The sequence below is a fragment of the Halomonas sp. MCCC 1A13316 genome (assembly GCF_014931605.1).
Lineage (GTDB): Bacteria > Pseudomonadota > Gammaproteobacteria > Pseudomonadales > Halomonadaceae > Halomonas.
In genome coordinates this window covers 1,245,846-1,302,685 of the sequence record NZ_CP053382.1, presented here as the reverse complement: position 1 = coordinate 1,302,685, position 56,840 = coordinate 1,245,846, and the positions used below count along the sequence as shown (strand labels likewise).

The window sequence follows — 56,840 nt, the reverse complement described above, 5'->3', positions numbered from 1 at the left end:
AGGCACCACTAGACGCAAAAGCGCCCCGTTGCCGGGGCGCCTCTGTCACTCCTCGCTTCACGACTGGATCACGCCAGGTCGAAGCGATCCGCGTTCATCACCTTGTTCCAGGCGGCGACGAAGTCGTTGACGAACTTCTCCTTGGCGTCGTCCTGGGCGTAGATCTCGCTGATCGCGCGCAGCTGCGAGTTGGAGCCGAACACCAGATCGACGCGGGTGCCGGTCCACTTCAGCTCGCCGCTCTTGCGGTCGCGGCCTTCGAACACGTCGGCGTCCGCCGTGGCCGGCTGCCACCGGGTGCCCATGTCGACCAGGTTGACGAAGAAGTCGTTGGTCAGGGTGCCGGGGCGGTCGGTGAACACGCCGTGACGCGAGTTGGCGTAGTTGGCCTCGAGCACCCGCAGGCCGCCCACCAGCACAGTCATCTCCGGCGCACTGAGCCCCAGCAGTTGGGCCTTGTCGACCAGCATCTCCTCGTCAGAGACGGTGAAGCGGGCGCGGCGGTAGTTGCGGAAGCCGTCGGCCTCGGGGCGCAGCCACTCGAAGGATTCGATGTCGGTTTGCTCCTCGCTGGCGTCGGTACGCCCCGGCGTAAACGGCACCTCGATGGCGTGACCGGCGTCCCTGGCTGCTTTTTCGATGGCGGCAACGCCGCCCAACACGATCAGGTCGGCCAGCGAGACCTGTTTACCGGACTGCAGCGCATTGAAGTCACCCTGAATGCTCTCCAGCGTCTTCAGTACCTTGGCCAGCTGCTCCGGCTGGTTGGCTTCCCAATCCTTCTGCGGCGCCAGGCGAATGCGTGCGCCGTTGGCCCCGCCGCGCATATCGGAACCGCGGAAAGTCGAAGCCGACGACCAAGCGGTGTAGACCAGCTCGGCCACGCTCAGGCCGGAACCGAGGATCTTGCTCTTGAGATTGGCGACGTCCTGCGCATCGATCAGCTCATGGTCGACGGCAGGCACCGGGTCCTGCCAGAGCAGCTCTTCTGCGGGCACTTCCGGGCCGAGGTAGCGTGCCTTCGGTCCCATGTCGCGGTGGGTCAGCTTGAACCAGGCGCGGGCGAAGGCATCGGCGAACTCTTCCGGGTTGCTGTGGAAGTGCTCGGAGATGCGGCGGTACTCAGGATCCTCGCGCATGGCCATATCGGCGGTGGACATCATGATGCCGACCCGCTTGGTCGCATCCTCGGCATCCGGCGCCATGTCCTTCTCGGACAGGTTCTTGGGCACCCACTGCTTGGCGCCGGCCGGGCTGGTGGTCAGCTCCCACTCGTTGCCGAACAGCACGTCGAAGTAGCTCATGTCCCACTTTGTGGGCGTCGGGGTCCAGGCGCCCTCGAGGCCGCTGGTGATGGTGTCGCGCCCCTTGCCGCTCTTGTAACTACTTTTCCAGCCGAAGCCCATCTCCTCCATGAACGCAGCTTCCGGCTCGGGACCCACGTTGACCGGATCACCGGCGCCGTGTGTCTTGCCGAAAGTATGGCCCCCGGCGGTCAGCGCCACGGTCTCATAGTCGTTCATCGCCATGCGGGCGAAGGTGTCGCGAATGTCTCGGGCGGAGGCCAGCGGATCGGGGTTGCCGTCCGGGCCTTCCGGGTTGACGTAGATGAGCCCCATCTGCACCGCCGCCAGCGGGTTCTCCAGGTCGCGTTCACCCGAGTAACGGCTCTTGCTGTGCTCACTGGTGGCCAGCCACTCATCCTCGGCGCCCCAGTAGATGTCCTCCTCGGGCTGGTAGACGTCTTCACGTCCGCCGGCGAAACCGAAGGTCTTGAAGCCCATCGATTCCAGCGCGACGTTGCCGGTCAGAATGTACAGGTCGGCCCAGGAGAGCTTGTTGCCGTACTTCTGCTTGATCGGCCACAGCAGCCGGCGCGCCTTGTCGAGGTTGCCGTTGTCGGGCCAGCTATTGAGCGGGGCGAAGCGCTGGGTACCGGTACCGGCGCCGCCGCGGCCGTCGCCGACCCGGTAGCTGCCGGCACTGTGCCACGCCATACGGATGAACAGCGGGCCGTAATGGCCGTAATCGGCCGGCCACCACTCCTGGGAGTCGGTCATCAGCGCTTCGAGGTCTTTCTTGACGGCAGCGAGGTCGAGCGACTTGAACGCCTCGGCGTAGTTGAAATCCTCGCCCAGCGGGTTGGACTTCGGCGAGTGCAGGTGAAGAATGCTCAGGTTCAACTGGTTGGGCCACCAATCATGATTGGAGTTACCGGTATCGCCCTGCTTGGTGCGGGAACCGTGCATGACGGGACATTTGCCTGCGCTGCTGTCCACTTTCTGATCCATGACGCTCTTCCTCTGGTGACGCTTTGTTGTCGAAAAAGTGGTGCCGATGACATCTCCCCGCTCGTCAAGGCCAGGTAGCCAGGCAACGAAGTGTTTCCTGATCGCCATCAGCGTGACATCAGGTATATCAGTTGGATCTATTAGGAGAGACTTGTTTTTCCGCACCGCATCAATAGCTACTAACTATTGATTTACCAAATTTCATGGGAAATGGCTTAAGACCAGCTATCCGCGGCCACCCGCAATAGCCTTCGGCCAATCCAGTCGTGGTAGGCTTTCGGCATTGTGATGAAAGGAGTGCGTCATGACCGCCGCCGAAATGCTTGAGCGCCTGGTGGGCTTTGCCACCGTTTCGCGTGATTCCAACCTCGACCTGATCGCCTTTGTCGAAGGCTACCTCGACGAGCATGGGGTAGATCATTGGCGGGTGGAGAGTGACGACGGCAGCAAGGCCAACCTGCTGGCACGCATCGGGCCGGAGATGGAAGGCGGCGTGGTGCTGTCGGGCCACACCGATGTGGTGCCGGTCGATGGCCAGCCGTGGTCCACCGACCCGTTCACCCTGATCGACAAGGGCGACGGCAAGCTTTACGGACGTGGCACCTGCGACATGAAGGGCTTCATCGCCTGCGCCCTGGCTGAGTTGCCAAAATGGGTGAACCTGGAACTCAGTGCCCCGCTCTACCTGGCCCTCTCCTACGACGAGGAGGTGGGCTGCATCGGCGCACCACGCATGATCGAAAGATTGATGGCCGACCACCCGCGCCCCGCGGCGGTAATCGTCGGCGAACCCACAATGATGCAGCCGGTGGTGGCGCACAAGGGCGCCACCAACCTGCGCACCACGGTGACCGGCCGCGCCTCCCACTCCAGCCAGGTCGACCAGGGCGTCTCGGCGATCCACGTCGCGGCACGGCTGGTCACCAGGATCGAGGACGTGATGGCCGAGCTACGCGCCGAGGGACGAGTCGACGAGGCCTTCAACGTCGCCCACTCGAGCCTGCACGTGGGCAAAATCGCCGGCGGTACCGCGATCAACATCATGGCCCGCGAGTGCACCTTCGAGTGGGAGATTCGCCACCTGCCCAAGGATCGCTTCGAGGATCTGATCGCCCGGGTGAGCGATTACGCCGCCGAGCTCGAGGCCGAGATGCAACGCCGCGCGCCCGAGACGAGCATCGTCACCGAAGCACTGAACGTTACCGTGCCGGCGCTGGCCGACGACAATAATGCTGAAGTCCTCAATCTATGCCGCGAGCTGCTCGGTGAGCAGCCCAGCGGCGCGGTGGCCTACGCCACCGAGGCCGGTCAGTTCCAGCGCGTGGGGCTACCCACCGTGATCTGCGGCCCCGGCAGCATCCGTCAGGCACATCAACCCGACGAGTACATCGAGATCGAGCAGCTCGCGGCCGGCACCCGCTTCATGCAGGCCTTGGGCCGACGGCTGGCTAGTCGTTAACCGCTAAAGCCTGGCTCGGCCAGCCCGGTGACGCCAGTTTCCAACTGCAACAGGCTGCCGGCCAACGGCCAGCGCGCCTTGCCCTCGGCATCGAGATGCTGGGTGGCGGTGGTAATGTAGAGCGTGCGCAGGTCGGGGCCACCGAAGGCCACCATGGTGGGGTGCGGGCACGGCACCTCGTGCTCCGCCACCAGCTCACCCTTGGGCGAGAAGCGCACCACGCGGCCGCCGTCGTAGAGCGCACTCCAGTAGCACCCTTCGCTGTCCACCGCCGCGCCGTCGGGCACGCCGGGCAGGCCCAGCGCCTCCAGGTCGACCCAGGTCTCTCCCTCCCCCAGCGTGCCGCTGTCGACATCGAAGGGGTAGCGCAGGATGCGCCGAGTCAGCGAGTCGGTGTGGTAGAGCCAGCGCCGGTCGGGGCTGAAAGCAAGCCCGTTTGAGATGCCGATACCCGTCAGCCGCGGCGTCAACTCACCTTTGTCGAAACAGTAGAGCGTCGCCGTGGGGCTCGCCTCGTCGGCGGAGATGGTACCCACCCACAACCGCCCGGCGGCGTCGCAGCGGCCGTCGTTGAAACGATTGCCCTGCCCTGCCTGCCATTCGGCATTGGTCGCCAGCCGTTCGGGCTCGCCGCTCTCGGGCAGACGCACGATGCCCGACGCCGCGGCCGCCACCAGGCCCATATCTGTGAGCGCCACGCAGCCCACCTTCTCATCCAGTTCGATACGTGTCGGCGCACCGCCATCCCGAGGGCGCCAGGCGTAGACATGGCCGTTGTTGATGTCGACCCAGTAGAGCGTCTGGCGCTCCACCGACCACACCGGGCTCTCGCCCAGGCTCATGTCGAGTTCGACCGCGACTTCGATGCTGCCCTCTGGCATGTATCCTCCCTCGTATTTCACGGCTTCCATTGACCTCAATGATTGTCGCGCGGCGGACTCTGGCGTGCCACGTCGCGGTACTTGGGCGCCAACTTGAGGACCATGCCCTGGTCGTGCTGGTCGACCAAGGTGCGCTGGATCTCCTGCCACGGCGTCTGGTGATCGGGGTAGCGGTAGCCGCCCTGCTGCGCCAACCGTTCACGGCGTGCCTGTATCTCGGCATCTTCGATCAGCAGGCGCACCTCCCCGCGGTTCAGGTCGACACGCAGGCGGTCGCCGTCCTCGAGCAGCGCCAGGCCGCCCCCGATGGCTGCCTCGGGGGCAGCGTTGAGGATCGACGGCGAGCCCGAGGTGCCTGACTGGCGACCGTCGCCCAGGCACGGCAGCGACTCGATGCCGCGCTTAATCAGCGCCTCGGGCGGCTGCATATTGACCACCTCTGCGCCGCCCGGATGCCCCACCGGGCCGGCGCCGCGCATCACCAGGATGGTGCGCTCGTCGATGCCGAGCGCAGGGTCGTCGATACGCGCGTGGTAATCCTCCGAGCCGTCGAAGACCACCACCTTGCCCTCGAAGGCATCGGGATCGTCGGGGTTGGAGAGGAAGCGCGCGCGGAAGTCGGTGGAGATCACACTGGTCTTCATCAGCGCCGAGTCGAACAGGTTGCCCTTGAGGTTGAGGAAGCCGGCCTGCTCAACGAGTGGATTGTCGTAGCGGCGGATGACTTCGGGATCCTGCGTCTCGCATCCGGTGCAGTTGTCGGCGAGCGTGCGGCCGTTGACAGTGAGTGCCCCACCGTGGAGCTTGCCGGCGCCGAGCAGCTCGTGGACCAACGCCGGCACACCGCCGGCGCGGTAGAACTCCTCGGAGAGATAGGCCCCGGCGGGCATCACGTTGGCCAGTAGCGGAATGGGGTGGCCCAGCGTCTGCCAGTCGTCATTGCTGATCTCGACGCCGGAGTGACGGGCGATGGCGTTGATATGGATCGGCGCGTTGGAGGAGCCGCCCAGCGCCGAGCACACCACGATGGCGTTCTCGAACGCCTCTCGGACCAGGATGTCGCAGGGGCGCAGGTCCTGCCACACCATGTCGACGATGCGCGCGCCGGTATCGTAGGCGACCATCGAGCGCTCCTTGTAGGGCGCCGGGATCATCGCCGAGCCGGGCAGGCTCATGCCCAGCGCCTCGGCCATCGAATTCATGGTCGAGGCGGTGCCCATGGTGTTGCAATGCCCCACCGAGGGGGCCGAGTCGCTGGCCCGGGCGAGGAACTCGGCGTAGTCGATCTCGCCCGCCGCCAGGCGCTTGCGCAACTCCCAGACGATGGTGCCGGAGCCGACCCGGTCAGCGCCGCGCCAGCCGTTGAGCATCGGCCCGCCCGAGAGCACGATGGCGGGAATATTGACCGTGGCGGCAGCCATCAGGCTCGCCGGTGTGGTCTTGTCGCAGCCGGTGGTGAGCACCACCCCGTCGAGCGGGTAACCGTGCAGCACCTCGACCAGACCCAGGTAGGCCAGGTTGCGATCCAGCGCGGCGGTGGGCCGCCGCGCGTTCTCGTGGATGGGGTGCAGCGGGAATTCGAACGGCACGCCGCCGGCGGCGCGAATGCCGTCCTTGACCCGCTTGACCAGCTCGATGTGGTGGCGGTTGCACGGTGTCAGGTCGGAGCCCGACTGGCAGATACCGATGATCGGCTTGCCGCTGGCAAGTTCTTCCAGGGTGATGCCGTAGTTCATGTAGCGCTCGATGCAGAGCGCCGTGGTGCCCGGGTGGTCGGGGTTGTCGAACCACCAGCGCGAACGCAACTGGTCGGGCGTGATCTTGCGGTCGGTCATGTCGCGATCCTCATGCGAGTCGGCGGTCTTGCCTTGGCCTGGTTGTCCTTGAGGTGCTGATAGTGATACACGAGATAGAGCGGTAGCGTCATTATGTTGCCGGGCGTCTGGAGTGCGCCCGTCGGTCCGAGTCCTTCATCGACAACAACCGCAGGAGCCCCACATGACACTCGAAGGCAAGATGCTGATCGGCCAAAAGGCCGTCAGCGGTAGTTCCCAGCCCATCCATGCCGTCAACCCCGCCACCGGCGAGACCCTCGAGCCCACCTACGCGGGCGGTGGCAAGGCCGAGGTCGAGCGCGCCTGTGAGCTCGCCGAAGCGGCGTTCGGTAGCTATCGCGAGACGTCGCTCGAAGAGCGCGCAACGTTTCTCGAGACGGTCGCCAGCGAGATCGAGGCCATCGGTGACGAACTCATCGAGCGCGCCATCGCCGAGACCGGCCTGCCCCGGGCGCGCCTGGAGGGCGAGCGCGGCCGCACCTGCGGCCAGCTGCGCCTATTCGCTGCCGTGGTGCGCGCCGGCGAGTGGCTCGACGTGCGCCTCGATCCGGCCCTGCCGGAGCGTCAGCCAATGCCGCGCGCCGACCTGCGCCAGCGCCATATCGGCCTGGGCCCGGTGGCGGTGTTCGGCGCCAGCAACTTCCCGCTGGCGTTCTCCGTGGCCGGCGGCGATACCGCCTCGGCACTCGCCGCTGGCTGCCCGGTGATCGTCAAGGGCCACTCCGCCCACCCCGGCACCTCGGAGCTGGTCGGCCGCGCCGTGCAGCGTGCGGTCGACAAGAGCGGCCTGCCCGAAGGCGTCTTCTCGCTGCTGTTCGGCTCGGGCAGCGAGATCGGCCAGGCGCTGGTCGCCGATCCACGCATCCAGGCCGTCGGCTTCACCGGCTCCCGCGGTGGCGGCACGGCGTTGATGAAGACGGCGCAAAGCCGCCCGCAGCCGATCCCGGTCTACGCCGAGATGAGCTCGATCAACCCGGTGTTCCTGCTGCCGGAAGCCCTCAGGGCACGCGGCGCCCAGATCGCTGAGGGCTTCGTCGCCTCGCTCAATATGGGCGCCGGGCAGTTCTGCACCAACCCGGGCCTGGTCATCGCGGTGAAGGGCCCCGAGCTCGACGCCTTCGTCGAGGCGGCGGGCGACGCCGTGAAACAGAGTGGCGCCCAGACCATGCTCACCCCGGGCATCCATACGGCATATGAGCAGGGTGTGGGTCGGCTGGTGTCGAACTCGAAAGTCAGGGAAGTCGCCCGCGGCCAGGCCGGCGAATCCGCTCATCCGTGCCTGGCGGGGCTGTTCGTTACTGCGGCGCAGGATTTCCTCGCGGATACCGAGCTGCAGGAGGAAGTGTTCGGTTCCACCTCGCTGGTGATCGAATGCACCGACCTGGAGGAAGTGAAGCGCGTGACCGGCCAGCTCGAAGGCCAGCTCACCGCCACCCTGCAGATGGACGACGGCGACCTGGACGCAGCCAAACAGCTGCTGCCGATTCTCGAGCGCAAGGCGGGCCGGATACTGGCCAACGGCTGGCCCACCGGGGTCGAGGTATGCCACGCCATGGTCCACGGCGGCCCCTACCCAGCCACGTCCGACTCGCGCACCACTTCGGTGGGCAGCGCGGCGATCTTCCGCTTCCTGCGCCCGGTGTGCTACCAGGCGCTGCCGCAGGAGCTGCTGCCGGAGCCGCTGCGTGACGGCAACCCCTGGGGTGTGTCACGGTTGGTCGATGGCAAACGCGAGGCTTGAGACGTGAACGACAACAAGACGACCGTTTACCTTCCCCAGGACGCGGAGCAGGCCCTGCTGGTGGGCCGTGCATGGCGAGACGACGGCCCGGCCCTGGTGGTGGTGCGCCGAGGGGAGGTGACCGACATCTCCTCCCAGTGCGACTGCATGGCCGACCTGCTCGACCGCAACGATGCCGCCGACTTCGCCCGAGGCGTGGAAGGCGAATCGCTCGGCCCCGTCGCGACCCTACTGGAGAACTCCCTGGCCGAACCGCAGCGACTGCCCTACCTGCTCGCGCCCTGCGACGTGCAGGCGATCAAGGCCTGCGGCGTGACCTTCGCCGTGAGCCTGCTGGAGCGGGTGATCGAGGAGCAGGCCGGCGGTGATGCCACCAAGGCCAGCCTGTTGCGTAGCGAGCTCAACGAGGTGATCGGCCAGGACCTGTCGCGCATCGCACCGGGGTCCGACGAGGCCATGGCGCTCAAGGCGGCACTCCAGGCCCGCGGCGCCTGGTCGCAGTACATGGAGGTGGGCCTGGGGCCCGACGCCGAGGTGTTCACCAAGGCACAACCCTTCTCCTCGGTAGGCTTTGGTGCCCGTGTCGGCCTGCATCCGGCATCGAAATGGAACAACCCCGAGCCCGAAATCGTATTGGCGGTGGATGCCCAGGGCGAACCCAAGGGCGCCACGCTGGGCAATGACGTCAACCTGCGCGACGTCGAGGGCCGCAGCGCCCTGCTGCTGGGCAAGGCCAAGGACAACAATGCTTCTTGCGCCATCGGACCGTTCATTCGCCTGTTCGACGAGCACTTCACGCTGGACAGCGTGCGCCAGGCACATGTCACGCTGCGCATTGAGGGCGAGGACGACGGCTTCCTGCTCGAAGGCGAGAGCGACATGCGCGAGATCAGCCGCGACCCGCTGGATCTGGTGCGCCAGACCGTCGGCGCGCACCACCAGTACCCCGACGGATTCATGCTGTTCCTCGGCACCATGTTCTCGCCGATCCAGGACCGCGACGGCGAGGGCCAGGGCTTTACCCACCATATCGGCGACAGCGTCACCATCGCCACCCCGGCGCTGGGCGCGCTGGTCAATCGCGTCGACCGATCCGATAAGCTGCCGCCGTGGACCTTCGGCATACGCCAGTGGCGAGCCCATCGCCACTAGATCGCTTTAATAGCAATGCTGCATAGGGCGATTCAAGGATCGCCCGATGCGTTGGCCACTCGAATCACTCGTGAAAGGCTTCGGTCGTCTCGCGCCACCCCAATAGGCAGGCATCTGCCACATGACGCAATGGCGCCAGGTCCACCTCCGAGCCCCCGCTGCGAATCAGCTCGGCAAAACGTGCATAGAGCCCGGGGTATTCGCGCTCATCGGCATCGAGAACACACTGCCCGGCGACTTCCAGCCGGCGTCCGCCCTGGGACAGGCTTAGGCGACCGCAATCGGTCTCGACATGTATGCTCCAGGTCGGCGGGCCGGACTGGCGGAAATCGAAGTTAGCCACAATCGGTGTCGCCAAGGCGTCGCTGAAGTCCAGCCGGGCCGCAATCGGCGCTTGACAATTGCAAGGTATCCACAGCCGAGCAACCCGTAGGAAGAAGGCGTGCGGAAGTATTTCGGTGATGATCGACAATGCATTGATGCCCGGGTCGAAAACGCCCATTCCGGCCGGCTCCCAGATCCAAGCCTGACCGGGGTGCCATACACGGACATCTTCTTTCCAATCGATCTCGACTCGCTGCACCTGACGCTCACGCAACCACTCGCGCGCATCCGCCACGCCCGGGGCGAAGCGCGAATGCCAGGCGGCGAACAAGGTGCAGCCCTGGCGCTCTGCCAACAACGCTAAATCTTCGACTTCACTCAGCGTCGCGCCCGGCGGTTTCTCCAGCAGCACGTGTTTGCCCTGCTCAAGGGCCAGATGAGCCTGCGAGTAGCGCAGGCTGGTGGGCGTACAGATGGCCACCGCATCAATCTCCGGATGCGCCGCAAGCATATCATCCAAGGCTGCGTAGCCGGGCACAGATTCGTGGAGTGAATGCGGATCGGCACTGGCAACCAAACGAAATTCGTCACTTTCGGCTAAAGCCGGTTGATGCTGGTCGCGAGCGATCTTGCCGAAGCCGACAAGCCCCAAGTTTATGAAGGACATTACACTTCCTTTTTCGCCCTTTGCTGGAATGAGCCACCATGCCGGCTTGGTAACAAGTCATCAAGTGAGCGCCGGTCAGGCGCTGCTCGCCATGCCTGGCGCACAAACAAAAAAGCCCAGCCCGGTTTCCCGGTCTGGGCCTTGTCTTCTTTCAGCGTTCGCCGCTAGCGGCGAACGGAGCGCTTAAGCGCTGGTGCGGCGACGCACCGGTGCATCACCGTCTTCGCGGCGACGGCGCGGAGCACGCTCGGGGGCACCGCCGTCCTCGCTGATCTCCAGCGGGCGGCCAGCGACGCGGGCACGCGCCATCTTGGCCAGGATGCTCGGCGGAAGCGAACTCGGCAGTTCCACCACCGAGAAGGCGTTGCGGATATCGATACGGCCGATCCGCGAACCTTCGATGCCACCCTCGTTGGCCAACGCGCCGACCAGTTGGCCCGGCTTTACGCCATCCTTGTGGCCGACGGCAACGCGGTAGCGGGTCATGCCTTCGCTCGGGCCGCGGCTGTCACGCTCACGACGCGGCGGCTTGCCGTCACGCGATGCACGCTCACCACCACGCTCGACACGCTCCTTGCGCGGCGCCTGCAGGCGACCGATGGGCGCTTCGTCGGCACGCGCCAGGGCGGCAAAGGCACAGGCCAGCTCCACCGGATCGTGACCTTCCGCCACCAGGCGCTCGACCAGTGCGCGCTGCTCGTCGGCACCGCCGGTCAGGCTGCCGATGATGCGCTGATGGAATACTTCGTCACGATGAGCGCGAATGGCGGCCTCGTCGGGCACTTCCATTTCGCTGAGCTTCTGGCCGGTGGCCTGCTCGATCCAGCCCACCTTGCGGCCTTCGCGGAAGCCGACGAAGGTGATCGAGATACCGGTACGCCCGGCCCGGCCGGTACGGCCGATACGGTGGGTGTAGGCCTCGGCATCCTGGGGCAGGTCATAGTTGAAGACGTGGGTGATGCGCGGCACGTCGAGGCCGCGGGCGGCCACGTCGGTGGCGATCAGCACGTCGACCTTGCCGCGCTTGAGACGCTGAATGGTGCGCTCGCGCAGGCTCTGGTCGAGGTCGCCCGAGAGGCTGGCCACGTTCACGCCACGCGCGGAGAGCTGCTCCATCAATGTGGTACAGGCAGCCCGGGTGCGCACGAAGACGATGGCAGCATCCACCGCCTCGACCTCGAGGATGCGCGACAGCGCCTCCAGCTTGGCGCCGCCGTCGACGCGCACCAGGCGCTGCTCAATATTCTCGCCGGTGGTGGTGCGCGACTCGATCGCGACCTTGACCGGGTCGACCAGGTAGCGGTTGACGATGCGCTCGATCTCGGTCGGCAGGGTGGCGGAGAAGAACACCCGCTGAGCTTCCTTGGGGGTATCGGCGACGACACGCTTGACGTCGTCGATGAAGCCCATGCGCAGCATCTCGTCGGCTTCGTCCAGCACCAGGGCGGAGAGACCGTCGAGCTTGAGGCTGCCACGGTCGAGGTGATCGATCACCCGGCCCGGCGTGCCCACCACCACCTGTGCGCCACGCTTCAGCGCACCCAGCTGTTCACGATATTCCTGGCCACCGCACAGAGTGGCGACTTCCAGACCCTGCAGGTTCTGGCCGTACTTGCTGAAAGAGACGGCCACCTGCTGGGCCAGTTCACGAGTAGGCGCCAGCACCAGCACCTGGGGCTCGCGGCGAGTCAGCTCGAGCCGCGACAGCAGCGGCAAGGCGAATGCCGCGGTCTTGCCGGTACCGGTCTGGGCCTGGCCCAGCATGTCACGCCCTTCCAGCAGTGCCGGAATGGTCTGTGTCTGAATCGGAGATGGAGTTTCGTAACCCAGTGTTTCGACAGCGGCGAGAACGGCAGGCAGCAGAGCAAGATCGCCGAAGCTCGGCGAAGCGACAGAAGTCGAGGTCATCAATCACACCTTGGTAGGCCGGCACTCGCCGGCAAATCACATTGAGGCATCCCCGACACAGCACATTGGCAGGTCGGTGGCTCTGTCATCACGGGCATAAGCAGCCTGGACAGAACGGATCACGTTATCGTGGGATGCCGGTCGCACCTGGCATCCGGTTCGCGCCATCGGGCGGAACCGCTGTGGCGACCTTTTTGCGCCGATGTCGCCCGGTTGGCGGCATCCTGCGGCGCTCCATCTTCACATCTCGGACGTTGCAGCGTTAGCTGTCGGTCTCGGTGATTGCCTCTCGTATGCGTGGCATACGGAGCGAATCGTCATGATGGCGGGGTCAACACATGCGAGGAGCGCGCATGCTACCATCGATACTGGTTCCATGACCAGTACTTTCAACGCTACGATCACACAATCAAGAATTCTTCCGCGAGGAGCCTGCCCGAATGCCCACGCTATGGGTCGATGCCGACGCCTGCCCCAAGGTCGCGCGCGAGATCATCGTACGCGCCGCCGAGCGCACCACCACGCCGACCTGGTTCGTCGCCAATCATGCCATCCCCCTGCCGCCCTCGAAGTGGGTCAAGTCGCTGTCGGTGAGCCACGGCTTCGATGCCGCCGACAACGAAATCGTGGCGCGCCTCGAAACGGGCGATCTGCTGATCAGCTCCGACCTGCCACTGGCTCTCGAGGCCATCGACAAGGGTGCGGCGGTGATGACCACCCGCGGCGAGATCCTCGACAGGAACAATATTCGCGCCCGCGTCCAGATGAGGGATTTCATGGAAACGCTGCGCTCCAGCGGCGAGCACACCGGCGGCCCCAAGGGCTACAGCGATGCCGACCGGCGCGAGTTCGCCAATGCGCTGGACCGGTGGCTGGCCAAACAGCGGCAATAGACCGTCGCTCAAGCCGCCGGGCGACCGGTACTCTTGCGCACGATGAGCTGCGTGCTCAGGATCTGTCGTCGCACCACGGCCTCCCCCGCCAGCAGGCTCAGCAACATGCGCATCGCCTGTTGGCCGATCTCGTGACGGGGCTGGCTGACGGTCGTCAGCTCCGGCTCGCAGTACTCGCTGAAGCCGATGTTGTCGAAACCCACTACCGAGAGCGCCTCGGGTACGCGAATGCCGAGCTGACGGGCTGCCTTGAGCACGCCGATGGCCATCTCGTCGCTATGACAGAAGATCGCACTGGGCCGCGGCTCAGTGCAATCGAGCAGCGTCATCCCCTGCTGGTAGCCCGAACGAAAGCCGAAGTCGCCTTCCACCACGCGTGCCGAGCTCGACAGCCCCCGGGCGGCCAGCGTGTCGTGGTACCCGCGGGTGCGCTCGCGGCAGATGGGGTTGCCGACAGGGCCTGAGACCGAGGCGATGCGCGCATGACCCAGCGAGACCAGGTAGTCGATGGCATGCGCCGTGGCCTGATAGTTGTCGATGGCGACGGTTGGCAGGTCGACGTCGGAGAAGAATTCGCAGGCCATGACCAGCGGCGCATCTGCGCGGGCGTCGGCGTGGCGGACCAGCGCACGGGGAATGTCGGACGTCAGCAGGATGATGCCGTCGGCCTGGTTGGTCGGCAGCAGATTGAAGTAGGCCTCGGCCCTGGCCGGGTCGCGCTCGCAGTCGCCGATCAGCACTTGGTAGCCGGCTTGGTGAGCCACCTCCTCCATGCCGTTGATGATCTCGGAGAAGAAGGGATTAGAGATGTCGGGCAACAGCGTGACGATCGTTCGCGACTCGGCGCGGCGCAGGTTGCGTGCCGCCACGTTGGGAACGTAACCCACTTCGGCGATGGCATGCGCCACACGCTGCCGGGTGGCCTCGGATACCTTTTCCGGGTTGGCCAGTGCCCGCGATACGGTGGCCGTGGAGCAGCCTGCCGCCAAAGCGACGTCCTTGATGGTAGGCATGGATTGTGTTCGCTTTGAAAGAGTTATCTTGGGGAGCGTCTGCTTGGCTCTTGGCATGACGTGGTCATCCCGCCGCGGTAACGCCGTGGCCGGCACCGCCCCGCCACGCACGCTTTATTGTGAGTTGCCCATCGTCAGAATGTAAAGCTTTACACAAAAGCGTAGAAATCGTGCGATCAAAGCGCCTCGCCATTCCTCAGCATGAGCGGCTCGAGCCAACCCTCTTTAGTCTAATACGCGCTACGTTCATGCCAAGAATCACCAAGCCATGAGGCCCGCAGACAACGGGTTTCCTGAGTTTCCTCGGCTACCTTTCACCGCCTCGAACCCCCTCGTCAACAGCTTGACCCTTGTTGACCTTGCTGCTGCAATGTAATCCATTACATCAAACAGACATCAAATGGGCTTCCCGCCCGCGCCGATAACAGCGACAAGCGAGGTGCTCGATGAAGACCATCAAGGGGCCGGCCCTGTTCCTGGCCCAGTACGCCGGCGACGAGCCCCCCTTCGATAGCCTGGAAGCCATCGCCCAATGGGCTTCGAAGCTGGGCTTCGAAGGCGTGCAGATCCCCTCATGGGACAAGCGCCTGTTCGACCTTGAGCGCGCCGCCGAGAGCCAGCCGTACTGCCAGGAAATCCAGGCCATGCTGGCCGTGCACGGCCTGGTCATCACCGAACTCTCCGCCCACCTGCAGGGGCAACTGGTGGCGGTACATCCGGTCTATGACAGCCTGTTCGACGGCTTCGCACCGGCCGAGCTTCACGGAAACCCCGAGGCGCGCCAGGCCTGGGCCGTGAATCAGCTCGAGCTCGCCGCACGGGCCAGCGCCAACCTGGGGCTGAGTGCGCTGGCTACCTTCTCCGGTGCGCTGCTGTGGCCCTTTCTCTATCCCTTTCCGCAGCGACCCGCAGGTCTGGTGGAGGAAGGTTTCGCCGAACTGGCCAGGCGCTGGAAGCCGATTCTCGACGTCTGCGACAGCGAGGGCGTCGACCTTTGCTTCGAGATCCACCCCGGCGAGGACCTACACGACGGCATTACCTTCGAGCGCTTCCTCGCCGCCGTCGACGAGCATCCGCGCTGCTGCATCCTCTACGATCCGTCGCACATGGTTCTGCAACAACTCGACTACCTGGCCTTCCTCGACCGCTACCACCCGCGCATCCGCATGTTCCACGTCAAGGATGCCGAGTTCCATCCCTCCGCCCAGCAGGGCGTCTACGGCGGTTACAGCTCCTGGGTGGAACGCGCCGGGCGCTTCCGCTCGCTGGGCGACGGCCAGGTCGATTTCAAGGGCATCTTTTCGCGCCTGGCGCAGTACGACTTCCCGGGCTGGGCGGTGATCGAATGGGAGTGCGCCCTCAAGCATCCCGAGCAGGGTGCCATCGAGGGCGCCCACTTCGTGGCCGAACACATCATCCGCGTGACCGACCGCGCCTTCGACGACTTCGCCGACGCCGGCACCGACCGCCAAGCCAATCGCGCCCTGCTGGGGCTCGACTGACCCTGAGGAGACCCGACATGAACGCAACACCACGCCAAGAGACGCCGCGGCGCCTGCGGCTGGCCATGGTCGGTGGCGGCCAGGGAGCGCTGATCGGCGGCGTGCATCGCATCGCCGCGCGCATGGACGATCGCTACGAGCTGGTACCGGGGCTTTCTCGTCACAGGCCGAACGCAACCGGGCTACGGCCCGTGAGCTGGGCGTGGCCGAGGCGCGCTGCTATACCGACTACCAGGCACTGCTTGCCGGCGAGGCCGAGCACGAAGACGGCGCCGAGGTCCTCTCCATCGTCACGCCCAACCACCTGCACTTTGCGGCGGCACTCGCCTGCCTGAAGGCGGGTATTCATGTGATCTGCGAAAAGCCGATGAGGCTGAGCGTCGACGAGGCACAGCGTCTGGCCGAGGCGGTCGAGGCCAGCGGTAAGCGCTTTGTGCTGGCGCACACCTACGTCGGTTATCCGCTGGTCCAGCATGCTCGCGAGCTGGTAGCGCGTCAGCGAAGTCAGCGCCGAGCTGTTCAACGCCGTGGCGGGGCGTCAACTCGACGAGTCCGCCGCTCCCGGTGGGAGCGGCGGACCCCGTCATTTTTTCTCGCGAATCCCCTGCCCCGGCAGTCGCTCGCGGTCGTGAGAGCGCTCGAAGTCCAGCAGCGGCCCTCCAGGCACGATGCGCGTGGGGTTGATGGCGTCATGGCTGTAATAGTAGTGACGCTTGATGTGCTCGAGGTTCACCGTCTCGGCCACGCCCGGCCACTGGTACAGCTCGCGCAGGTAGTTAGATAGGTTGGGGTAGTCCTCGATGCGCCTGAAGTTGCATTTGAAGTGGCCGTAGTAGACGGCATCGAAGCGCACCAGGGTGGAAAACAGCCGCACATCGGCTTCGGTCAGCCACTCGCCGGCCAGGTAGCGGTTCTCGGCCAGGCGCGCCTCGACCCGGTCCAGCGCCTCGAACAGCGCCTTGACGTGCTTGTCGTAGACCGCCTGCTCGGTGGCGAAGCCCGACTTATAGACGCCGTTGTTGATGTGCTCGTAGACGTCCTCGTTGACCGCATTGATGGTCTCGCGCAGGTCCGCAGGGTAGAAGTCGGACCGGTTTCCTGTCACCTCGTCGAAGGCGTCGTTGAGGATGCGTACCAGCTCGGCCGATTCGTTATTGACGATGCGCCCTTCCTGCTTGTCCCACAATACCGGCACCGTGACGCGTCCGGTGTAGTGTCGATCGGTCAGGGTATAGAGTTCGCGGTGGTACTCGACGCCGTTGACCGGATCGCCGCTGGCACCTTCGTCCTCGTGGTAGGTCCAGCCCTGATCGAGCATCAGCGGGCTGACGTGGGAGACACCGATGACATTCTCGAGGCCCTTCAGCTTGCGCATGATCAGGGTACGGTGCGCCCAGGGGCAGGCCAGCGACACATAGAGGTGGAAACGCCCCGCTTCCGCCGGCACGGCGCGTTGTCCGTCGGGCCCCGGGCCACCGTCACGCGTCACCCAGTCGTGCAGCTTGGAAGATTCGCGTACGAACTCGCCGCCATGCTTCTTGGTGTCGTACCACTGGTCGTGCCATTTGCCGTCGATCAACAGGCCCATTGCGTTCTCCATAAAGCGTCATTTGGCTAATGAGAGTAACGCCTCCTGCTCATCGCTCAAGCGCAGTTTTTCCGCCTCTACCATCGAAAAAAGCGAACGATCACATATGCCTCGGGCAGGTACTCGCTACTGCTTCGTGTAATGCGCGGGCCATGGCGTGAGTCGCGGGGCCCGCGCGGTCGCGGTCGCGAAAGATCATCTGCATGGGTACCTCCCGGATACCGCCGGCCGAGAGCCGTAGCGGGCGCATCAAGCCATTTTCCAAGTCGTTGTGTATGCGCGTTTCGGGTAGCCAGGCAAACCCCAGGCAGCGTCGGACCATGTCGATGGAGGTTTCGAGATGGCTGACCGTCCAGCGCTGCTCCGCCTTGAGCCAGCCGGCATCCATCGACTGACGCAGCGCCGAGTCGCGTACTACCAGTTGGCGATGGCGCTGCAGGTCACGTAGGTCGAGCTCGCGATCGAGTGCGTGCAGCTCATGGTCGCGGTGGGCCACGGCAATGAAGTGGACCGACACCAGCGGCTCGCCGAGAAAGCCCTGCGCTGCCAGCCCCGAAACGGCCAGATCCGCACGGCCGTCGTAGAGCATCTCGATGCCACCGTTGAGCACGGTTTCATGGAGCTGTACGCGAACGTAAGGGTATTCAGCGGAGAAAAGGCTCAACGCTGCTGCCAAGGCAGCGGTGGGAAAGATCTGGTCGACCGACAGGACCACTTCGGCCTCGAGGCCCTCGGCGAGGCGGCCGGCAACGTCTTCCAGCGCCTCGGCGCTCTCGATCAACTGGCGCGCCCGGCGCAGCATCATCTCGCCGGCCTCGGTCAGGCGCACCTGGCGCCCCACCGGCTCCAGCACTCTGACGCCGAGCTGCTCCTCGAGCTTGTGCACGGCATGGTTGAGGGTGGAAGGGCTCTTGTGAACCGCCTCGGCGGCGCGAGCAAAGCCGCCGTGATCGACGACCGCCGCGAGCATCTGCCACTGGGCCAGGGTGACGCGGGACATATTCGAATTCCTCGAATGATAGCTGCGAAACGTTGCGCTTAATCTTCGAAAAAAACGGTCTAGAATGCCAGGCATATCCACCATTCAGAACCACAATGGGAGACTGCACCATGGTCGCTAGCCCCAACATTCGTCGCATCGAAGGCCTGATCCAGAGTCACCCCAGCCAGGATGGCGACGGCGTGCACATCCAACGCATCCATCGCTTCGACGGCGAACTCGACCCCTTCCTGATGCTCGACGAACTCGGCTCCGATCGGCCCGACGACTACATTGGCGGCTTCCCTTCGCATCCGCACCGCGGCATTCAGACGCTCACCTATATCATCCATGGCGGCATCACCCACGAAGACCACCTGGGACACAGCAGCACCATCCAGGCCGGTGACGCCCAGTGGATGCATACCGGCCGCGGAATCGTTCACGCCGAAATGCCACTGACCGATAGCCAGGGCCTGCATGGTTTCCAGCTGTGGCTCAACCTGGCGGCACGGGAAAAACTGAGCGAAGCACGATACCGCGATGTGCGCAGCGGCGAAATGCCGCGCCTGAAGACAGACAAGGGGGAACTGATTGCGCTCGGTGGCAGCTGGACGACGCAGACCGGAGAGAGCGTCGCGGGCCCGCTGGACTCCCTCGCCGGCGACGGCGCCGTGGCCCATGCGCGGCTCGAGGCCGGCGGTGAGATGGCGCTCGCGACAAGCAGTGAAACGCTGGCGGTGTTTGTCTTCGACGGTGCCCTGCAGGTCGCCGGAGAGAAGGTTACAGCCGGCCAGTTGGCACGTCTCGGCGAGGGCGATACGCTGGCCCTCTCCAGCCGCGAGGGTGCGCAGTGCCTGTTACTCGCCGGCACGCCGCATGGTGAACCGATCGTCCACTATGGCCCTTTCGTGATGAATCACCTTCACGAGATCGATCAGGCGCTGCACGACTATCGCAATGGCAGCTTCACCGACTGATGCATGCTATTCATTTACCGAAAAGGGGTTGTTTCCTACCTTATATTCACGTTCAATGACTTTGTTGAACAGTGTTCGACAACATTCAGACCGCCTGGAGCCTCATGCGAGGGACTCCGGGTGCATCTTGCTGTATGGACGTACAGTCTAGGCAGGCCATATAGCATGGGTTAAGGTTCCCGTGGCTTTATATATTCTTGTCATCTTTTTTTATGGCCTACAAACATGTTGCGAATCCTCCATTCGCTGCCCCGCACGCATAAGTTGCTGCTGTTACCCGTCGCCACCATGGTGACTGTGCTGGGCGCACAAAAGATCGTTACCTTTGTCGAGAACACCCAGCGACAGGGACAAGTACCCGAGACCGTACTCTATCCCCTGTCGCCGGAGGCACAACCCGGCCTCCCCGCCCTCAACAGTGAACGCTACTCTGTCGCCGATGCCATCGAAATCGCCACCCAGGCCATCGACGCCACCCGAGACTACATTCCGCTCTCTCAGTTGCAGCCCAGCGAGATCGTCGACCTTTCCGGGGTCACCGCAGCCCAGGCAGGGCGAGCGACTTCACCCGCTCCCGCCGCTGCCGAGCTCGATGCCGCTACCGCTACCGCTACCGCAAGCCTTTCCGCCACGACCGGCGACACCAGCGGCATCGAACTGGCAACGGAGCTGGATTCAGGTGCGCTGCATATGGCCACGGTGATCGGTACTCTGGCCAGCGGCATGCTCGACGACATGAATACCGATGACGAGGCGCTTGCCGCCGATGCGACCTCCTACGAGGACTATCCGGACGATGAGTTGGCACTGTTCGAGGATGGCCCGCTCAACTTCAACCAAGAGGTTGTCGCCGCCGAACCCTTCGTGCCGGAGTGGCGCACCTATACCGTGCAGCAGGGCGACACCTTCGCCGTGCTGGCCCAGAACGAACTCGGCCTCGGCTACAGCGAGGCGATGCACCTGCTCGACAGCATTCCCGACAAGCGCCTGCTGACACACTGGCGGGTCGGCAACACTTTCGAGTATCAGCTCGACGAGCAGGAACGCCTGCTGTCCATGCGGATCATGAAGAACTCGCGCGAAGGCTTCATGCTCGAGCGTGACGAGGATGGCTTCGACGTGGCGACCATCGAACGCGCCGGCGAAGCCACCCAGCGCCTGTTCGCCGGCAGCGTCAGCGGCAGCTTTGCCCGCTCGGCCCAGGCCACCGGCCTCTCCAGTACCGAAGTGGCACAGGTGTCACGTCTGCTGGAGAAGAAGCTCGACTTCCGCCGCGACACCCGCCGCGGCGACGAATTCCAGGTACTTATCGAGTCCGACATCATCGACGGCGCCAGCTTCGACTCGCGCGTACTGGCCATACAGTATCAGGGTGCCCGCATGGACCTGACACTGGTACGCAACAGCGACGACAACAACTTCTATACCCCGGACGGCCAGAGCCTCAATCCCGCCTTCAGCCGCTACCCGTTCGAAGGCAGCTATCGCATGAGCTCCAGCTTCAATCCGCGCCGCACCCATCCGGTGACGGGACGCGTCAGCCCGCACCGTGGCACCGACTGGGCGATGCCCATCGGTACGCCCGTTACGGCCCCGGCCGAGGGCCGTGTCGAGAAGGTCGGTAATCACCCTATGGCGGGGCGCTACATCGTGGTTCGCCACGACAACGGCTATCGCACGCGCTACCTGCACCTTTCGCGCGTGACGGTCAATCGCGGCGAGCGTGTCTCGATGGGTGAACGCATTGCGCTGTCGGGCAATACCGGCCGCAGCACCGGCCCTCACCTGCACTATGAAGTCATCGTCAACAACAACGCGGTCGATGCCATGCAGGTCGATCTGCCGGAGAGCCAGAGCCTCGACGGCGAACGTCTGATGGCCTTCCAGCGCGAGGCTGAACCTCTGCTCGTCGCACTGCGTTCCGGCCAGGCCGGCCCCGTGGTGGCCTCGACCGACGCCGAAAACGACGACGACTGATCGAGCGCTGCCAACCGCTAGCCAGGCACGCCCAACGACGCCCTGCTCTTCAGCAGGGCGTCTTTTCTTGAACGGAGCCCTTTGCCCACACAGCCCATGCGCCGCGCCTCCCCTGCCCCTACACCACCCGCTGGTAGCCGCCTGATGACCTTCTTCGGCGTCTTCCGCTATAGCCGTCGCGCGCTGACGCTGGTGTGGCAGACTTCCCGCACGCTCACCCTGGGACTGGCGATCTGCACGCTGATTGCCGGTGTACTGCCTGCCGTCGCCGCCTGGATCGGCCAGTTGATCGTCGATGCCGTGGTCGAGGCCATGGCCCATCACCGCGAGACCGGCGCCGCCTTGACCGTCGATAACACCTGGCCGGTGATGCGCTACGTGCTGGCGGAGGCCGGTGTGATTGCCGCCATCGCCCTGGCCCAGCGCGGGCTTTCGGCGCAGCAGTCGCTGTTGAGGGCGCTGCTGGGGCAGAAGGTCAACGTCATGATCCTGGAGAAGGCCGGCACGCTCTCGCTTACCCAGTTCGAGGATAGCGAGTTCTACGACAAGCTCACCCGGGCCAGGCGCGAAGCATCGACTCGCCCGCTGGGGCTGGTCAACAAGACCTTCTCCCTGCTGCAGAACGCTATCTCGCTGGCCAGCTTCGGCGTGCTGCTGGTGCAGTTCTCGCCCTGGGCAATCCTGATCCTGGTGATCGGCGCGCTGCCGGTGTTCGTCTCCGAGGCCAAGTTCTCCGGTGACGCCTTCCGCCTGTTCCGCTGGCGTTCGCCCCAGACCCGCATGCAGATCTACCTGGAAACCGTGCTGGCACGAGAGGACAGCATCAAGGAGGTCAAGCTGTTCGGGCTGGAACCGCTGCTGCTCGAGCGCTACCGCAAGATCTTCGACACTCTCTACGGCGAAGACCGACGCCTGACCATTCGCCGCGAGAGCTGGGGCTTCCTGCTCGGTCTGCTGGGTACGCTGGCCTTCTACGGCGCCTATGCCTGGGTAGTGGTGGAGACGATCTCGGGCGCGTTGACCCTGGGCGAGATGACCATGTACCTGATTGTCTTCAAGCAGGGCCAGGCGGCGCTCTCCGCCAGCCTCACCTCGATCAGCGGCATGTACGAGGACAACCTCTACCTGTCGAACCTCTACGAGTACCTTGAGCAGCCGGTGGCCCCAGAAGGCGGTACCCTCACCCAAGGTGCAAGCCCCGGCGACGGCATTCGCTTCGAGCAGGTCGGCTTCACCTACCCCGGTGCCGAGCGGCCAGCCCTACGCGACATTTCCCTGCATGTTGCGCCAGGGCAGAGCCTGGCCCTGGTGGGTGCCAACGGCTCCGGCAAGACCACGTTGATCAAGCTGCTCACCCGCCTCTACGAACCCAGCAGCGGCCGTATCCTGCTCGACGGCAGCGACCTGCATGAGTGGGACGTGGCCACCCTGCGCCGGCGCATCGGCGTGATCTTCCAGGACTTCGTGCGCTATCAGCTCAAGGTCGGCGAGAACCTCGGCGCCGGCGACGTCGAAGCCTTTGCCGACGAAGCCCGCTGGCAGGAGGCCGCCGAGCGCGGGTTGGCCGACGAATTCATTCGCAACATGCCCGGCGGCTACCATACCCAGCTGGGGCGCTGGTTCAAGGGCGGCCAGGAACTCTCCGGCGGCCAGTGGCAGAAGATCGCCCTGGCCCGGGCCCACATGCGCGAGAGCGCCGATATCCTGGTACTCGATGAGCCCACCGCGGCGATGGACGCCGCCGCCGAAGCAGCGGTCTATGCCGACTTCCGCGAGCATCGCCGGGACAAGATGACCATCCTCATCTCGCACCGCTTCTCCACGGTGCGCGCCGCCGACCGGATACTCGTCATCGACGGCGGCGAAGTAATCGAACGCGGCGACCACGACAGCCTGATGGCGCAGAACGGCCACTATGCCAGGCTATTCCGGCTGCAGGCCGAGGGCTATCGCTAGGCCTCGACAAAATCCCCTCAATCCGTTGACGCTTGTTGAGCGATTGTCTATAAGAAAAGAGTCGCATCGTCGATGCGGCACATTTCACCCCACTCATCACCCATCACTCATCACTCATCACTCATCAAGAGACGCGTTCCTCATGCGCTGGCTATCCATAGGCTACAAGGCAAATTGGCAACATCGCGTATTTCATAACGCGATGCGTACCCGTTTGCTGCAGCCGTGTGCCAGCCGTCGAAACGACGACACCTGAGGACGCTGGCCGCGGCACTTGTCGCGGCCAAGCATGATTCGTTTCCCGCCTACCGCGCACAAGTTCCCGGCCTCCACTCAAGGAGACCGAGACCATGGCAGTATTACGCACCACCCGTCGCCTGCTTCGCGCCGTGCGCACCCACTATGCCAACCGTCGTCGTGACGCATCGCTGCGCGACTGCGACCCACGCATGCTCAAGGACATCGGCCTGCGCTGGGAACGCGGCAAGCTGATGCCGATCCATTCGGAGTATCCCGCTTCCGCCGAGCCGCAGGCAGGCGATGGTGCCGGCAGCAAGCGCAGCGAAGCCGAAAGCATGCGTGAGGTCTGTCCCCGCTGCGGGGCGCGCCTGGCTTAGCCAAGGCCCCGGTCACAGGACGTGACCGGGGCCTTTTCCTTTCCCTTTCCTGCTGTCTCACAGTGTCAGCGGGCGATCCAGCGCGCGCAGCAGGGCATCGTCGCGCTCGTAGATATCGGGGCGGAACGAGAGTTCGCCGTCATCGCCGGGGTTGACCGTCCAGTAATGGATGATGATCGGCATGCGATGGGCCAGGCGTACGTTCTGTGTCTCGTCGTTCTCAACCCTCCGCTCCACGTCGTGACCACTGTCGGTATCGTCTAGCAGCAGTTGGCCCAGCTCGCGAATGTTCTGTACACGAATGCAGCCGGAGCTGAAGGCACGCTGTTCGCGAGAGAAAAGATTCTGGGCCGGTGTGTCGTGGAGATAGACCATGTGCTCGTTGGGAAAGCGGATGACGAGTTGCCCCAGGGCATTCTGCGGGCCCGGAGCCTGACGCAGGACGATGTTGCCGGGGCTGCCCCAGTCGATCTCCCAGGGGTCGAGGGGCGCGCCCGACGGGCTCAGCACCTGGATCCGCTCGCGCCACAGATAACCGAGATCCTGCCGCACCTTGGGTAACACGTCCTCCCGCTTGATGGTGGGCGGTATCGTCCAGGTGGGGTTCACTGTCAAGTGGGTGATTTCCGAACGCAGCGAAGGCGTGCGCCGATAGGGTCGGCCCACCACGATGCGCGAACGCCAGATCTGGCCGTCCGGGCGATAGTAACTGAGCCGGTAGCCGGCAATGTCGACCAGCACGAAGGATGCCGGCAAGCCGTGCAACAGCCAACGGGCACGCTCCATGTTGAGGCGAATCTGGTCGATGCGGCGCTCCACCGGAACGTTGAGTGCCGCCAGGGTCTGGCGACCGACGATCCCATCCGGGTCCAGCAGGTGTTGGCGTTGGAAGCGCTTTACCGCCGCCTCGAGGCTGGCATCGTAGCGGCGCGGATCAGGCGCCTCGAACTCGCCACCGGGGAAGATGTCGTTATCGGCGATCAATAACTCGAGCTCACCGATGACCGCCAGACGCTCACGCAGCAGCGGAACATCCTCGTCGACGTCACCTGGGCGCAGCGCCTGCTCCCGTTCCGGCAGGCGCGGCCAACCGCCCAGCTTCTCGATGTTGCGATAGCGCGCCAGCCCCGAGCGCAACCGCTGGTAGGGAACGAAATCCGGCCGCACTTCGCCAATCAGCGCTTCGAATCTCTGCTGGTCCACGGCACCGGACACTGCCGCCAGGGAGAAATCGGGGGGCGACACCGGCACCTCCCAGCCGGTATCGAGCGCTTCGGGATCGACCTTGCCGCGCTGCAGATGGTCGAGTGCCGTCAGCAACTGCCGCGTGGCAAACAGGTCGTATTGCGCCTGCGCCTCGACATCGGAGCCGTAGTCATAAACCGCTCGATGCCGATTCCTCAACTCATCGGGGCGATAATCCTGAGGGTGGAGCCCATCGCTTTCGAGGGTATGCAGCGCCGAAGTGAATGCAGCCACCGTGTCGGCATCCTGCCATGCCGGACGATAGTCACGCCGGGCATAGAAATCCTGTATCCGCGCCCCGTCCGAAGCAGCCTGCCGGGCCAGCTCTCCTACCACGCCCGGCTCATCTTCCCATGCTCTTGCGGCTTCCCCTTGCTCCGCCCAGGCCAGGGGCGCAAGGCCAAGCAACAGCATCAACATTCCCATCCATGTAATAGCCCGCATCTATTGCTCCTGCTCCGTTGATGGCTAGTCTGGTCTTCTTGGCCACTGCCTTCATAATAGGGCCTGGTATATGGCTGCCATATCAGCCGAGTCCATTTACCTTATTCACCCATTTCTGTTTCTGCGAGTGGCGCCTGCCGTTCGCGGCGTCAACGTATAGGCATGTTCGATGCGCTTGCTACCGTCACTGCGACTTCCGCTATCGACCCTGGCCGCTTCTTTGCTGGCCACACTACCCACGGTCCTTTCCACCACCGTCCACGCCGGTGATTTCCTGGCTCAGGCAGGCCTCTCTTACCCAGCCGCCGTGCCGTTGAGCCGGACCCTGACTCGCCTCGCGCCTGACGCCGACCCGCAGGTGCTGAAGCTTGCCGCCAGCGCCCTGGCCTGCGCCGAACCCGATGCCGAACGGCTGGCGGTGATCGACTTCTCACTCCCTTCCACCGAGCCGCGCCTGTGGGTCTTCGACCTGGCGCAAGAGCGGCTGTTGTTCGAGGAACTCGTCTCCCACGGCCGTGGCTCGGGCAATGCCGAGGCCACGCTGTTCTCCAACACCCCCGAGAGCCACCAGTCGAGCCTGGGCCTGTTCCGCACCATGAACAGCTACTACGGCAGCAACGGCTATTCGCTGCGCCTGGAAGGCCTGGAGGATGGCGTCAACGACCAGGCCTATCAGCGCGCCATCGTGATCCACGGTGCCGATTACGTCAGCGAATCCTTTATTCAGAAGACCGGCCGGCTGGGCCGTAGCCACGGTTGCCCGGCGGTACGCCAGGAAGTGACCTACCCGTTGATCGACAGCATCAAGGAGGATCATTACCTATTCGCTTACTACCCCGACCCCGAGTGGCTGGAAAACTCCGCCTTCCTCAGTTGCGACCAGGCATCCACGCAGTTGGCCATGCACTGAGCCTTGCGAACTGAGCCTTGCGTCTCCTGCACCACCCCCTTTCGCTTTTTGCATCACCCCCTTCAGACTTCCCTCTTCAACCCCCCTGCAGCACCAGCAGGGGGCACTCGTCTGCGGCGCTGCACCATTCTTACCACTCCAGCCCTCGTTTCCGGTAATACCTTCTAGCAGCCACTTAACCACAACTGAATGTTTTAAAAGAATAAGGCATCAATATGGCAAACAGGTTGCTTGATATAAACCAAATGCTGGGTAGGCGTGGACCAGGCTTCTCGCGGGAAGCACGAGTGCGTCAGACCTGACCTTCAACGGAGAAGGGCGAACTCACGTATCGGCAATCCGTACGAGGTCCTAGCCCATGGAAATTCGCAACAAGGCGAACCGAATTCGCCTCTTGAGCCTGCGCACGCCACAAATGCGCGCCTTCCACTTCTCCTGGTTCGCCTTCCACATCTGCTTTTTCGGCTGGTTCGGCATCGCCCCGCTGATGGCCATCGTGCGTGATGACCTGGGGCTGACCAAGACCCAGATCGGCAACACCATCATCGCCTCGGTGGCCATTACCATTGTGGTACGTCTGGTCATGGGCGTACTTTGCGACCGCATCGGGCCGCGCAAGGCCTACACCTGGCTGCTGTGCCTGGGCTCGCTACCGGTGATGGGCATCGGCCTGGCCTCGAGCTTCGAGACCTTCTTCCTGGCGCGCCTGGCCATCGGTGCCATCGGCGCCTCCTTCGTCATCACCCAGTACCACACTTCGGTAATGTTCGCGCCCAACGTGGTCGGCACCGCCAATGCCACCTCGGCCGGCTGGGGCAACTTGGGTGGCGGCACCACGCAGATTCTGATGCCGCTGATCTTCTCCGGCATGCTGATGCTCGGCGTCAACGAGGCGCTCGGCTGGCGCCTGGCGATGATCGTTCCCGGCGTGGTGCTGTTCTTCGCCGGTATCGGTTACTACCTGTTCACCCAGGACGCCCCCGACGGCAACTTCGACGAGCTGCGCGCCCGCGGCGAACTCCCCGAAGCCAGCGGCGAGCATGGCATGGGCGCGAGCTTCAAGACCGCAGCCAAGGATATCCGCGTGTGGGCGCTGTTCGTGGTGTATGCCGCCTGCTTCGGTGTCGAACTGACCATCAACAACATCGCCGCCATCTACTTCTTCGACAACTTCGACCTGACGCTGGCCACCGCCGGCATGATCGCCGGCCTGTTCGGATTGATGAACATCTTCGCCCGCACCCTGGGCGGCGTCTTCTCCGACCTGTTCGCGCGCAACGGCGGCCTCAAGGGTCGCGTGCGCTGGCTGTTCATCGCGATGCTCTGTGAAGGTGTAGCGCTGTTGTTCTTCTCGCAGATGCACGTGCTGACGCTGGCCATAGGCATCATGCTTGTGTTCAGCCTGTTCGTGCAGATGGCCGAGGGAGCCACCTTCGGCGTGGTGCCCTTCATCAACAGGAAGGCGCTTGGGGCGGTGGCCGGGATCGTCGGTGCCGGCGGCAATGCAGGAGCAGTGGCCGCCGGCTTCCTGTTCCGCTCGGAGTCGCTCTCCTACCAGCAGGGGCTGTTCTACCTCGGCATCGCCGTGATAATCGCCTCGCTGTGTGCCCTGGTCGTACGCTTCTCGCCCGAAGTCGAAGCCGAGGAGGCCAAGGCCTATACCGACGCGGTGGGCGAGGACACCGGCGCCGGTGCACTGAGCTTGCGCTGAGACGAAAATGCCCGGCAACCTGGTGCCAGATTGCCGGGCCTCGCCTTGATCGTTCAGCGCCAGAATAACGGCGCCTGCCCAGGTTCCCGTGACGATGTCATGCGAATCCGGGCAGGCGCCGTTCCTTTCAGCGGAGCCTCACGTCTTCGACCACCATGCTCATCCCCAGTAGCAGGAACGAGAGCGTCTTGCCGTGGCCGTCCAGGTTGAGGGCACCGTTGACTCCGCCCTGCAGTACGTCGTCGATCACCAGGTTCATGCCGGCAAGCCCCGGCAGCAGATAGCGGCGTACGCAGCTGGCGCCACGGTGGGCGAACAGCGCCAGAACCCGCTCCTCGGTGACCTGTTCCACCAGGGTCGCGTAATGGTGCGGCTCATAGGCGAACAGCGCCAAGTTGAGGCGGTCGCCCTTGTCGCCGGCGCGGGCATGGGCCAGGCGATGCAGCGCTACCTCATGCCCATCGGCGGTGCTTGAAACCATGTTCGTTTCAGTGGGCGTCATCGGCGGCTCTCCTCTCGTTGGCCATCTGCGTCTCGCAAAGAGTGGCATCGAACAGGGTGGCGAAGGCTTCCACGTCGCTGCGCTTGACCAGATAGGAAGCCGTGCGGACTCGCCGCTGGAACTGGCGTCGTACCCCGCCGCCGCCGGCAGGGCCGGCGCAATAGAGTGCCAGCAGTTCCTGGGTGGCGCGTTCCACCCAGCGGCGCTCGGGATGCTCGACGGCCAGGCGCAGGCGGTAGTCGCCGCCGGCGCTCGCCGGCAGCGTGCGCTGCAGGTCGCCGGCATCGCTGTCGAAGACGCTGGCATGGCCGATGATGTCCAGCCGCGAGCGCAGCTCTGCTGGCGCTCGGAACGTCAGCCGCTCGCGCAGCACCTCGGCGGCGAGCCTGGCCCGGGCCAGCGCGTTGGGCCCGGCGTAGGAGATCTCCGCCTCGCCCTGCCAGCCGCCTTCGTAGCAGACGGTGGTCTTGAGCCGCTCGGGGGCGGGCTTGCCGCGGATGCCGCTCACCGCCACCCGGTCCGGGCCGAGCTCCTCGACCCGCACGGAAGAGAGATCCACCACCACGTCGGGGGTCAGGTAGTTGGCCGGGTCATGCACCTCGTAGAGCAACTGCTCCTTGACCGTGCGCGCGGTGACCATGCCGCCGGTGCCGGCGGGCTTGGTCACCACCAGACTGCCATCCTCCTCCACCTCGATGATCGGATAGCCGACCCGCGCGAGATTCGGCACCTCCTTGCAGCCAGGGTCGGCGAAGTAGCCGCCGCTGATCTGGGCCCCGCACTCGCCCAGGTGGCCCGCCATCATGCCGGCAGCCAGGCGGTCCCAGTCGTCCCAGGCCCAGCCGAAGTGATGCATCAACGGCGCCAGGAACAGCGCGGGGTCGGCCACCCGGCCGCTGACCACCACCTCGGCGCCCAGCTCGAGCGCCTCGACCAGGGGCGCTGCACCCAGGTAGACGTTGGCCGAGATCAGCGCCTCCTCGCCGGGCAGCTCGCGGCTCTCCGCCTCCCAGCGCTGCAGCTCCAGCTCGCCGAGGCGTGCACGTATGTCGTCGCCATGCACCCTACCGATGCTTGCCCCGCCGCGCTGCGTGCGAGCTGCCAGCTCGGCCACCACGCGACAGGCGCCGACCGGGTTGGCCGCGCCGAAGTTGCCGAGAATCGCGATCCCGTGTGTCAGGCAGTCGTCGAGTATCGGCGCCAGCAGCTCCTCCAGCAGCGGCTCGTAGCCGGCCGCAGGATCGTCGCGCATGGCGCGGTGAGCCGCCGCCAGGGTGCGCTCACCCAAGGTCTCGAACAGCAAGGCGGCGGGCTGGCCGCGACGGATCAGCTCGGCTACCACCGGAATGGCCGCATCGGTGCGGTCGCCGGAGAATCCCGCCCCGCTTCCCAGCAGAAAGGTCATGAGTGGGTCTCCTTGGCCGGGATATCCTGGGCGTTCGGCGTCTTCTCGCCAGGCCTTCTCTCACCGGAAGGGGTCGCGGCCAGGAGTTGGCGGCGACAGGCGAAGAGCGCCACCAGCAGCAGCAGCGCGCCGGCCGTGGTCAACCAGCCGGGGATCAGCGCCAGCCCCACCACCAGCACGAGCCCCGCCACGTCCAGCAGCCGGTTGCCGGTCATCGCCACCCTCGACATCAACGCGGCGAAGGCGACCACGAACACCACGCCCTGGGAGCAGGCCAACATGATGTCCAAGGCACTGCCGAAGCCGGCCAGGGCCGGGTAGATCAGCAGCAGAAAGGGAATGACGTAGATCGCCGCCGCCAGACGCACCGCCTCGCCTGCCGCCGGCAGCCAGTTGGTACCGGCAATGCCCGCCGCGACGAACACCGCCACGCACACCGGCGGCGTGATAACGGACAGCGTGGCGAAGTAGAACACGAACAGGTGAGCGATCAGCGGCTCGACGCCGATGGTGGTCAGCGCCGGGGCCAGCACCGAAGCCACCAGCACGTAGGCCGCCGTGGTGGGAATGCCCATGCCCAGAATCAGGCACACGCCACCGACGATGAAGGCCACCAGGAACAGCGACTCGCCTCCCACGTTGACGATCAGGCTGGCCAGCGTCACGCCGATGCCGGTCATGCCGATCATCGCCACCAGCATCTGCGCGCCGGCCAGCAGCACGCCGATGATCACCATGCCCTTGCCGGCATCGATCAGCCCGGCCAGCAGCTTGCCGGCGATCTCGCGCAGCGGCCGGCGCGCCAGCAAGGCGAAGGGCACGAAGGTCAGCACCGTCATCAGGATGCCGTAGAAGGCCGCCATCTGGATCGAGCGCCCCGACAACACGCCGTAGAAGAGCCCGCCCAGCGCCGCCAGGATCGGAATGATACGCTCCGGACGCAGCACCTCCGGCCAGCTCGGCAGCTCGTCGTCGGGCACCACCTGCAGGTTGCGTCGCCGCGCCACCAGGTGGATGGTCAGGAACACACCGAGATAGAACAGGATCGCCGGCAGCAGCGCGGCAAGCGCGATGCGCAGGTAACTCTCGCCGAGGATCTCGGCCATGATGAAGGCCGCCGCGCCGAGGATCGGCGGGGCGATCTGGCCGCCGGTGGAAGCCACCGCTTCCACCCCAGAGGCGAAGGGCGCGGGATAATTGAGCCGCTTCATCATGGGAATGGTGAAATTGCCGGTGGTGGCCACGTTGGCCACGGCACTGCCGCTGACCATGCCGAACAGCCCCGAGGCCACGGTGGCGACCTTGGCCGCACCGCCCGGCGAGCGACCGCTGATGCGCAGCGCCAGGTCCATGAAGGTCTGGCCGCCACCGGTATGCAGCAGCAGGCAGCCGAACAGCACGAAGGCGGCGATGGTGGTGGCGGCTACGCCGACCAGCATGCCCCACACGCCCAGGTCACCCAGGTAGAGCGTCTCGGTAATGAAATAGAGGTCGAAGCCGCGATGCCCCAGCGGCCCGGGGATTGCCCCCCCGAGCCAGGCATAGGCCAGCCCCGCCAACACCAGCAGCGGGAATATCGCCCCGATGGCGCGCCGTGAAAGTTCCAGCACCGTCACCACCAGCACGCCGGTGAACAGCATGTCCCGCGGTGTGGCCCAGGGCAGCTCGACGAGAATCCGTTCATGGTTCATCGCCACGTAGCCGCAGGCCAGTACCGTGCCGACGGCCAGGCACATGTCCACCGCCAGCCCCAGCGGCCGCCAGCGCCTGTCGGCTCCCAGCGGATAGAGCGTCAGCCCCAGCAGGATCACCAGCGCGAGAAAGATGGCCCGCTGGATCAGGCTCTCGAAGGGGCCGGTCGCTGAGGTATAGAGGATCAGGCCGCCCAATGCGAGGGCCAGCAGCTTGGTCAGATTCTCGCGCATGGCAAACGCCTCCTGGCGTTACTCGACGGGCTGCAGGGCGTCGGGAATTTCCAGACCCTGCTCCTCGAAGTAGCGCGCCGCACCGGCATGCAGCGGCACGGTGCCGACATCCAGGGTCATCTGCGCCAAATCCTCGTCACGCACGGCCGAGAAGGCGTTGGCCTGCGGCTCGGGGTTCTCCATCACTGCCTTGACGATCTGGTAGGCGGTCTCCTCGTCGAGGTCCGGGTGCGCATGCACGGCCACGCCGAAGGCCCAGGTGGTATAGGCCGGAACGCCTTCGCCGGCACCTTCGGGAATATTGACCACGGCCAGGTCGGGCATCTCGGCACGCAGGGTGTCGGCCTGCTCACCCGAGAGCGACAGCACGTTGATCGGCGTGAAGGTGGCGATGTCCATGGTCGAGCCGTCGAGCTTGTTGCCGACCCCCGACTTGACGTAGCCCATGATGCGGCCGTCCTTGATGGAATCGACCACGTCGGTAGTCGAACCGCGCACGTAGTCGGGCGAGATGCCGAGCGTCTCGAACACCGCTTCGGTGGTGCTCTCGGTGGCCGAACCGGTAATGCCCGGGTTGAAGCGCACGCCGTCGAGCCCCTCGAGGCTGGAGACATCCGCATCCTCGCGTATCACCACGTTCTGGGGCGCCACGGTATAGACCCACAGCAGGCGGCTATCGACCGGGCGACCGTCGAAGTCCTGTTGCCCCGCATAGGCGTGGTAGCCGGTATTGGTGGTCACCAGCCCCATGTCGATCTGATTGCGGCTCAAGCGGCGCAGGTTGTCGACGGTGGCTCCGGTCTCAGCCACCGAGGCGCTGACCCCCTCGACCTGGTTGTTGATGATCTGATTGACGGCGACGAAGTAGCCGTAGTGGCTCGATGAGCTGGAGGTCGAGCCGATCAGCAGGCGCTCCTGGGCCTGTACGGCAGCGGCAGACAGCAGGGTGGCGCTGGCTGCCATGGCAGTGAGCAGGGTCTTCATGGTTGGCTTCATGAGTGGCTCCTTGGCCCGGCTTGCGGGCTTGTTTTTGTCGTGTTGCGTAGGGATAACCCCTATGCCGCAGCATGGTGCGACACTTTTATTTTGTATATTGAATAGTTTTTAAATTGTGTTTTACTTCTTAAATGAAACCCAGCATCAAGCAGCTGCGCGCCTTCGTCGCCGTCGCCCAGTCGAGCAACCTGGCCGAGGCCAGCGAGCGCATCCACCTCTCCCAGCCGGCGATTTCCATCACCCTGCGCAAGCTGGAGGAAACCGTCGGTGGCGCGCTGTTCTCGCGCACCACGCGCCAGCTCAGCCTGACGCCTGAAGGCGAAGCCTTCCTGCCGGTGGCGATACGCCTGCTCAACGACTGGTCCGAAGCCTTCGACGACCTCGAGGAGCGCTTCTCCAAGCAGCGCGGCAAGGTCACCGTGGCCGCGCTGCCCACCCTGGCGGCGGGGCTGTTGCCGGGTATCATCGCCACTTTTCACGCCCGCTACCCGCGCATCAACCTGAGCCTGCACGACGTGCTTGCCGAACAGGTCAGCCAACTGGTGCGCGAGGGCCGCGCCGACCTCGGCCTCTCGGTGGCACCCCACGACACCGAGGAACTGGCCTTCGAACCGGTACTGGTGGATCGCTACGTGGCGGTCTGCCCCAGCGGGCATCCGCTGCTGGAGCAGCACAGCGTGCAGTGGGCGCAACTGGCCAGGCACCCCTTCATCGGCATCAATCGCCTCTCCAGCTCGCGCCAGGACATCGACCGCATCATGGCGGGAGTGGACGCTCCGCTGGAGATCCTCTGCGACGCCAGCCAGATCGCCACCGTGGGTCGCATGGTGGCCGCCGGCCTCGGCATCAGCGTGCTGCCGCGGCTCAGCTTCCGTCAGATCGCCACCGACGGCATCGACTACAGGCCGTTGACGACGCCCGACATCGAGCGCCCGCTGGGCATCGTCATGCGCCATCGTCATCCACTCTCGGCCGCCGCCGCGGCACTCCGCGAGATGATCCGGGAGGCAACACGGGATTCGAGCCGCTAGCATCTCTATAGGCGCTATGCTGGAGGTGAACCCGACCCTGCCCAGGAGCGGAACGTGGCCGAGCCCAATAGCGTGATCGCCTTCTACGACGAACGAGTGCTATCCCATCAGCCTGACTCCGAGGCCCCCTTCCTGCCCAGCCGCATGGAGCGGCGAATACGCCAACTGCTTTCATCGCTGAACGTGCCCTGGAAGTATCCGGAACACGCAGGTAGGCTCAGCGCCATTCGTCAATTGCTGGAACTCGAGCCGGTGCCCGGCCTGCGCTTCGAGTGTGGCAAGTCGGCAACGCGGGACCAGCTGGGACGCGTCCACACCAGTTCGTATCTCAGCCACATCTTCGACCTGCGCGGCAAGAACGCCTGGCTAGACGTGGATACCACGGCAGTTTCCACCGGCAGCATCGATGCCGCCGAAGTGGCCGCCGGCACCGCCATCGCCGCAGTCGAGGCGGTTATCCAGGGACGCAGCGAATCCGCATTCGCGCTAGTGCGCCCACCCGGGCACCACGCCGAACCGGTGCGTGCCCGCGGCTTCTGCCTGTTCAACAACGTGGCGGTTGCTGCCGCCCACGCCCAGGCGGAACTCGGGTGCCGGCGCGTCATGATCGTGGATTGGGACGCCCATCACGGCAACGGCACCCAGGACATCTTCTATGCCGACCCCGATGTGCTGTTCTTCGACATCCACCGTGCCTCGCCCTTCTATCCCGGCACCGGGCAACTGGAAGAGATCGGTGTTGGCTTGGGCGAAGGCACCACGGTCAACGTCCCCATGCCGGCCGGCGCTGGCGACCAGGCCTATCTCAAGGCCTTCAACGAGATCCTGGTGCCTGCCGCCGACTGGTTCCAACCGGACCTGATCCTGGTATCGGCAGGGTTCGATCCGCATCCGTTCGATCTCGCCCTCAATGTCTCCTTCGAAGGCTTCGCCGCCATGACCGGCATCCTGCAGGAGGTCGCGCGTCGACATTGCAAGGGCCAACTGGTCTTCGTGCTGGAAGGGGGATACCACCTCATTTCCTTGTCACGGGGAGTCAGGACGGTTCTCGAAGCTCTGGCTGGCGGCACCCTGCAAGAGCCCAGCATCACCGGCCTGGCCGAGGTCGAGGCCGCAGCCGCCTTTCATCGCCAGGCCTTCGTCTCGGACGACCCCGACTAACCGGCCTGGCAAGGCGTTTGGCACCGATCATCGACCTGCATCATGAGGCAGCGAACCTCACATGCAGCGACTATCCTTCGCCAGTATGTTCGGTCCAATGCTTGATGGAGGAGAGAGTCCATGAAAGACGGGATGAATGCGCGCGGCAGTTGCCTGTGCGGCGCGGTGAAAGTCGCCGTGGCGGTCAACAAGCAGAACGTCGGCGCCTGCCACTGCGACATGTGCCGCACCTGGGGCGGTGGCCCGCTGCTGGCGCTGGAGTCGGTCAGCGACGTCGAGATAGAAGGCGAGGAGAACATCACGGTCTATGCTTCGTCGGACTGGGCCGAGCGCGGCTTCTGCCGGCGCTGCGGCACCCACCTCTTCTACCGCCTCAAGAACGGCAACCACTATGCCGTTCCGGTCGGCCTGGTCGACGGCGGCGAGGCATGGAGTTTCGATTCGCAGATCTTCATCGATCAGAAGCCGGCGTTTTACCGCTTCGCCAACGAGACCCGCGACATGACCGGCCAGGAAGTCTTCGACGCCTACCAGGGCAGTTGACCGGGCTACATTCGGCAACGTGCCAGGCGGCCATACTGCGCTACAGTATCGCTATCGATGACATGACATGGAGCTGTCCAATGCCCATTTCCGTAGGCGACAAGATCCCCGACGTAAAGCTCAAGACCAACGGCCCCGACGGTCCCGAGGACATCACCACCGGCGAGGTGTTCGCCGGCAAGCGCGTGGTGCTGTTCGGCGTGCCGGGTGCCTTCACGCCCAGCTGCTCCAACACCCACATGCCCGGCTTTGTGATCAAGACCGACCAGGTGCTGGAGAAGGTCGATACCCTCGCCTGCATGGCAGTCAACGACGCTTTCGTGATGCGCGCCTGGCAAAAGGATCAGAACGCCCAGGCGATTCTGATGCTGGCCGACGGCAACGCTGAGCTGACTCGCGCCCTGGGCATGGAAAAGGATTCCAGCGGTGCCTGCATGGGCACTCGCTGCCTGCGTTTCGCCCTGATCGCCGAGGATGGCGTGGTGACCTACGTCGGCATCGATACCGAACGCGGCGTGGTCGACAAGAGCAGCGTCGATACGATATTGGCGCATCTACAGAACTGATATACCGCGCTTCCTCAAGCTTCCTCCAATGCGGCCGATACAGCAGTTAAAGCCATATTCGGCTCATTGCCTCAATTGTTTGGGGGAGCAGCATGGAAGGCGAAGCGATACATGACGCACAACGTCAGCCAGAACAGGTGCCGGCTCAGGCAGAATCCGAGCCGGTAACCCTATTGCTGGTGGTAGAGGATACCGGCCGCCTAACGTCTCTCTCCGAAATAGTTGAGCAGGAGGGCTTCAACGTCCTGAATGCGGAAAGTGCTCAGGATGCCCTGGCAACCCTGGAGCGCGAGCCCGTCGACATCGTGCTATTCGACGCGCTCACGCCAAGCCTGGATGGGCACGAATTACTGGAACTCCTCGAAGAGCATTGGCCGGACTGCCTTCGCCTGCTCATGACCGATGTTACTTCCGGCACCGAAGACACACTTCGCGCCATCGAAGAAGGCCATATCTACGGCTTGATTCCCATACCGTGGCACGACGAGAGACTCCGCCTGATGCTTCGCCGGGGGCTGGAGCAACTCGGCAACCAGCGAGAACAAATGCGCCGTGAGAAAGCGCTGCTCGAGCAGAACCAGGATTTGATCGCGCTCAATGCTGCACTGGAGCAACGGATCGAGGCAACTCAGCAAGAACTCAAGCAAACCGCCGAAATGCTGGACAAGGCGTACGATGAGCTGCTGCACATGCATGTGACGACAGCACGCGTCATTGGCGATCTTCTCCATCAGCGTCTGCCTCGCCATCTCCAGACAAACGACCAAGTACATGCCCTCGTCACTGCTTTCTGCGAAGCACATGAGCTGGATCGTACGTTACAGCAAGACCTCCAGCTGGCTTCGGCACTCTACAACATGGGAAAACTCACCTGGGACGATCATTTGCTTGTCACCCCGTCCGAGCAGCTGTCGGCACATGAGCGTGCTGCCTACCAGCATTACCCGGTAAGCGGCGAGAACCAGTTGATGGCGATGCCTCAACTGAAGAGAGCGGCAAAAATCGTGCGCCACCATCGAGAGCGCTGGAACGGTGGCGGTTTTCCCGATCGAATCGAAGGCAGGGACATTCCCTATGGCGCACGCCTGCTGGGACTGGCCGTTGACTTCATCGAGCTACAGCGTGGCATGGTTCTGCCACGTGAAGTACCCCGCCCGCAGGCGTTGGCTCTGCTGCGCAAGTTTGCGGGACGCATCTACGATCCCGAGCTGTGCCATGATTTCGTCAAGCTGTGTATCGAAAAGGCGCCAGACCTACAAACCAGTGGCAAAGCGGTCATTTCACTGGAAACTAGCCAAGTGAAGCCGGGTATGATTCTGGCCCAGGACATTTACTCCGCCAGCGGCATGTTGTTGCTGCACGAAGGCAAGCAGCTGGATCAGCACTTAATGGACAAGCTAAAGAATTTCGAGGAAATCGAGGGTCGAAACTACACGGTACTGGTCTACCGTCCATGAATGATCAGTCGAGACGGCCATCCGGACCGTCTAGTGTTCCCCCAGCACGTCGACGTCGTCGCCGAGTACGTCCTCCACATAGAGCATCTGCACGGCCACCACCGCCACCACGGCAATGGGAGTGGCCAGCATGACCCCGGCAACTCCCGCTACCGCCGCCCCCGCGAGCTGCACCATCACGGTAAAGGCCGGCGGCAGAGAGACCATGCCCTTGGCCGCCAGCGGCGTGATGATATTCGACTCCACCGTCTCGATGACGAGGTAGAGCCCGATGGCATAAAGGGCAAGCTCGGGCGATTCGAAAAAGGCGATCAATATCGTCGGCAGGGCCCCCAGGATCGGCCCCAGATAAGGGATGAAGGACAGCAGCCCAGCCACCAGCCCCAGCGCGCCGGCCATCGGCACGCCCATCAACATCAAACCGAGGGCGACGCCGATGCCGACGAACAACATGGAGATCAGTCGGCTCACCAACCACAAGCGCAGCGAGCGCCCCTGCAGGAACAGCACCTGGCGCAGGCGCTTCCGGCGCGCAGGGGGACACAGCAGTACCACGTGGTGAATGTACTCGCTCGGACTGAGCACCAAGTAGAAGCCCACCAGCAGGATCAGCAGGAAATTCGTCAGCGCTCCGAAGGTAGTGGAGAAGGCGGAGGTAAAGCGATCCAGCATCGGTTGCCCGAGCAGGCTAGCGGGATTGTCGAACTCCTTCAGTGCCGCTTCGACGCCTGGGACTCCCTGCACTTGCTCCGCAAGCCGGCGAAAGGCCTCAGGAAGCTGCTGCGCCAGTTGCGGAAGCTCCTCCGCCAGGCGCGGACCGACCAGCGCCCCCAGCCCGCCAAACGCCAGACAGACCAGCGTCAGCGCAATCACCAGGGCCCAGCGCCGCCCGATCGGCAAGTAGCGCTGGCACAGGCGCACCACACCATCGATTGCCACGGCCGCCAGAATGCCGGCAAAGGCCAGCAGCAGCACATCGATGAGCTGGCTGGCGAAATAGAGCAACACCGCTACGAGGGCGGCAAGCCCGATGGCAATCATGACGCGTCGAGTGTAGCGCGAGATCGATTCGACGCCGCTGTCCTTGTCGGCCATGTCTGCTCCTTGCCTGGCTTCACACCATTCCAGGTGTCTGCTGCATCAGCCTAGCAGATGCCGAAGACGCAACTCACGCGCCAGGAACTTCGTCATCTTCGTCAACTACTACGCTCTCTCTATGGAACAGATGGACTTCGGTTGAGAGCAAGGAGGTTCCGCGATGGCTATCGATGACAAGCGAAAAACCCAAGGCTATGACCGCCTCAAGCAGCACGAAGGCAAAGGCTACTCGGGCATGCCCGTCGGCCGCTCGCACAAGTGGTACTACGACCAGGGTGAGTGGCGCGAACGAAAGCTCAGCCCCGATGAGTGGGAAATCTCTTATCAGACCACCAAGCGGCGGGCGGCGCGCGCCCCCGAGGAGTCCGGCGCCCCCATCGGGACGGAATACAACTGGCTGATCGTGTCCCATCAGCGCGTAGAGAAGTGCGACGCCAACAGCTACGAGACCTGCCTGGAAGGCAAGAAATTCAAGGTCGCGCACAAGCGTGCCAGCAACAATGCCTGGAACGTCAGCGAAAAAGCCCAGCGCAAGAAGGTCATCGAGTACCTGAAGCAGATGATAGAAGAGCTCGAAGAGGCCGACGAGTCCGATCCCCTCCCCTACAGCGTGGGTGAACATGAACACATCTATGGGCTCAACCTGCGCACCAAGGCCGAGCTGCTCGACATGGCGAGGAAGTACGAAATCTCCGGCACGTCGAAAATGAAACGCGAGGAGTTGTTGGATGCGGTGAAGGCGTGCATCGAGCAGTCAGGAAAGCCGCGGCCCGAGGAAACGACCCAGCAGAACGAGCGGCCGAAGCCCGACGGGCACACCGAGCGCAAGCCGGACGGTGACGCGACGAACCTCGAAACGAAGAGCAAAGACGAGCTTTACCGACTGGCCAGCGAGTGGCGCATCAGCGGCCGTTCGAGCATGAACAAGTCGCAGCTCGTGCGCGCCCTCGCCGGTCGTCGGCAGCGCCCTGGCACGAGTTCGCGAGCCTAACCCCCACCCTCACTCGAGCAGCAGCACTAGCAGCAGAAGAGAGAGCAGTGCCGCCACGCCTTTCCAGTTCAAACAGCACGGGAGCTTGGGTGCGGGCGATTCAGCGGGAGGGAGACGCCTCGACCTGGGCCGACGGAGCAGCGGCCTGGCTGGTTTCGACCATGCGCACCACGCTGCCGACCACGATCAGGCACGGCGACGGCAGCGGCGTGGCGGCGAGCGTCTCCGGCATGTCGGCCAGGGTGCCGACCAGCGAGGCCTGTTCGGGCAGGCTGGCGTTGGCCACCAGCATGATCGGCCAGTCGTCGGGAAGCCCGGCACGGCGCAGCCCGCCACAGATGGCGTCGACCTTGGTCAGGCCCATGTAGAAGATCAGCGTCTCGTCCTGGCGCGCCAGGGTGGCCCAGTCGGGCTCACCGTCCTTGCGGCACAGCTGGGCGGTAATGAAGCGCAGCTGCTGGGCGTGGGCGCGGTCGGTCAGCGGAATGCCCATGCCGGCCGCGGCCGCCGAGGCGGCGGTGATGCCCGGCACGATTTCTGCTGCCACGTCGGCCTCGGCCAGCGCGGCGAGCTCCTCGCCCATGCGCCCGAACACGCCGGGGTCGCCGCCCTTGAGCCGCACCACCGACTTGCCCTGCCCTGCCAGCTTCACCAGCAGCGCACCGATCTCGGCCTGGGGCACGCTATGGTGGCCCCGCTCCTTACCCACGTAGTAGCGCTCGTGGCCCGCGGGAATCAGCGCCAGCACGTCGTCGCCCACCAGGCGGTCGTAGACCACCGCGTCGGCCTGTTGCAGCAGGCGAGCGGCCTTGAGCGTGAGCAGCTCGACGTCGCCGCTGCCCGCCCCCACCAGGTAGACCCGGCCGGCATGGCAATCGCCGTCCAGGGTCACGGTCGGTGCGGCAACGCGGGTGGATCGCCCGAACGGCGAGCGCACGATATGCCCCAGGCCGTGCAGCCGCGAGAAGGCGGCCTGCAGCAGCTCAGGCGATAGCATTGTCTTCAAGTGGCTCAGCGCTCGCATGGGCCTTCTCCTCTTCGATAAGCGATTTCAGCTCGGGAATGCAGCTTCCGCACTGGGTACCACAGGCCAGCCTGGCGCCCAGCGCCTCGACGCTGTCATCGCCTTCACGTATGGCCCCTAGGATAGCGCGTTGACCTACCTGATGGCAGCTGCAGACCACGGGACCCTGGTTGGCGGCGCCGTCGTCGCAGCCCGCCAGCAGGCGTCGGCGGTGCGGCGGCGCCAGCCCTTCCCCGTTGGCGGCCTCAGCGAAGCGCGCGGCCAGCCAGCTCAGGTTGGGCAGCTCCCTGGGCGCACCCGACATGAACCACCAGCGCAGGCGGCCCGCCTCATCGACCCCGGCGGCGCGCAGGCGGCCGCTGGCGGGGTCGGTGCACCACAGCGTGGGTGCCGGCAGCTCGGCTTCCAGCCAGGACAGCCAGTCGCGTTCGGCCTTCTCAACCCCGCCGCAGGCGCCTTCCACCCCGCCGCAGGCGCTCGGCTCACCGCCGGCCAGTTGCCAGCGCTGGCAGTCGCCCAGCGGAATGCGTGCCCAGTAGCGGCTCTCGTCGCACCAGGCCGTTTCCGCCACGCCCAGGTCGTCGGCTACCAGTAGCGTGGCCTCCCAGCCCAGTGGCAGCGGCTCCAACGCAACAGCGCCATGCTTGGACTCCGGCTGGCCGGAAATCGGGTCGAGGTGTGCCTCGAGCAGCTCGCCCATGAGTGCCGCCCCGCTGAAGTGGCGGCTCCAATGCATCGGCACGAACACCTCACCGCGGCGCTGCCCGCGCGACACCCGCACGCGGCCGATGTAGCTGCCGCCCGCGCCGTGCAGTTGGGCCAGCGTATGCTCTTCCACCCCCAGCTCGCAGGCGTCTTCAGGGGCGATCTCGATGAACGGTTCGGCACGGTGGTTCATCAAGCGCGGCGCACGCCCGGTACGGGACATGGTGTGCCACTGGTCGCGAATACGCCCGGTGTTGAGCCGCAGCGGGCGCGTGGCGTCCAGCGCCTGTGCCGGCGGCCGCGGGCTCACCGGCAGCATCCGCGCGCGGCCATCTGGCGTGGCGAAGCGGCCATCGGTGAACAGCCGGGCGGTGCCGTGAGGGGCGCCGGCATTGACCGGCCACTGGATCGGCGTCAGGGCGTCGTAGGCGGCCCGGTCGAGCCCGACCAGGCCGGAGATATCGAACAGCCGGCGGCTCTCACCCGGGCGCTCACCGTTCTCGAAGCCCGAGAGCCGGGCGTGCTCGTCGAAGATCTCGCTTGGGTGGCTGTAGTCGAAGGCTTCGCCGAAGCCCAGCCGCTTGGCCACCTCGCAGACGATCCACCAGTCGTGGCGCGCCTCCCCCGGTGGCGGCAGGATGCCGCGCTGGCGCGAGATGCGCCGCTCGGAGTTGGTCACGGTGCCGTCCTTCTCCGACCAGCTCGACGCCGGCAGCACGATGTCGGCATAGGCCAGCAGGTCGGCGTCGGCCATGCACTCGGAGACGATCACCTGCGGGCACTTCTCGAGTGCCGCGCGCACCCGGTCGGCACGCGGCAGGCTCACGGCGGGATTGGTGGCCATGATCCACAGTGCCTGCACCTCGCCGCGCTCGATCGCCTCGAACAGCGCCACCGCCTTGTGGCCGGGGCCATCGGGCAGGCACGGCACCCGCCGCTCGGTGGCCCAGAAACGCGTGACGCGATCCCGCGCACCGGGGGTGTCGTAGTCCATGTGGGCGGCGAGCTGGTTGGCCAGCCCGCCCACCTCGCGCCCGCCCATGGCGTTGGGCTGGCCGGTGATCGAGAACGGCCCCGCCCCGGGCAGGCCGATCTTGCCGCCCGCCAGGTGGCAATTGATGATGGCGTTGCCCTTGTCGGTGCCGCTGGACGACTGGTTGATACCCTGGGAGAACAGCGTGACCACGTGCAGGTGGCTGGCGAACCAGTAGAAGAAAGTTTCCAGGCGCTCGGCATCGACGTCACAGTCGGCGGCGATAGCCTCGACGCCGGCATCCTGCTCGCGCGCCGCGGCCAGTGCCTCGTCGAAGCCCTGAACATGGGCTTCCAGGTAGACCCAGTCGAGCTTGTTGCGCTTGGCCATCCACGCCAGCAGCCCGGTGAACAGGCGCGCATCGCTACCCGGCTTGAGCCCCAGGTAGAGATCGGCGATCTCGCAGGTGTCGGTGACCCGTGGGTCGATCACCACCACCCGCAGCAGCGGGTTGCGCTGCTTGGCCACCTTCAGGCGCTGGTAGAGCACCGGGTGGTTCCAGGCCAGGTTGGAGCCCACCAACACCACCAGCTCTGCCTCTTCGAGATCCTCGTAGCTGCACGGCACGGCATCGGCGCCGAAGGCGCGCTTGTGGGCGGCCACCGCCGAGGCCATGCACAGCCGTGAGTTGGTATCCAGGTGCGGCGTACCGAGAAAGCCCTTGAACAGCTTGTTGGCGACGTAGTAATCCTCGGTCAGCAGCTGCCCGGAGAGGTAGGCGGCCACCGCCTGGGAGCCGTGGGTGGCCTGCACCGCCGTGAGCCGCTCGGCTATCGTTGTCAGCGCCGTCTCCCAGTCCACCTCGACGCCGTCGACCCGCGGCCGGGTCAGGCGGCCGTGGTTGCCCAGCGTCTCGTGCAGGGCCGAGCCCTTCACACACAGCCGGCCGAAGTTGGCCGGGTGCTCCGGGTCGCCCTGCACGTCGACGATCTCGCCGTCCTCGACGCAGGCCAGCACGCCACAGCCGACGCCACAGTAGGGGCAAGTGGTTCGGGCCTCGCGCATGTCCATCTCCTGTCTCGTCGTTCGCGTAACGACGACGCCCGCCAACGGCCGTCCCCAAGGGGTGGCGGTTGGCGGGCGTCGTTGCCGCTTGGGGCGCTGAACGTTGCGCTCCCATTGAATTCACCTGATTTCTTTCTACCAAGCAATCAAGCAGGATGTGTGCCATGTGGCGTATAACTCGACCGTTTCAGGCAGATGTCTCTTCCGCTGCCGCATACTCGTCGGCTTGCCCATGCGTCAGCGCACCATGAACCGGCAGGGCCGACGCCCGCAATGCACCAGTCTGGTGCCAGAATGCCAACCGGAACGCTGCGACGCAGCAACCGCCCCATAAGCCACCCTTCGCCAGGCTGCGCCAGGAGCGCGGGAACTCACATTTGGAATGGTTCTTGCTTGACAAGGGACGGAGCCTTAGCCAGACACGAGCGACGCCACTATGCCATCACCCCTGAACATCCTGCTGGTCGACGACGAGGTGGTACGCGCCGCCATGGTCGAGGAGGCATTGATGGCCGAAGGGCACCGGGTCATCTGCCGGCTCGCGAGCCCGGCCAGCCTCAACCAGATGGTCGAACGCCACCAGCCCGACGTGGTGATCATCGACATGGAGAGCCCCGACCGCGACACGCTGGAAAGCATGGCGCTGCTCAACCGCGAGAACCCGCGCCCGGTGGTGTTCTTCGCCGACCAGCACGACTCCGACATGCTGCAGGCCGCGCTCAAGTCCGGCGTCAGCGCCTATGTGGTCGACGGCCTGGTGCCCGAGCGGGTCGAATCCATCGTCGAGGTGGCCATCGCCCGCTTCGACGCCTTCCAGAGCATGCGCCAGGAACTGGACAAGGCACGCAACCAGCTGACCGAACGCAAGCGCATCGAACGCGCCAAGGGCCTGCTGATGAAGCACCAGAACTGCGACGAGGAGCAGGCCTACCGCATGCTGCGCAAGCTGGCAATGGACCGCGGCCAGCGCATCGCCGAGGTCGCCGACAGCGTCATCGACATTCTCGCCCGCCTGAACCCGACCGTGCCCGCCTCCGAACCACGGGGATCCCGCTCATGAGCCACCCGCAACACCACGCCAACTCGCCGGAACTCGAGCGCATCTCCCTCGGTTTCGTTCCACTGCTCGACGCCGCCCTGCTGATCGTCGCCCGCGAACGGGGCTGCTTCACCGCCCAGGGGCTGGATGTCAGCCTGTCGCGGGAGAACGCCTGGACCACCCTGCGCGACAAGGTCGCCGCCGGCCTGCTCGACGGCGCCCAGATGCTCGCCCCCATGCCGCTGGCCATGAGCCTGGGGCTGGGGCGCGCCCCCTGCGAAACGCTGGCCCCGCTGTTGCTCAGCCGCAACGGCAATACCGTGACGCTGTCCGACGCCCTGTGCCAGGCCAGCGGCGCCACGCTCGGCAGCGACCCGGCCGACAGCGCCCTGGCGCTGGGCAACTGGCTACGCGGCAAGGGCAGCGGCAAGCGCCCGCGCCTGGCCATGGTCTACCCCTACTCCTGCCAGCACTATCAGCTGCGCGAATGGCTCACCCTGGGCGACATCGCCCCCGACCGCGACGTGGAGTTGGTCGCCCTGCCGCCGCCGCGCATGGTCGAAGCCCTGCGCGACGGGCAGATCGACGGTTTCTGTGCCGGCGAGCCCTGGGGCACCCTGGCCCGCCATTGCGAGGTGGGCCGGCTGGTGACCACCGGCGCCCAGCTATGGCCCAACCACCCGGAAAAGGTACTCGGCGTGACGCGCTCCTGGGCGCAGCGCTACCCGGCCACGCTGGCCGCCCTGCTACGCGCACTACGCGATGCCGGCGAGTGGCTTTACGCCTCACCCGAACACCGCCACCAGGCGCTCGAATGGCTGGCCCTGCCGCCCTATCTCGACCGCTCGGTGCGCCACCTACAGACCCTCGCCCACGACGAAGCGCCCACCAGCAGCTCTGCGGCCCGGACGTGCTGCGCCCCACGCCGCAGGCCGCGCTGCACTTCGCCGCGCCCATCGTCAGGCAACTGGAAGAAGCGGGTGGACGCTTCGACCCGGCGCTGCTGGCGGCTTGCTACAGCCCTGTGCATTTCGATGCCGCGACGCACCACTGATGTGCACGGCCGGCGGGAGCCGGGCTCCAGCCGGTCGCATTTACGAAGCCCAACCTCATGTTCTTTAAATGAAATTAGCGGCGTTCTGGCATTCTGGCCGGGTTCTTGAACTGTACTGAGTGAGGCGATCAATGGCGGTCGCCGACACATATTCGACAACGACGTCTCTGCGCTTCCCGATTCGATTCCAGATCGATAGGGGCCGCGCCGAGGCGTCGTTGCGTTTTGACCCGGTCACTTGGTTTTCATCCAGTCACTCAAGCATCGAGAGGAGCTGTCAGCCATGCGTCAGCCACATCCCGCAACGGCACCCAGCGAACACCTGGTCATCGTCGGCAACGGCATGGCCGGCCATCGCCTGGTCGAAGCGCTCCTCGCCCGGCCGGAGCGGCCCGCCCGCATCACCGTGATCGGTGCCGAAACGACGCCGGCCTACAACCGCATCCTGCTCTCGCCGCTACTCGCCGGCGAGATGGAGCGCGACGCCCTGACCCTGCGCGATGCCGAGTGGTACGCCGAACAGGGCATCGAGCTGGTGCTGGGCGAGCGCGTGGAGACGATCGAGCGCAGCGCACGGCGCCTGACCACCGATGCCGGCCGCGAACTCGACTACGACCACCTGGTGCTGGCCACCGGCTCCCATCCGGCCCGCCCGCCGGTGCCGGGGCTGGAGCTGCCGGGCGTTCACGTCTTTCGCGACCTGAACGACGCCGACGCCTTGGCGAATGCGGCCGAAACCGGCCGCAATGCCGTGGTGATCGGCGGCGGCCTGCTCGGCCTGGAAGCGGCGGAGGGCCTGCGTAAGCGCGGCATGCGGGTAAGCCTGCTGCAGCGCGACGACCGCCTGATGAACCGACAGCTCGACCTCACCGCCGCACGCCTGCTCGAGAAAGAGCTGCGTGGCCGCGGCCTCGACATCCACACCGATGCCCAGCTCGAACGGCTGGAAGCCGGCGCCTACGGCCAGGTGTGCGCCGCACTTCTGGGCGACGGCACCCGGCTCGCCGCCGACTGCGTCGTCGTGGCCATCGGCATCGTGCCCCACACGGCGCTTGCCCGCAGCGCCGGGCTCGAGGTCAACCGCGGTGTGGTCGTCGACGAATGGCTGACCACTTCCGACCCGGCAATTCATGCCCTGGGGGAATGCTGCGAGTTCGAAGGCCAGACCTACGGCCTGGTCGAGCCGATCTGGCGCCAGGTCGACGTACTGGCCGAGCGGCTCTGTCGCTCCGATACCGAAGGCGCACAGGGCTACGTCGAGCAGCCGACCGCCACCAAGCTCAAGGTCAGCGGCGTTTCGCTCTACGCCTTCGGCCCCACCGATCCCGAACCCGGCGGCCATGAAGTGCTCAGCTACCGCGACCCCCAGCAGGGCGACTACCGCCGCCTTCTGCTGCGCGACGGCCGCCTGGAAGGCGCCGTGCTCTACGGCGACACCGCCTCCGGCCCCTGGTACTTCGAGCAGGCCCTGGCGGGCCGCGACCTGACCGCCTGCCGCTCGGCCCTGCTGCTCGGCGCCGCCGACGCCCAACTCCTGCTCGACGACGCCCTCAATGAATCACCGCAACGCCCCGCGAAGGAGGCCGCATGAACACGCCCGCTAAACCGCAACTGATCGTTATCGGCAACGGCATGGTCGGCCACCACCTGGTCGAGCAACTGGTCGAACAGGGCGCCACGCAGCGCTACGCCGTTACCGTGTTCGGCGAGGAGCGCCACCTGGCCTACGACCGCGTGCACCTCTCCGAGTACTTCAGCGGCCGCGACGCCGCCTCGTTGGCGCTCTCCACCGCCGACTACTACGCCGAGCACGGCATCGAACTGCGCCTGCACGAGGCGGTCACCGAGATCGACCGCGACAAGGGCGAAGTGGTGACGCCACAGGGCCGCTACGCCTACGACCGCCTGGTGCTGGCCACCGGCTCCTACCCCTTCGTGCCGCCGATTCCCGGCAACGAGCGCGAAGGCTGCCTGGTCTACCGCACCCTGGAGGACCTCGACGCCATCCGAGCCGCAGCCGAAACCGCCACCACCGGCGTGGTGGTGGGCGGCGGCCTGCTCGGCCTGGAAGCCGCCAACGCCCTTCGTGGGCTCAACCTCGACACCGCCGTGGTGGAGTTCGCCCCGCGCCTGATGCCGATGCAGGTCGACAGCGAAGGCGGCGAGCTGCTGCGCGAGAAGATCGAGGCGCTGGGCGTGCAGGTGCTCACCGGCCGCGCCACCCAGGAGATCGTCGACGGCGAGGCCAGCCGCCACCGCATGGTGTTCCAGGACGACAAGGTGCTGGAGACCGATCTCATCGTGTTCTCCGCCGGCATTCGCCCCCGCGACGAACTGGCCCGCGACTGCGGCCTGGAGATGGGCGAGCGCGGCGGCGTGGTGATCGACGACAACTGCCTGACCAGCGACCCCGCGATTCTCGCCGTCGGCGAAGTGGCGCTGTGGAACAACAGCATCTTCGGCCTGGTCGCCCCCGGCTACCAGATGGCCAAGGCCGCCGCCTCCACCCTGCTGGAAGGTGGCACCACCTTTGCCGGCGCCGACATGAGCACCAAGCTCAAGCTGATGGGCGTCGACGTGGGCTCCATCGGCGATGCCCACGGCGACCGCACCCCCGGCGTGCGACAGTACCGCTTTCTCGACCCCATCAAGCAGCAGTACCGCAAGCTGGTGGTCTCCAGCGACGGCAAGCGCGTGGTGGGCGCCATGCTGGTGGGCGACAACAGCTACTACGACACGCTGCACCAGTACTATGCCAACCGCATCGACCTGCCTGAGGACCCGGCCGCACTGATCCTGCCCGCCGGTGGTGAAGCCGCCCCCGCGCTGGGGCCGGACGCCCTGCCGGAAACCGCCACCATCTGCTCGTGCCACAACGTCACCAAGGGCGACGTGTGCGCCTCGATCGACGCCGGCGCCGTGGACCTCGGCGCGGTTAAGGGCGCGACCAAGGCCAGCACCGGCTGCGGCGGCTGCGCCGCCCTGCTCAAGAACCTGGTGGACTTTGAGCTCGAGAGCCGCGGCGTGGAAGTGGACAAGTCGATCTGCGAGCACTTCCACTACACCCGCCAGGAGCTCTACGACATCGTACGAGTGGAAGGCATCAAGACCTTCAGCGAGCTGATGGAGAAGCATGGCTCCAAGGTGGGTCACGGCCTTGGCTCTTCATCAGCCCCGGGGCTCGGCTGTGACATCTGCAAGCCGGCGGTGGCCTCGATACTCGCTTCCTGCTTCAACGAGCCGATCACCGATGCGGCCCACATCCCGCTGCAGGACACCAACGACGCCTTCATGGCCAACATGCAGAAGAACGGCACCTACTCCGTCGTTCCCCGCGTGCCGGGCGGCGAGATCACCCCCGACAAGCTGGTGGTGCTGGGCCAGGTGGCGCAGAAGTACGCGCTCTACACCAAGGTGACCGGCGGCCAGCGCATCGACCTGTTCGGCGCCCGCCTGGAGGACCTGCCGGCGATCTGGGGCGAGCTGATCGAAGCCGGTTTCGAGACCGGCCACGCCTACGGCAAATCGCTGCGTACCGTGAAGTCCTGCGTGGGCAGCACCTGGTGCCGCTACGGCGTGCAGGACAGCGTGGGCATGGCGATCCAGTTGGAGCACCGCTACAAGGGCCTGCGCGCGCCGCACAAGATCAAGTTCGGCGTTTCCGGCTGCACCCGCGAATGCGCCGAAGCCCAGAGCAAGGACATCGGCGTGATCGCCACCGAGAACGGCTGGAACCTGTACGTGTGCGGCAACGGCGGCATGCGCCCGCGCCACGCCGAACTGTTCGCCACCGACCTCGACGACGAACAGCTCTACCGCATCATCGACCGTTTCCTGATGTTTTACATCCGAACCGCCAACCGCCTGCAGCGCACCTCGGTGTGGCGCGAGAACCTGGGAGGCGGGCTGGATTACCTCAAGCAGGTGATCCTCGAAGACAGCCTCGGCATCGGCGAAGAACTCGACCGGCAGATGCAGGCCGTGATCGACACCTACGAGTGCGAATGGGCCAACGCCATCAGCGACCCGGAGAAGCTCAAGCGCTTCCGCAGCTTCGTCAACGACGCGCGCCCGGACCCGGACATTATTTACACCACCGAGCGCGGCCAGCTGCGGCCGGCTTAAGGAAATGGCTATGCGTGCGAATCGCGTTGTTGCGCGGCACCCCGAAGGCTCACCTAACCCACGTTATGTCTCGCCTTCGGTCCGCCGCGCGCCTAGCGCTTCATCCCGCTCGCCGATTTCCCGATACCCTTGCTAGGAATCATCTTATGACAATCGCCAACGCAGCAGCCAAGACCATGACCCAGACCTGGCAAACCGTCTGTGCCCGCGCCGACCTGGTGCCCTACTCCGGCGTCGCCGCCTGGGTGGAAACCCCGGAAGGCCCCGCCCAAGTGGCAATCTTCTACCTGCCCGGCCAGGCGAAGGAACTCTACGCCCTGGATCACCACGACCCCTTCTCCAACGCCAACGTCATCGCCCGCGGCATCGTCGGCGACCTCCAGGGGCAACTGGTCGTCGCCTCGCCGATCTACAAGCAGCACTTCCGCCTGGAAGACGGCCTGTGCCTGGAAGACGACAGCGTAGCGCTGCGCACCTGGAAGGTGAGCTTCAAGGGCGATGAGGTGTGGATCGAAGCCTGAGGTTGAGGGCCTATTGCAAAGAAAAGAAAGAAAAAAGCCGCCGACGCTGGGCTAGCGTCGGCGGCTTTGGGTAAGCCTGCCCTCATCTCAACCGCGAAAGGCGGCCTCGATCTTGGCGATGTCGATTTTCTTCATCGTCATCATGGCATCGAACGCCCGCTTGGCAGCGGCGCGGTCAGGGCTGGTGAACGCTTTCGTCAGCGCGATCGGCGTAATCTGCCAAGAGATGCCCCACTTGTCCTTGCACCACCCGCATTCGCTCTCCTCGCCGCCATTGCCGACGATGGCATTCCAGTAGCGATCCGTCTCCTCCTGGTCTTCGGTGGCAACCTGAAACGAGAACGCTTCGCTGTGCTTGAACATAGGCCCGCCGTTCAACCCGAGGCATGCAACACCCAGCACTGTGAACTCGACCGTCAGTACGCTCCCCTCCTTCCCCGCTGGGTAATCCCCAGGGGCCCGGTGCACCGCGTCGAGCGATGAATCGGGGAAGATCTCGGCATAAAATCGTGCGGCTTCCTCAGCGCCGCCATCGTACCAAAGGCAGATCGTGTTCCTAGCCATGTGCTTCATGATCGGCTCCCTTCTCTGGGTGATTGCTGTGGGTGGCAATCTAACGTCGAATGAAGCTTCCTGAAATCGACAGGGGGTGGTGTCTAACGCTCTGACTTTGTGAGGTGTGACGGAGCGCCAGCGTAGGTGCGTCCGCCAACAGCCACTGGTTGAAGTGTGACGGTATTTAGGACCTGGACGACTATCTGGCCACCTACAACACGAAACGGCCGCATCAAGGCCGCAACATGAAGGGGGCGACGCCCTATGCCGTGTTCAAGAAAGGGCTCCCCAAAGAGACGAAGAAGGAACCCAGGAAAACGGCAGAAAACACTGCTTAACTATAGGGAGCCCATGGGGGCATGTGTCAGGTGAATACCATCACTGTACACACTGGTTAGCTTTTGTTGATAGATGATTTTGCAACGAGATTCCACGAATGAACATCTGGTTCACATTGCATCATCTTGATATCTTTTCTCCCCCATAACTGAAGCACACCTTTCAACTCTTCATCGGTAATGGAGCCACTTTTAGTAACATTTCTATATAAATGCCTCCCCAAGTAAATTTCTTTAAGCGAGCTTTCTGGCACATCAAAGCAATATAAAGGCCGACCTAATACCGTCATCTTATTCCATTCACTATAGCGCCCGCCACCTGCGTGATAACCGAAGGGAATATTTCCTATATATTTAACAACACGGACTTCTTCTTCGTATGCCCACTCGAGAGACTTATACAGAAAAGCTCTCTTCATTAGATTGAAGGCATTCGAGTCAAAACGAAGGCTACCACCAATGTCCATTAGCTCATGCTCGCTAATCAAAGCCCGGTCCTTGTGCGGCTTCGTAGCTGAGTAGATCATCTTTCCATACTGGCTTGGAATTACATTGCTTTGCGGATCTGAAAATCCGGCCGCATCACAATCAAACCCAAGGACTACCCCTTGGTGAGAATCTCCATAATGTGACCACATAAGCGCATTTAAAGGCTGACGAGTCAAAGATAAGACACCGTATTTTCTCGAGAAGTGGTTTTTACAAGCATCCGTGGCAATTTTCGCACTTATAGCAGACACATCGCTGTCTATAAAACCAAATGCTGTGCATTCAAAAGGGTCGTTCAAGTCTTCAAGGCATGAAAATCCTAGTGACAAGGTATCAATCACCTTGCGCGCGGCGCCAAATGACATGTACTTGTATAGAATCATGAACTCCCTCAAAAGAAGCTAACGCTTAAAACAGGTGCACCGTAGGCGTCGCCTGTATTTACCTATTAGGGCTTGATCTCGGCTGCTAAATCACCACCAAAAAAATTTACTGGTTTTGCATTTATACCAATAGCCGCAACATAATCTTCGTGCTGAAGCGTTTCGTACTCGACGAAATATGAACGCATCTCGTTTCTTATAATAACATTTCTTTGTTTCCTGGATTCATAGAATAACCGCAGCACTTTGGACACTACGGTGGAGGCAGGAGGGCCAGCGCCGGTACCCTCCCTGCTTTACCGACCAAAGTGAAGCAGAGCATGGGATACCGACAGCTGACCCAGACCCAACGATACCAGATCCACGCCCGCTATGACTTGGGTATGAGCCAGCGGCAGATCGGCAGGGAGCTGGGCCTCCACAGCAGCACGATCAGTCGTGAGCTGCGCCGCAACACCACCTCCGGTGGCTACGATCCCGAGCAGGCCCAGGCCCTGAGTGATCACCGGCGCCGTACAGCCTGGAAGTGGACGAAGCGCTTGCCGAGCATGATTGCCGCCGTTGTCGGCCGGCTGCGTGAGGAGTGGAGCCCACAGCAGATCAGCGGCTTCATGGCGCCCTTGGCAGGCGTAGGCGTCAGTCATCAGTGGATCTACTCCGTGATCTGGGATGACAAGGCGCAGGGTGGCGATCTCTGGCGGTATCTCCGTCAGCCCAAACGGCGCAGCAAGCACCGAGCCCAGGCCAAGAGCGCAGGGCTGGGCAAGATTCCCAACCGGGTAGGCATCGAGTACCGCCCGGCTGAGGCCAATGACCGGCATTTCATCGGCCACTGGGAAGGGGATACCGTGATCCATGGGCACAAGCAATCGGGACTGGTCACGCTGGTAGAGCGCCGCAGCGGCTACCTGCTGGCAGCACGGCTGCCCAGGATATCGGCGGAGCTGACACAAGCGGCCATGATCCGCTTGCTGAAACCTCGCCGAGGAGCGGTGCAGACCATCACCCTGGACAATGGCTCGGAGTTCGCTGGTCACCAAGCCGTGGCCGAGGCGGTGACCGCCGCGACCTACTTTTGTGACCCCTACTGCTCCGGCCAGCGAGGGAGCAACGAGAATACCAATGGGCTGATACGGCAGTACTTCCCCAAGGGAACGGACTTCCGACAGGTCACTGATGCCGAGCTCAGGAAGGTGATCAAGAAGCTGAATGACCGCCCCCGAAAGCGTCTCGGCTATCGTACACCGGCACAGGTGTTCCTGGGAGAATACTCAGGAGCCCTGAATACCGCAGGTGCTGCGCTTATTGCTTGAATTCAGGTTTTTCAAGCCATTTAAGTCTACCCGTTGTAAACACGACTGCTTTACAGATGAACATACGGCTCAGGAAGACCACCACCGAGTGAATGGCTTCCAACGGCACGTCGAGCAGGGCTTCCAGCGCTTTCACGTGCTTGTAGTTCTGGCGCAGCGGGTTCTGGAACTTGAAGGTCTTGCGGTAGAGCTTCTGGGTCCACTGCGCCTGATTCTCGCTGCCGAAGATCCAGCCCGTAATGTGCTTGGTTTCGATGACGAAGATGCCGTAGCGGGAAACCAGCACGTGGTCGATCTGGGTGGTGCCGTCGGGCGAGGCAAGCGTGACGTTGTGAACGCCTCGGTACTTCTCCGCAGGCAGCCGCACCTTGGCGATCAGCTTGACGAAGGCTTCGCCGAAGATGCCCTTGAACCAGCGGGATTTGAGGATGCCGAGCGCCAGCGCGACGAGGAGGAGCCACCACAGCGGGCGCACGGCGTCATAAAAGATCGAGTAGTAGTCCAAGGCACATCTCGCACAGACGAATCGGCAAACGGATTGCTTAAGCCCGCTTTGCTCCCAACCTATCGCCTTCCTATCTGTAAATCTACGTAACTAGCCTGAAATGTGACCTTGGTCGTGTCGGTAAAGGCAAATGCTTACGCCATGTAAGCTTTTTCTTACCTTGGCCGGTTTTCAGTGTTCAGCAAAGCGATACGCTACCTCGCTGAAGGTATCCGTGGGGAAGGTGAACAGGAAGCGCAGCGGGGTGGGCCCGGTATTGATCGTCTCGTGCCAGGCCAGTGGGGGAATGAAGACGGACTGGCCGGCATGCAGGCGATGAGAGACACCCTCGACTTCTATGCTCCCTTCGCCACTGAGTACATGATAGGTCTCGGCAGGATCATGCTGGTGGAGAGGCAAGGCGCCCTGAGGGGCGATCTCGGCCAGCCCCATGCTCATCACGCCCGTAGGCGTCTGTTCGGCAGTAAAGATGAGCTTCCATCGCACCCTGGTGCGTGCGGCGAATTCAGGGTCGTCCCACGTTTCCCACGGTAGGTCGTCGGTATCGACACTTGACGGCTGCATGGCTCCTCCCTGCCTGGTTGATGCTTTCCTTGGCCAGGAAAAGATAGGCCAGCCGGAAAGAAGCCGCCATGCCGGGGCTTGCTAGTCCGAGCTGACGCCATGCTCGTCGGCATCCTCATCACCTTCTTCGATCATCTCGCTGGCCTCTTGCTGCTCTTCGGCGGAAGCATCCGGCTTCTCTCGGTCCTTCTGCGCGACGGAAAGCTCGGCGGTAATGCCGAAGTGATCGGAGCCGGGCAGCCTTACCCGGCCCATATCGACCAGGTGGAAGCCGTCGGAGACGAACAGGTGGTCGATGGGATAGCGCAACAACGGCTTTTCTACAGGGAAAGTGTTCAGTAGCGCGCGGCCGCGGCGAGGGTCCTTCAGCCCACTCAGGCTGGAGAACAGCCGGGTAGTGTCGGACCACCCGACGTCGTTGAAGTCGCCGGTGACGATCCAGCGATTGTCGGGGTCTTCTTCGACATGGCGGGCGACGAGCATCAGCTCCGCATCACGGATCCGGCTGTCGCGACGCTCGCTCATTTTGTTATTGCGGGCGATTCTGTCGCGCAGCCCCGGTGGAACGGGATGGATGCCGACGTAGCGTACCGGTCCCACTTCCGGCAGCTCCAGGGTAGCGAAGACCGATGGCCGGCGATCGGTTACCAGGTGCTTGACCTCCTGCTCGAGCAGCGGGAAGCGTGACCAGAGCACGATGCCCAGCCCCTCGCCGCGCACCTCCCCGACGCGATGCGGGTAGTGTTCGTCCAGCGGCACCAGCGCCTCGGCCCAGGCGCGATTGACCTCGATCAGCAGCAAGATATCAGGATCCTCGCGCCGGACCCTGTCGAGCAGCTCGTCGTAGCGGTCGTTGTTGTAGGTGACATTCGCGGTGAGCATCTTGAACGTCGACCTGGCATTGTCGGGCTCCTCCTCGGCGGCGGGCACCTCTTCCGGCCAGAGCGAAGTGAACGGCAAGATGTGCGACAGCTGCCATGCCCCCGTGCCGAGGAGGGCCACCAGCAACACCCCATGCTCCGCTCGTGGCCGATACCGCCACGCATGGATTGCCAGCAGCCCCAGGGGCAACACCAGCGCCACGGCCAACTGCAGACGAGGAAACTCCCACAGCCGAATCCACCACTCCCCGCTGGGTATCAGCGGCAGCACGCTTACCACCATAAGCAGCAGTGTCAGGAATCGAGTTGTCCAGAGAAGGAGTGTTGCCGCCATGTCACCTCGCGTGCGTCGACTGTATTCCTTCACTGTAGTCGTTCACGCTACCGCCTTGTTCATCCGCTCGACACGGCACACAAGGGAAGCGCCGGCAATTGGCCAGTTGGCGCTTCCAGGAGTTCAACGCTCCGGTCAGCCTGCTGATTCGTCTACTCGCTCTTCCTGGCGATGATGAATACCGTCGCCTTTCCGGGTTGCCACTCCCGCTCGATGGAGAACCCCGCATCGATCAGCTTATCGACCAGCGACTGCTTGCCGAAGCGATTCACATAGGGAGCGAACCCCAGCATCTGCATGGGGGGAATCATCAGGCGGAACAGAAAGTTGATATCGCCGACCAGAACGGTGCTGGAAACAAACACCCCTCCGGGTTTGAGCAAGCCATGCACCCTGGCCAGCGCTGCGTCCAGATCTTCGAGCAGATGGAGGATATTGAGCCCCAGGATGGCATCGAAACTCGCCTCCGCCAGCTCCGCATCATCCAAGGTGCCTTGACGGAAGGTGATGTTCGCGACACCGGTATCCCGTGCCTTCTGCTCGGCAATCTCCAGCATCTTGTCGGAGATATCGAGTGCCACGATCTCCCTGACATGGGGCGCATGGAGTATCGCCGTACTCCCCGTACCGCAGCCGAACTCCAGCACGCGACTATCCGGGCGCAGGTACTCCTGGGTGATGGCCAGCTTCTTCTCGTACGCGCTCGCGTTGCGAATGGGAAGCTTGGCGTAGCGGGCAGCACTTTTGTTCCAGAACGCTCTGGCGTTTCTCATTTTCCAGGCCCATGTTCGGCTCATTCTAAAAAGCCGTGCGAAAGAAGCTTCTTTCGTGGCTGAGGATGCACGATGCCTATCGGAAAAAGATTACCAGAAGTGTATCCGTTCGTCCTTCGAGTAAGCAGGCTTGGCCGGCTCGGCATGTCTGCGCATGCCTTGCGTACCGTTGCGCTGCGAAGCGGAGCGGTAGCGCGTCAATCGGCCGGTCGGATCATCCGCTGCATCACGTTGTTCTTCAGAACGACGCGATGGAAAGGAATCGCCAGTACATGCAGTGCGACGAGAGCCAGCAGGACCACCTTGAGGATGTTGTGCACTTGGGCAGCTTGTGTCACATCGCCAAACCAGGCGAGCGAACCCGACAAGGCCATCGCGGCCAGCACGGCGTAAAGCGCCCAATGCGCAACGTGGCTCAGAGTCTTGAGAGAAGCGGGTTCGTTCTCGGGTG

At 64.3% G+C, this 56,840-nt stretch carries 46 protein-coding genes and 2 pseudogenes (1 of these 48 only partly in view); 25 read left to right on the top strand and 23 right to left on the bottom strand.

The genetic code is table 11. The features are described 5' to 3' along the window. Window positions 1-68: 68 nt before the first annotated feature. Window positions 69-2,291 carry a catalase/peroxidase HPI gene (katG, locus tag HNO52_RS06100; protein ID WP_197568290.1) on the bottom strand — a complete coding sequence of 741 codons (2,223 nt, stop codon included), beginning with the start codon at window positions 2,289-2,291 and terminating at the stop codon, window positions 69-71. A 304-nt stretch (window positions 2,292-2,595) separates the two neighbouring features. Between katG and argE the strand changes: the two genes are divergently transcribed. Further along, window positions 2,596-3,750, top strand: a complete 1,155-nt coding sequence (gene argE, locus HNO52_RS06095) for an acetylornithine deacetylase (RefSeq protein WP_197568289.1) — start codon at window positions 2,596-2,598, stop codon at window positions 3,748-3,750. Here argE and HNO52_RS06090 read toward each other — a convergent pair. Then, entirely contained in the window at window positions 3,747-4,631 is an 885-nt protein-coding gene (locus tag HNO52_RS06090) for an SMP-30/gluconolactonase/LRE family protein (RefSeq protein ID WP_197568288.1), read from the bottom strand. The two genes, argE and HNO52_RS06090, sit on opposite strands and share 4 nt — an antisense overlap. Window positions 4,632-4,666: 35 nt before the next feature. Then, the gene (locus tag HNO52_RS06085; RefSeq protein ID WP_197568287.1) at window positions 4,667-6,466 is read right to left on the bottom strand and encodes an IlvD/Edd family dehydratase; all 1,800 of its coding nucleotides are present in this window, start codon (window positions 6,464-6,466) and stop codon (window positions 4,667-4,669) included. A 163-nt stretch (window positions 6,467-6,629) separates the two neighbouring features. Between HNO52_RS06085 and HNO52_RS06080 the strand changes: the two genes are divergently transcribed. Together HNO52_RS06080 and HNO52_RS06075 are read left to right on the top strand one after the other, a co-directional pair. Further along, window positions 6,630-8,207 carry an aldehyde dehydrogenase (NADP(+)) gene (locus HNO52_RS06080; RefSeq protein ID WP_197568286.1) on the top strand — a complete coding sequence of 526 codons (1,578 nt, stop codon included), beginning with the start codon at window positions 6,630-6,632 and terminating at the stop codon, window positions 8,205-8,207. A gap of 3 nt (window positions 8,208-8,210) precedes the next feature. Further along, window positions 8,211-9,359, top strand: a complete 1,149-nt coding sequence (locus HNO52_RS06075; RefSeq protein WP_197568285.1) for a fumarylacetoacetate hydrolase family protein — start codon at window positions 8,211-8,213, stop codon at window positions 9,357-9,359. A gap of 64 nt (window positions 9,360-9,423) precedes the next feature. On the opposite strand, the gene HNO52_RS06070 is transcribed toward HNO52_RS06075, so the two are convergent. Then, on the bottom strand, window positions 9,424-10,350 hold the full coding sequence (locus tag HNO52_RS06070; protein WP_197568284.1) for a Gfo/Idh/MocA family protein: 927 nt from the start codon (window positions 10,348-10,350) through the stop codon (window positions 9,424-9,426). 183 nt (window positions 10,351-10,533) lie between these two features. Further along, window positions 10,534-12,258, bottom strand: coding sequence for a DEAD/DEAH box helicase (locus HNO52_RS06065; protein WP_197568283.1), 1,725 nt, complete (start codon window positions 12,256-12,258; stop codon window positions 10,534-10,536). A gap of 440 nt (window positions 12,259-12,698) precedes the next feature. On the opposite strand from HNO52_RS06065, the gene HNO52_RS06060 reads away from it, so the two are divergent. Next, window positions 12,699-13,151, top strand: coding sequence for a YaiI/YqxD family protein (locus tag HNO52_RS06060; RefSeq protein WP_197568282.1), 453 nt, complete (start codon window positions 12,699-12,701; stop codon window positions 13,149-13,151). Between the two features lie 8 nt (window positions 13,152-13,159). On the opposite strand, the gene HNO52_RS06055 is transcribed toward HNO52_RS06060, so the two are convergent. Continuing rightward, complete coding sequence (locus HNO52_RS06055; protein WP_197568281.1) at window positions 13,160-14,164, bottom strand: LacI family DNA-binding transcriptional regulator; 1,005 nt, start codon at window positions 14,162-14,164, stop codon at window positions 13,160-13,162. A gap of 446 nt (window positions 14,165-14,610) precedes the next feature. Between HNO52_RS06055 and HNO52_RS06050 the strand changes: the two genes are divergently transcribed. Together HNO52_RS06050 and HNO52_RS06045 are read left to right on the top strand one after the other, a co-directional pair. Further along, a complete protein-coding gene (locus HNO52_RS06050; protein ID WP_197568280.1) occupies window positions 14,611-15,666 on the top strand; it encodes a sugar phosphate isomerase/epimerase family protein in 1,056 nt (351 codons plus the stop codon). Next, a pseudogene (locus tag HNO52_RS06045) lies at window positions 15,641-16,048 on the top strand (Gfo/Idh/MocA family oxidoreductase); the annotation flags it as partial. The gene HNO52_RS06050 and the pseudogene HNO52_RS06045, both read left to right, overlap by 26 nt. Before the next feature lie 201 nt (window positions 16,049-16,249). On the opposite strand, the gene HNO52_RS06040 reads toward HNO52_RS06045, so the two are convergent. Continuing rightward, window positions 16,250-17,254: a glutathione S-transferase family protein gene (locus HNO52_RS06040; protein ID WP_197568279.1), complete on the bottom strand. Its 1,005-nt coding sequence runs from the start codon at window positions 17,252-17,254 to the stop codon at window positions 16,250-16,252. 100 nt (window positions 17,255-17,354) lie between these two features. Next, window positions 17,355-18,254 (bottom strand): LysR family transcriptional regulator, encoded by a 900-nt coding sequence (locus HNO52_RS06035; protein WP_197568278.1) that lies wholly within the window; start codon window positions 18,252-18,254, stop codon window positions 17,355-17,357. Window positions 18,255-18,364: 110 nt separating this feature from the next. Here HNO52_RS06035 and HNO52_RS06030 point away from each other — a divergent pair, with 110 nt between their 5' ends. The 4 genes from HNO52_RS06030 to HNO52_RS06015 all read left to right on the top strand — a co-directional run bounded on the left by HNO52_RS06030 (window position 18,365) and on the right by HNO52_RS06015 (window position 23,763). Continuing rightward, complete coding sequence (locus HNO52_RS06030; protein ID WP_197568277.1) at window positions 18,365-19,213, top strand: pirin family protein; 849 nt, start codon at window positions 18,365-18,367, stop codon at window positions 19,211-19,213. A gap of 225 nt (window positions 19,214-19,438) precedes the next feature. Then, window positions 19,439-21,190, top strand: coding sequence for a peptidoglycan DD-metalloendopeptidase family protein (locus HNO52_RS06025; protein WP_197568276.1), 1,752 nt, complete (start codon window positions 19,439-19,441; stop codon window positions 21,188-21,190). 144 nt (window positions 21,191-21,334) lie between these two features. Next, entirely contained in the window at window positions 21,335-23,146 is a 1,812-nt protein-coding gene (locus HNO52_RS06020; RefSeq protein ID WP_232090612.1) for an ABC transporter ATP-binding protein, read from the top strand. A 350-nt stretch (window positions 23,147-23,496) separates the two neighbouring features. Then, window positions 23,497-23,763 carry a DUF1127 domain-containing protein gene (locus tag HNO52_RS06015; protein ID WP_197568275.1) on the top strand — a complete coding sequence of 89 codons (267 nt, stop codon included), beginning with the start codon at window positions 23,497-23,499 and terminating at the stop codon, window positions 23,761-23,763. Window positions 23,764-23,820: 57 nt separating this feature from the next. Here the strand turns inward: HNO52_RS06015 and HNO52_RS06010 are convergent, their stop codons facing one another. After that, on the bottom strand, window positions 23,821-25,452 hold the full coding sequence (locus tag HNO52_RS06010; protein WP_232090610.1) for a L,D-transpeptidase family protein: 1,632 nt from the start codon (window positions 25,450-25,452) through the stop codon (window positions 23,821-23,823). A 169-nt stretch (window positions 25,453-25,621) separates the two neighbouring features. Here HNO52_RS06010 and HNO52_RS06005 point away from each other — a divergent pair, with 169 nt between their 5' ends. Together HNO52_RS06005 and HNO52_RS06000 are read left to right on the top strand one after the other, a co-directional pair. Further along, window positions 25,622-26,362: a murein L,D-transpeptidase catalytic domain family protein gene (locus HNO52_RS06005; RefSeq protein ID WP_197568274.1), complete on the top strand. Its 741-nt coding sequence runs from the start codon at window positions 25,622-25,624 to the stop codon at window positions 26,360-26,362. A gap of 358 nt (window positions 26,363-26,720) precedes the next feature. Then, a complete protein-coding gene (locus tag HNO52_RS06000) occupies window positions 26,721-28,073 on the top strand; it encodes an MFS transporter (RefSeq protein WP_197568273.1) in 1,353 nt (450 codons plus the stop codon). Window positions 28,074-28,200: 127 nt separating this feature from the next. Here the strand turns inward: HNO52_RS06000 and HNO52_RS05995 are convergent, their stop codons facing one another. Genes HNO52_RS05995 through HNO52_RS05980 form a run of 4 tightly spaced genes read right to left on the bottom strand, consistent with a single transcriptional unit; the run spans window position 28,201 to window position 32,901 of the window. Then, window positions 28,201-28,575, bottom strand: a complete 375-nt coding sequence (locus HNO52_RS05995) for an AtuA-related protein (protein ID WP_232090608.1) — start codon at window positions 28,573-28,575, stop codon at window positions 28,201-28,203. Further along, the gene (locus HNO52_RS05990; protein WP_197568272.1) at window positions 28,562-29,980 is read right to left on the bottom strand and encodes an acyclic terpene utilization AtuA family protein; all 1,419 of its coding nucleotides are present in this window, start codon (window positions 29,978-29,980) and stop codon (window positions 28,562-28,564) included. The genes HNO52_RS05995 and HNO52_RS05990 overlap by 14 nt, the downstream gene beginning before the upstream one ends. Further along, window positions 29,977-31,905 (bottom strand): TRAP transporter permease, encoded by a 1,929-nt coding sequence (locus HNO52_RS05985; RefSeq protein ID WP_232090606.1) that lies wholly within the window; start codon window positions 31,903-31,905, stop codon window positions 29,977-29,979. The genes HNO52_RS05990 and HNO52_RS05985 overlap by 4 nt, the downstream gene beginning before the upstream one ends. Before the next feature lie 18 nt (window positions 31,906-31,923). Next, window positions 31,924-32,901: a TAXI family TRAP transporter solute-binding subunit gene (locus tag HNO52_RS05980; RefSeq protein ID WP_232090604.1), complete on the bottom strand. Its 978-nt coding sequence runs from the start codon at window positions 32,899-32,901 to the stop codon at window positions 31,924-31,926. A gap of 131 nt (window positions 32,902-33,032) precedes the next feature. Here HNO52_RS05980 and HNO52_RS05975 point away from each other — a divergent pair, with 131 nt between their 5' ends. From HNO52_RS05975 to nosR, 5 genes are all read left to right on the top strand, one after another. Further along, window positions 33,033-33,932, top strand: coding sequence for a LysR family transcriptional regulator (locus HNO52_RS05975; RefSeq protein WP_197568271.1), 900 nt, complete (start codon window positions 33,033-33,035; stop codon window positions 33,930-33,932). 54 nt (window positions 33,933-33,986) lie between these two features. Then, a complete protein-coding gene (locus HNO52_RS05970) occupies window positions 33,987-35,093 on the top strand; it encodes a histone deacetylase family protein (RefSeq protein WP_232090602.1) in 1,107 nt (368 codons plus the stop codon). A gap of 120 nt (window positions 35,094-35,213) precedes the next feature. After that, a complete protein-coding gene (locus HNO52_RS05965) occupies window positions 35,214-35,636 on the top strand; it encodes a GFA family protein (protein ID WP_197568270.1) in 423 nt (140 codons plus the stop codon). 80 nt (window positions 35,637-35,716) lie between these two features. Further along, window positions 35,717-36,202, top strand: coding sequence for a peroxiredoxin (locus HNO52_RS05960; RefSeq protein ID WP_197568269.1), 486 nt, complete (start codon window positions 35,717-35,719; stop codon window positions 36,200-36,202). Between the two features lie 92 nt (window positions 36,203-36,294). Beyond that, a complete protein-coding gene (gene nosR, locus HNO52_RS05955; RefSeq protein WP_197568268.1) occupies window positions 36,295-37,659 on the top strand; it encodes a response regulator c-di-GMP phosphodiesterase, NosR family in 1,365 nt (454 codons plus the stop codon). Between the two features lie 30 nt (window positions 37,660-37,689). Here nosR and HNO52_RS05950 read toward each other — a convergent pair whose 3' ends face one another. Then, window positions 37,690-38,754 (bottom strand): AI-2E family transporter, encoded by a 1,065-nt coding sequence (locus tag HNO52_RS05950; protein WP_197568267.1) that lies wholly within the window; start codon window positions 38,752-38,754, stop codon window positions 37,690-37,692. 163 nt (window positions 38,755-38,917) lie between these two features. Between HNO52_RS05950 and HNO52_RS05945 the strand changes: the two genes are divergently transcribed. Next, on the top strand, window positions 38,918-39,748 hold the full coding sequence (locus HNO52_RS05945) for a Rho termination factor N-terminal domain-containing protein (protein WP_197568266.1): 831 nt from the start codon (window positions 38,918-38,920) through the stop codon (window positions 39,746-39,748). Between the two features lie 100 nt (window positions 39,749-39,848). Here HNO52_RS05945 and cobA read toward each other — a convergent pair whose 3' ends face one another. Then, a complete protein-coding gene (gene cobA, locus HNO52_RS05940; protein WP_197568265.1) occupies window positions 39,849-40,772 on the bottom strand; it encodes a uroporphyrinogen-III C-methyltransferase in 924 nt (307 codons plus the stop codon). After that, the gene (locus tag HNO52_RS05935) at window positions 40,732-43,515 is read right to left on the bottom strand and encodes a nitrate reductase (RefSeq protein WP_197568264.1); all 2,784 of its coding nucleotides are present in this window, start codon (window positions 43,513-43,515) and stop codon (window positions 40,732-40,734) included. The genes cobA and HNO52_RS05935 overlap by 41 nt, the downstream gene beginning before the upstream one ends. Before the next feature lie 436 nt (window positions 43,516-43,951). Between HNO52_RS05935 and HNO52_RS05930 the strand changes: the two genes are divergently transcribed. From HNO52_RS05930 to nirD, 5 genes are all read left to right on the top strand, one after another. Beyond that, window positions 43,952-44,575, top strand: coding sequence for an ANTAR domain-containing response regulator (locus HNO52_RS05930; RefSeq protein ID WP_197568263.1), 624 nt, complete (start codon window positions 43,952-43,954; stop codon window positions 44,573-44,575). After that, on the top strand, window positions 44,572-45,717 hold the full coding sequence (locus HNO52_RS05925; RefSeq protein ID WP_232090600.1) for a CmpA/NrtA family ABC transporter substrate-binding protein: 1,146 nt from the start codon (window positions 44,572-44,574) through the stop codon (window positions 45,715-45,717). Before HNO52_RS05930 ends, HNO52_RS05925 begins: the two co-directional genes overlap by 4 nt. Before the next feature lie 174 nt (window positions 45,718-45,891). Continuing rightward, complete coding sequence (locus HNO52_RS05920) at window positions 45,892-47,199, top strand: NAD(P)/FAD-dependent oxidoreductase (RefSeq protein ID WP_197568262.1); 1,308 nt, start codon at window positions 45,892-45,894, stop codon at window positions 47,197-47,199. Beyond that, entirely contained in the window at window positions 47,196-49,733 is a 2,538-nt protein-coding gene (nirB, locus tag HNO52_RS05915; RefSeq protein WP_197568261.1) for a nitrite reductase large subunit NirB, read from the top strand. Before HNO52_RS05920 ends, nirB begins: the two co-directional genes overlap by 4 nt. Before the next feature lie 146 nt (window positions 49,734-49,879). Continuing rightward, window positions 49,880-50,254: a nitrite reductase small subunit NirD gene (nirD, locus tag HNO52_RS05910; RefSeq protein WP_197568260.1), complete on the top strand. Its 375-nt coding sequence runs from the start codon at window positions 49,880-49,882 to the stop codon at window positions 50,252-50,254. Window positions 50,255-50,341: 87 nt separating this feature from the next. On the opposite strand, the gene HNO52_RS05905 is transcribed toward nirD, so the two are convergent. Continuing rightward, complete coding sequence (locus tag HNO52_RS05905; protein WP_197568259.1) at window positions 50,342-50,827, bottom strand: VOC family protein; 486 nt, start codon at window positions 50,825-50,827, stop codon at window positions 50,342-50,344. Between the two features lie 170 nt (window positions 50,828-50,997). On the opposite strand from HNO52_RS05905, the pseudogene HNO52_RS05900 reads away from it, so the two are divergent. Beyond that, window positions 50,998-51,147, top strand: a pseudogene (locus tag HNO52_RS05900) (IS481 family transposase); the annotation flags it as partial. A 56-nt stretch (window positions 51,148-51,203) separates the two neighbouring features. On the opposite strand, the gene HNO52_RS05895 reads toward HNO52_RS05900, so the two are convergent. Continuing rightward, a complete protein-coding gene (locus HNO52_RS05895; protein WP_197568258.1) occupies window positions 51,204-52,019 on the bottom strand; it encodes a DUF2971 domain-containing protein in 816 nt (271 codons plus the stop codon). Window positions 52,020-52,339: 320 nt separating this feature from the next. Here HNO52_RS05895 and HNO52_RS05890 point away from each other — a divergent pair, with 320 nt between their 5' ends. Beyond that, the gene (locus HNO52_RS05890) at window positions 52,340-53,332 is read left to right on the top strand and encodes an IS30 family transposase (protein WP_197568257.1); all 993 of its coding nucleotides are present in this window, start codon (window positions 52,340-52,342) and stop codon (window positions 53,330-53,332) included. Here HNO52_RS05890 and HNO52_RS05885 read toward each other — a convergent pair. The 5 genes from HNO52_RS05885 to HNO52_RS05865 form a co-directional block, all read right to left on the bottom strand. After that, window positions 53,322-53,837, bottom strand: a complete 516-nt coding sequence (locus tag HNO52_RS05885; RefSeq protein WP_197568256.1) for a nuclease-related domain-containing protein — start codon at window positions 53,835-53,837, stop codon at window positions 53,322-53,324. The genes HNO52_RS05890 and HNO52_RS05885 overlap by 11 nt on opposite strands. A gap of 171 nt (window positions 53,838-54,008) precedes the next feature. Then, complete coding sequence (locus HNO52_RS05880) at window positions 54,009-54,401, bottom strand: dimethylsulfonioproprionate lyase family protein (RefSeq protein ID WP_197568255.1); 393 nt, start codon at window positions 54,399-54,401, stop codon at window positions 54,009-54,011. Window positions 54,402-54,482: 81 nt separating this feature from the next. After that, window positions 54,483-55,616: an endonuclease/exonuclease/phosphatase family protein gene (locus HNO52_RS05875; protein WP_197568254.1), complete on the bottom strand. Its 1,134-nt coding sequence runs from the start codon at window positions 55,614-55,616 to the stop codon at window positions 54,483-54,485. A 152-nt stretch (window positions 55,617-55,768) separates the two neighbouring features. Continuing rightward, on the bottom strand, window positions 55,769-56,389 hold the full coding sequence (locus HNO52_RS05870; RefSeq protein WP_197568253.1) for a class I SAM-dependent methyltransferase: 621 nt from the start codon (window positions 56,387-56,389) through the stop codon (window positions 55,769-55,771). A gap of 197 nt (window positions 56,390-56,586) precedes the next feature. Continuing rightward, a protein-coding gene (locus HNO52_RS05865) for a cytochrome b (RefSeq protein ID WP_197568252.1) crosses the window boundary here: on the bottom strand, window positions 56,587-56,840 show its 3' portion. The gene runs 250 nt beyond the window's last position; 254 of the gene's 504 nt are visible here — the last part of the coding sequence; its start codon lies off the right edge, out of view — the gene reads right to left on this strand; it ends in the stop codon at window positions 56,587-56,589.

Excerpts from the sequence above, each read along its gene's own strand:
- HNO52_RS05935 (WP_197568264.1), bottom strand. The coding sequence starts at position 43,515 with ATGCGCGAGGCCCGAACCACTTGCCCCTACTGTGGCGTCGGCTGTGGC.
- HNO52_RS06020 (WP_232090612.1), top strand. The coding sequence starts at position 21,335 with ATGACCTTCTTCGGCGTCTTCCGCTATAGCCGTCGCGCGCTGACGCTG.
- cobA (WP_197568265.1), bottom strand. The coding sequence starts at position 40,772 with ATGCGAGCGCTGAGCCACTTGAAGACAATGCTATCGCCTGAGCTGCTG.
- HNO52_RS05870 (WP_197568253.1), bottom strand. The coding sequence starts at position 56,389 with ATGAGAAACGCCAGAGCGTTCTGGAACAAAAGTGCTGCCCGCTACGCC.
- HNO52_RS05880 (WP_197568255.1), bottom strand. The coding sequence starts at position 54,401 with ATGCAGCCGTCAAGTGTCGATACCGACGACCTACCGTGGGAAACGTGG.
- HNO52_RS05965 (WP_197568270.1), top strand. The coding sequence starts at position 35,214 with ATGAAAGACGGGATGAATGCGCGCGGCAGTTGCCTGTGCGGCGCGGTG.
- HNO52_RS06060 (WP_197568282.1), top strand. The coding sequence starts at position 12,699 with ATGCCCACGCTATGGGTCGATGCCGACGCCTGCCCCAAGGTCGCGCGC.
- HNO52_RS05960 (WP_197568269.1), top strand. The coding sequence starts at position 35,717 with ATGCCCATTTCCGTAGGCGACAAGATCCCCGACGTAAAGCTCAAGACC.
- HNO52_RS06090 (WP_197568288.1), bottom strand. The coding sequence starts at position 4,631 with ATGCCAGAGGGCAGCATCGAAGTCGCGGTCGAACTCGACATGAGCCTG.
- katG (WP_197568290.1), bottom strand. The coding sequence starts at position 2,291 with ATGGATCAGAAAGTGGACAGCAGCGCAGGCAAATGTCCCGTCATGCAC.
- HNO52_RS06085 (WP_197568287.1), bottom strand. The coding sequence starts at position 6,466 with ATGACCGACCGCAAGATCACGCCCGACCAGTTGCGTTCGCGCTGGTGG.
- nirB (WP_197568261.1), top strand. The coding sequence starts at position 47,196 with ATGAACACGCCCGCTAAACCGCAACTGATCGTTATCGGCAACGGCATG.
- HNO52_RS05890 (WP_197568257.1), top strand. The coding sequence starts at position 52,340 with ATGGGATACCGACAGCTGACCCAGACCCAACGATACCAGATCCACGCC.
- HNO52_RS06040 (WP_197568279.1), bottom strand. The coding sequence starts at position 17,254 with ATGGGCCTGTTGATCGACGGCAAATGGCACGACCAGTGGTACGACACC.
- nosR (WP_197568268.1), top strand. The coding sequence starts at position 36,295 with ATGGAAGGCGAAGCGATACATGACGCACAACGTCAGCCAGAACAGGTG.
- HNO52_RS05925 (WP_232090600.1), top strand. The coding sequence starts at position 44,572 with ATGAGCCACCCGCAACACCACGCCAACTCGCCGGAACTCGAGCGCATC.
- HNO52_RS05905 (WP_197568259.1), bottom strand. The coding sequence starts at position 50,827 with ATGAAGCACATGGCTAGGAACACGATCTGCCTTTGGTACGATGGCGGC.
- HNO52_RS05950 (WP_197568267.1), bottom strand. The coding sequence starts at position 38,754 with ATGGCCGACAAGGACAGCGGCGTCGAATCGATCTCGCGCTACACTCGA.
- HNO52_RS06000 (WP_197568273.1), top strand. The coding sequence starts at position 26,721 with ATGGAAATTCGCAACAAGGCGAACCGAATTCGCCTCTTGAGCCTGCGC.
- HNO52_RS06035 (WP_197568278.1), bottom strand. The coding sequence starts at position 18,254 with ATGTCCCGCGTCACCCTGGCCCAGTGGCAGATGCTCGCGGCGGTCGTC.
- argE (WP_197568289.1), top strand. The coding sequence starts at position 2,596 with ATGACCGCCGCCGAAATGCTTGAGCGCCTGGTGGGCTTTGCCACCGTT.
- HNO52_RS06050 (WP_197568280.1), top strand. The coding sequence starts at position 14,611 with ATGAAGACCATCAAGGGGCCGGCCCTGTTCCTGGCCCAGTACGCCGGC.
- HNO52_RS06010 (WP_232090610.1), bottom strand. The coding sequence starts at position 25,452 with ATGCGGGCTATTACATGGATGGGAATGTTGATGCTGTTGCTTGGCCTT.
- HNO52_RS06015 (WP_197568275.1), top strand. The coding sequence starts at position 23,497 with ATGGCAGTATTACGCACCACCCGTCGCCTGCTTCGCGCCGTGCGCACC.
- HNO52_RS05930 (WP_197568263.1), top strand. The coding sequence starts at position 43,952 with ATGCCATCACCCCTGAACATCCTGCTGGTCGACGACGAGGTGGTACGC.
- HNO52_RS06025 (WP_197568276.1), top strand. The coding sequence starts at position 19,439 with ATGTTGCGAATCCTCCATTCGCTGCCCCGCACGCATAAGTTGCTGCTG.
- HNO52_RS05995 (WP_232090608.1), bottom strand. The coding sequence starts at position 28,575 with ATGACGCCCACTGAAACGAACATGGTTTCAAGCACCGCCGATGGGCAT.
- HNO52_RS06080 (WP_197568286.1), top strand. The coding sequence starts at position 6,630 with ATGACACTCGAAGGCAAGATGCTGATCGGCCAAAAGGCCGTCAGCGGT.
- HNO52_RS05875 (WP_197568254.1), bottom strand. The coding sequence starts at position 55,616 with ATGGCGGCAACACTCCTTCTCTGGACAACTCGATTCCTGACACTGCTG.
- HNO52_RS05920 (WP_197568262.1), top strand. The coding sequence starts at position 45,892 with ATGCGTCAGCCACATCCCGCAACGGCACCCAGCGAACACCTGGTCATC.
- HNO52_RS06030 (WP_197568277.1), top strand. The coding sequence starts at position 18,365 with ATGGTCGCTAGCCCCAACATTCGTCGCATCGAAGGCCTGATCCAGAGT.
- HNO52_RS05990 (WP_197568272.1), bottom strand. The coding sequence starts at position 29,980 with ATGACCTTTCTGCTGGGAAGCGGGGCGGGATTCTCCGGCGACCGCACC.
- HNO52_RS06065 (WP_197568283.1), bottom strand. The coding sequence starts at position 12,258 with ATGACCTCGACTTCTGTCGCTTCGCCGAGCTTCGGCGATCTTGCTCTG.
- HNO52_RS05985 (WP_232090606.1), bottom strand. The coding sequence starts at position 31,905 with ATGCGCGAGAATCTGACCAAGCTGCTGGCCCTCGCATTGGGCGGCCTG.
- HNO52_RS05980 (WP_232090604.1), bottom strand. The coding sequence starts at position 32,901 with ATGAAGCCAACCATGAAGACCCTGCTCACTGCCATGGCAGCCAGCGCC.
- HNO52_RS06070 (WP_197568284.1), bottom strand. The coding sequence starts at position 10,350 with ATGTCCTTCATAAACTTGGGGCTTGTCGGCTTCGGCAAGATCGCTCGC.
- HNO52_RS05895 (WP_197568258.1), bottom strand. The coding sequence starts at position 52,019 with ATGATTCTATACAAGTACATGTCATTTGGCGCCGCGCGCAAGGTGATT.
- HNO52_RS06005 (WP_197568274.1), top strand. The coding sequence starts at position 25,622 with ATGCGCTTGCTACCGTCACTGCGACTTCCGCTATCGACCCTGGCCGCT.
- HNO52_RS05945 (WP_197568266.1), top strand. The coding sequence starts at position 38,918 with ATGGCTATCGATGACAAGCGAAAAACCCAAGGCTATGACCGCCTCAAG.
- nirD (WP_197568260.1), top strand. The coding sequence starts at position 49,880 with ATGACAATCGCCAACGCAGCAGCCAAGACCATGACCCAGACCTGGCAA.
- HNO52_RS06055 (WP_197568281.1), bottom strand. The coding sequence starts at position 14,164 with ATGCCTACCATCAAGGACGTCGCTTTGGCGGCAGGCTGCTCCACGGCC.
- HNO52_RS05975 (WP_197568271.1), top strand. The coding sequence starts at position 33,033 with ATGAAACCCAGCATCAAGCAGCTGCGCGCCTTCGTCGCCGTCGCCCAG.